Below are 57,671 nucleotides of genomic sequence, written 5' to 3' on the forward strand. Positions count from 1 at the left end.
TCCGTTGCTCGCCGCGCTCGCGGGCACCCGGTACCGGGCGAAGTTCCGGACCGGCGGGGTGCGGGCGGAGCTGTACCCCGACGAGGCCGAGCTGGCCGCCACCGTGCTCGCGGCGGTCGGGGCCGGGGTGCCGTTCAAGGCGACTGCCGGGCTGCACCACGCGCTGCGCAACACCGATCCGGAGACCGGGTTCGAGCAGCACGGGTTCCTCAACCTCCTGCTCGCGACCGACGCCGCGGCCTGCGGCGCCGAGGCCGAAACGGTCCGGGACCTGCTCGCGGAGCGCGACGGCGCCGTCGTCGCCGCGCGGATCCGGGAGCTGGGGGAGGAGCGGACCGCCGCGGCGCGGGCCCGGTTCACCTCGTTCGGCACCTGTAGTGTCACCGACCCGCTGACCGAGCTGGCCGGCCTCGGCCTGCTCGCCGAACCCGGAGGAGCAGCATGACCGCGCTCGACATCCCCGCCGGCTCGCCGTTCGGGCTGGAAAACCTGCCCTACGGCGTCTTTTCCGTCGGCGGGGACGCCCCGCGCGTCGGGGTCCGGGCAGGCGACTCGGTCGTCGACCTGGCCGCGGCGCTCGGTGACGAGGTGTTCGCGGCGCCGGCGCTGAACCCGTTCATGGCGCAGGGATACGAGCGCTGGGTGGCGGTCCGCGAGCAGGTCACCGCGCTGGTCGCCGGGGACGTCCCGGACGGTGCGGTCCACCCGGTCGACGGCGTGCGGCTGCACCTGCCGTTCGAGGTCGCGGACTACGTGGACTTCTACGCCTCCGAGCACCACGCCTCGAACGTCGGCCGGCTGTTCCGCCCGGACGCCGAGCCGCTGCTGCCGAACTGGAAGCACCTGCCCGTCGGCTACCACGGCCGCGCCGGCACCGTGCTGGTGTCCGGCACGGACATCGTGCGCCCGAGCGGGCAGCGCAAGGCGCCCGGCGACGCGCTGCCGGGGTTCGGCCCCAGCACCCGCCTGGACATCGAGGCGGAGCTGGGTTTTGTCGTCGGCACCGGCACCCCGCTGAACACCCCGGTGCCGGTGGACGACTTCGCCCGGCACGTCTTCGGCGCGGTCCTGCTCAACGACTGGTCCGCCCGCGACATCCAGGCGTGGGAGTACGTGCCGCTCGGCCCGCACCTGGGCAAGAGCTTCGCCACGTCGATCTCGCCGTGGGTCGTCCCGATCCTGGCGCTGGCGGCCGCGCGGATCCCGCTGCCGGGGCAGACGGACCCGGAACCGTTGCCGTACTTGAGGGAGAGCAGCCCGTGGGGGCTGGACATCGACCTCGCCGTCGAGTGGAACGGCGAGGAGGTCAGCCGCCCACCGTACCGCGAGATGTACTGGTCGCCCGCACAGATGCTGGCGCACATGACGGTGAACGGCGCTTCGTCGCGCACCGGCGACCTCTACGGCTCCGGCACGATTTCGGGCCCCGCCAAGCACCAGCGCGGCGCCTTCCTGGAGCTGACCTGGGGCGGCCGGGAACCGGTCACGGTCAAGGGCGAGGAGCGCAGCTTCCTGCTCGACGGCGACGAGGTGGTCATCACCGCCACGGCCCCCGGCGTGCACGGCGGCCGCATCGGCTTCGGCGAGGTCCGCGGGCGGATCCTGCCCGCGGGCTAGATCCCGCGGGCGGTTGAAAACTCGCCACCCGAGAACGCCTTCACGGCGTCGCTGCAGCGGGAAGGCGGCCCTGAAGGCCACCTTCAGGGCATGTACGACCCTGAAGGTGGCCTTCAGGGCTTATCAGCTGCCGCCACAGGGGCGGGCGCACATGCCGCGCCACAGCAGGTCGGCCAGGTCGGCCGCGAGGCCGCGCCACTCGCCGTCCGGGTTGAGGTACAGCATCCCGACCAGCCCGCGCAGCACCGTTTCCGGGGCCAGGCCGGGGCGGACGGTGCCGGCCTCGACGTTCGCCGCCAGCAGCGTGGCGACCGAGTCGACCATGGCGTGGTAGGGGTCCATGGGCAGTTCGCCGCGCGACGCCGTCGCGGTGCGCAGGGCGCCGGCCAGGCCGCGTTTGGTCATCATGTAGTGCGCCACGTGATCGGTCGCCCAGAGCCGGAACGCCTGCTCCGGCGAGTGCGCTTCGAGCAGGCGCGGCACGGCGTCGACGATCTGCTGCACCTCGCGCCGGTAGACCGCCAGGATCAGCGCCTCCGGGGTGGGGAAGTGCCGGTACACGGTGCCGACACCCACCTCGGCCGCCTTCGCGATGGCGTTGAACGAGACCTCCTCCGACCGGGCCAGCGAGTCCGCCGCCACGGTGAGGATGCGCTCGTGGTTGCGCCGCGTGTCCGCGCGCCGGGGGCTGACCGATCCGGTTGTCATCGTCCCTCCCGCTGATCTTCACTCCGGTGAGATGTTAGTGCACGCAAGCAGTTGACCTGGAGTGACTCGAGGGTGAGAACGCTCATTGCGGAGCGGATTTTAATCCGATACCCTCTCGTCGAAGGTCGAGCGGATAAATATCCGATCTGTGGGGCTGATCTGCCCGGACATTCTGCGGGAAAGAGATGTAGTGGAGATCGTACTCGAAGTCAATGGCGCCACCGAGCGCCTCAGCGTCGATCCCGGCGTGACGCTGCTGGACGCGCTGCGGGAGCGGCTCGCCGTCACCGGGCCGAAGAAGGGGTGTGACCGCGGCCAGTGCGGCGCCTGCACGGTGCACGTCGACGGCCGTCCGGTGCTCGCCTGCCTCACGCTCGCCGCCACCGTCCGGAAGCCGGTGACCACGGTCGAAGCACTGTCCACAGGGGACGAGCTGCACCCGGTCCAGCGGGCGTTCCTCGACCAGGACGCGCTGCAGTGCGGGTTCTGCACCTCGGGCCAGCTCATGTCGGCGGTCGCCGCCGTGGAGCAGGACGTCGAGGACGTGCGGGAGTTCATGTCCGGCAACCTCTGCCGCTGCTCCGCGTACCCGAACATCGTCGCGGCGATCGAGCAGGCGAGGCGGGCCGATGCGTCCGTTTGAGCTGACCGCGCCCACCACGGTCGAAGACGCGCTCGCCGGGACCGGCACGTTCCTGGCCGGCGGCACCACGCTGGTCGACCTGATGAAGCTGAACGTCCTGACCCCGCAACGGGTCCTGGACATCAACCAGGTCCCGCTGCGGGGCATCGAAACCGGCGACGGCCTGCGGTTCGGCGCGCTGGAGCGGATGGCCGACATCGCCGCGCACCCCGGCGTGTACCCGGCGATCTCCCGGGCGCTGCTGCTGAGCGCGTCCCAGCAGATCCGGAACATGGCCAGCATCGGCGGGAACCTGCTGCAGCGCACCCGTTGCTCGTACTTCCGCGACGTCGCCATGCCCTGCAACAAACGCGAGCCCGGCAGCGGCTGCCCGGCGGTGGCCGGCGCCAACCGGATGCACGCCGTCCTCGGCACCGGCGACGCCTGCGTGGCCACCCACGCCAGTGACGTGGCGGTCGCGCTGGTCGCGCTCGACGCGGAGGTCGTGCTCGCCGATGGCACCGGCACCCGCGTGGTGAAGCTGACGGACTTCTACCGTGAGCCGGGCGAGACCCCCGACGTGGAGAACGACCTGCGCGACGGCGAGCTGATCACCGAGGTCCGGGTGCCGCGGCTGGACTGGGCCGCGAACTCCACCTACGTCAAGGTGCGGGACCGGCAGTCGTACGAGTTCGCGCTGTGCTCCGCGGCGGTCGCGCTGGACGTCCGGGACGGCCGGATCGCCGACGCCCGGGTGGCGGCCGGCGGGGTCGGGACCGTGCCGTGGCGGCTGCCCCGAGTGGAAGCCGCCCTGCGGGGCGCGCCCGTGACCCAGGAGTCCTTCGAAGCCGCCGCTTCGGTGGCGGCCGAGGCCGCGCGTCCGTTGTCCGCCAACGGTTTCAAGCTGCGGCTGCTGCCGCGGACGATCGTCCGCGCGCTGCTCGAACTGACCGAGGGGAACCACTCATGACCAGCCGGGTGGACGGGCCGCTGAAGGTCACCGGCCGGGCCGGGTACGGGTTGGACCGCACGTTGCCGGGCATGGTCTACGGCTACGTCGTGGTCAGCACGATCGCCCACGGCGAGATCGAGGCCATGGACGTGACGGCGGCGAAGAGCGCGCCCGGGGTGGTCGGCGTGTACTCACCGTTCGACTCGCTGGCGCTGAACCCCGGCAACTTCCCGGGTTTCGGCGAGACCTGGGTTCCGTTGCAGGACAGGGAAGTCCTCTACTACGGCCAGCCGATCGGCTTCGTGGTGGCGGAGACCTTCGAACAGGCTCGCGACGCGGCGATGCTGGTCGGCGTCTCGTACCGGCCCCGGCCGGCCCTGACCTCGCTGGCCGATGGCCTCGCCTCGGCCGAGGACGCGCCGGCGTCGCGGGGTGTGCCCTCGACCTTGTCCGTCCTCGCGCCCGGCGTCGAGTCCATTGAGGACGCGCTGGCGGCGAGCCCGGTGGTCGTCGAGGCGACCTACAGCACCGCGACCCAGAACCACGCCGCGATGGAGCCGCACTCCGCGGTCGCGGTGTGGGAGGACGGCGTCCTGACGGTGTACAGCGGGAACCAGGGCTCGGACCTGCAGGCGTCGGAGCTGGCCGGTTCGCTGGGCCTGGAGCCGGCCGCGGTCCACGCGGTGAACCCGTTCGTGGGCGGGGCCTTCGGCGGCAAGGGCCGGACGTCCACACCGGCGTTCCTGGCGGCCGCCGCGGCGCGCGCGCTCGGCCGGCCGGTCAAAGCCGCGCTCACCCGGGAGCAGGTCTTCACCGCGACCGCGGGCCGCGCCGCGACGGTGCAGAAGATCGCCCTCGGCGCGGAGCGGGACGGCACGCTGGTCGCGCTGCGCCACGACTCGTGGTGCAGCACCGACGCGTTGCGGTCGTTCGTCGAACCGACTTCGCACGGCACGTCACGGGAGTGGTACGCCACGCGGAACCTGGCCATCAGCCAGAAGATGGTGCCGCTGAACATCCCGCAGACCACGTTCATGCGCGCACCGGGCGAGGCGCCCGGCTCGTTCGCGCTGGAGAGCGCGATCGACGAGCTGGCGCTCGCGCTGGACATGGACCCGATCGAGCTGCGGCAGCGGAACAACTCGACCGCGCCGCCCGGTGAAGACCTGCAGTGGTCGAGCAAGCACCTGGACGAGTGCTTCCGCGTCGGCGCGGCGCAGTTCGGCTGGTCCGGCCGCCGTCCGGGCGGGCGCACCGACGGCGACTGGCTGGTCGGCCTCGGCACGGCCACCGCGATGTTCCCCGCGCTGCGCTTCCCGGCCACGGTCGGGATCACGCTGCGGGACGACGACACGGCCGAGGTCGGCACCAGCGGCGCGGACCCGGGCACCGGCCTGTTGACCGTGCTTTCCTTGGTGGGCGCGGAATCGCTGGACATCGCGCCGGAGCGGATCGTCCCGCGGCTGGGTGATTCGAGGCTGCCGCCCGGGGGCATGTCCGGTGGTTCGACCGCCACGGCGAGCGCGGGGACGGCGATCATGATCGCCGCGGCCCAGGCGATCGACGAACTGCTGGCGCTGGCGTCGGCGCCGGGCGCGCCGTTCGACGGGCAGGACGTCCTGTACGCGGACGGCCGGGTGCTGGCCGGCGGCCGGTCGATGACGTTCGGCGAGCTGCTGCGGGCACTGGACCGCCCGTCGCTCTACGTGACGGGTTCGTCGGCGCCCGGCGAGGAGCTGACCAAACACTCGTTCAGCTCGTTCGGCGCGCAGTTCTGCGAGGTCCGCGTGCACAAGTGGACGCGCGAGGCCCGGGTGTCGCGGATGCTCGGCGTGTTCGACGGCGGCCGGATCATCAACGAGCAGGCCGCCCGCAGCCAGATCAGCGGCGGCATGATCTGGGGCGTGTCGGCCGCGCTCCACGAGGGACTGGAGATCGAGGCGAACGGCCGCATGGCCAACGCCGACTTCGCGGGTTACCTGCTGCCGGTGAACGCGGACATCCCCGACATCGGCGTCCACTTCGTCGAGTACCCGGACACGCTGCACAACGCGGTCGGCGCCCGGGGCCTCGGCGAGATCGGCACCGTGGGCGTGGCGGCGGCGGTGGCGAACGCCATCGCCAACGCGACCGGAATCCGGGTCCGGCACATCCCGATCATGATCGAGGACCTGCTCGAAGAGTGACGCGCGGGTGCGCGGAACCGGGCCCGGTTCCGCGCACCCGCGGTCTTTCCGTCAGGCCTTCACCCCGGCGAACGGCCCGTCGCCGCCGAACGCGTGCGCCGCGAAGCGTTCGCCGATGCGGCGGTGGGCCGGGCCGTCCGGGTGAAGCCGGTCGGGCAGGGGCAGCTCGGCGGAGTCGGCCTCGCCGTAGAGGTCACGGCCGTCGAGGTAGTACAGAGCGGGGTCGTCGGCGGCGCGCTGCGCGACGATGCGGGCCAGCTCCTCGCGGATCACGGTCAGGGTCAGCTTCCCGGCCGCGCGCTCGGCCGGGTCGCCGGTGGCGGCGAACTGCAGCGTGCCGGAGCTGAAGTCGACCGCGCCCGGCCCGGGGGTGTCCTCGTGGATCGGGCAGAGGATGGGGGCGACGACCAGCAACGGCGTCGTCGGGTGCCCCTCCCGGATCGTGTCGAGGAACCCGTGCACGGCCGGGCCGAAGGCGCGCAGCCGCATCACGTCGGCGTTCACCAGGTTGATGCCGATCTTGACGCTGATCAGGTCCGCCGGGGTGTCCCGCAGGGTGCGGGCGGTGAACGGGTCGAGCATCGCGCTGCCGCCGAAGCCGAGGTTGACCAGCTCCACCCCGCCGAGCGACGCGGCCAGCGCGGGCCAGGTCGTGGCGGGGCTCGCGGCGTTGGAGCCGTGGCTGATCGAGCTGCCGTGGTGCAGCCAGACCCGGCGGCCGTCCCGGGCCACGGGCTCGACCGGGGCGTCGGTCCGCAGCTCGACCAGCTCGGTGATCTCGGTGTGCGGCAGCCAGATCTCGACGTCCTTGACCCGGCCGGGCAGGCCCTCGAACCGGACCGTGCCGACCGGGCCGTCCTGGGTCTCGGCGATGCCGGTGGCCATGTCCAGCAGCCGGATCCGGCCGCCGGTCGTGCTCGCCTGCCCGGCCGGCTCGCCGTCGACGAGCAGGTCGTAAACGCCGTCCGGGCGCGGCGGGATGTCGCGGTAGCCGACCCTGGTGCGCAGCGTGTCCAGCTCGACGGTGGTGGCACTGGTCCGGAACACCAGCCGGACGCCGGCGGGCTGGGCTTCGGCCATCGCCAGCTGCCCGTCGGCGCACTGCGCGCGGGCCCAGGCCGGCAGCCGGTGCGGCGCCAGGCCGTGCTCGGTGGGCTCCAGTTCGATCGCGCCGCGCACGAGGTCCGCGGTGACGGGCGTGGTGGTCAAGCGGGTGGTCGCGGCGGTCGCGGGGGCGTCTGGGGCGGATGGAGAGGTCATGATCGCGAGTCTGCCGACCGGCCCGGCGGTCCGCACTTCGTTTACCCGGCCGTCCCTGAAGGCCACCTTCAGGGACGTTGATGCCCTCAAGGTGGCCTTCAGGGCATTGGGAACGCCGTCAAGGCCTCCTTACCTGCGTGAGACGCGGGTAAGGAGGCCTTGACGGCGTCCTGCGGCGGCCCGGTGGAGCGAACGTTCGCCCAACCTTCTCCCGTAGGTTGTGCTCCCGTCCCCGGCTGTGATGAGACTGAGCGCATGACCGACCTGAACCGCCGCCGGTTCCTCCAGGTGGCCGGCGGTACCGCCGCCGCCTCGATGATGTCCGGCAGCATCGCCCGAGCCGCCGCCATCCCGGCGAACCACCGCACCCGCAGCCTGCAGGATGTCGAGCACGTCGTCGTGCTGATGCAGGAGAACCGCTCGTTCGACCACTACTTCGGCACCCTGCGCGGCGTCCGCGGCTTCGGCGACCCGCGCCCGGTGACGCTGCCCAGCGGCAAGCCGGTGTGGAACCAGCCGGACGGGGCCAAGGACGTGTTGCCGTTCCGGCCCGAGGTGAGCGACCTCGGCCTGCAGTTCGTCCAGGACCTGCCGCACGGCTGGGGCGACACCCACTCCGCGTGGAACCACGGGAAGTACGACAACTGGGTGCCCGCCAAGGGCACCACCACGATGGCCCACATGACCCGTGAGGACATCCCGTTCCACTACGCGCTGGCCGACGCGTTCACCATCTGCGACGCCTACCATTGCTCGCTGATGGGGTCGACCGACCCGAACCGTTATTACATGTGGACCGGCTACACCGGCAACGACGGCGTCGGCGGCGGCCCGGTCATCGGCAATGACGAAAAGGGCTACGGCTGGACGACCTACCCGGAGCGGCTGGAGAAGGCCGGGGTGTCGTGGAAGATCTACCAGGACATCGGCGACGGCCTCGACGCCGCCGGCTCGTGGGGCTGGATCTCCGACGCCTACCGCGGCAACTACGGCGACAACTCGCTGCTCTACTTCAACCAGTACCGCAACGCCAAGGCCGGCGATCCGTTGTACGACAAGGCGCGGACCGGGACGAACGCGAAGAACGGCGACGGCTTCTTCGACATCTTCAAGGCCGACGTGAAGGCCGGGAAGCTGCCGAGCGTGTCGTGGGTGGTCGCGCCCGAGGCGTTCACCGAGCACCCGAACTGGCCGGCCAACTACGGCGCCTGGTACGTCTCGCAGGTGCTCGACGCGCTCACCGCCTCGCCCGAGGTGTGGAGCAAGACCGCCGTGTTCGTCACCTACGACGAGAACGACGGGTTCTTCGACCACGTCGTGCCGCCGTACCCGCCGGCCACGGCCGCGCAGGGCGGCTCGACGGTCGACACGAAGTACGAGCTCAACGACTCCCTGCCCTACGGACTGGGCCAGCGCGTGCCGATGCTCGTCGTTTCGCCGTGGAGCAAGGGCGGCCGGGTGTGCTCGGAGGTCTTCGACCACACCTCGATCCTGCGGTTCCTGGAACGCCGGTTCGGGGTGAAGGAGACCAACATTTCGACCTGGCGCCGCGCGATCACCGGCGACCTCACGTCGGCCTTCGACTTCTCCGGCACCGACGCGTTGGTGCCGAGCCTGCCCTCGACCGCCGCGTATATCCCGCCGGACCACGACCGGCACCCGGACTACAAGCCGGTGCCGCCGGGCACCCCGGCCCTGCCGAAGCAGGAGCCCGGCCAGCGGCCCGCGATGCCGCTGCCCTACGACCTCGCCGCCGACGCGACGTTCGACCAGGGCAAGCTGACGGTGAAGTTCGCCAGCCACGGCGCGGCCGGCGCGGTCTTCTACGTCACCTCGGCCACCGACAAGACCGGCCCGTGGAGCTACACGGTCGGCGCCGGGCAGCAGACTTCCGGGAGCTGGGCGGTGTCCGGCAACTACGACTTCACGGTGCACGGCCCGAACGGGTTCTTCCGCCAGTTCACCGGGCCGGGCACCGGGGTCGAGGTCACCGCGGGCAACGCCCGGCACGGTGGTGACCTCACGCTGGTCCTGACCAACAGCGGCACCGCCGCGGTCACCGTGGCGGTCCGCGCCGCCGCCGGGTACGGCTACGCCGGGCCCGCGACGCACCGCCTCCGTCCCGGATCCCGGACGGTGCACACGATCCGCACCGGCGCGACCGCGGGCTGGTACGACGTGACCGTCACAGCCGGGACCACGGTCCGCCGCCTGGCCGGCCACGTGGAATGCGGGTCGCTGAGCCTCAGCGACCCCGGCATCCGGAGCCACTGAGCTATTTGGCAAGGGCGCCGTCCGTCCCAGCCTGCGGGCTGGGACGGACGGCGCTTCGGCGTTGTTCGGCGAGCGTCCGCTCAGCGGTGCTCGTGGAGGAAGGCGAGCAGTGCCGCGGTCAGCTCGGCGGGCGCGTCCTCCTGGACGAGGTGGCCGGCGCCGGCGATGGGCTCCAGTCGCGCGCCCGGGATGCGGGCGACGAGTTCCGGTCCCTTCGCCGGCGGGATCCACGTGTCGTCCTGGCCCCAGCAGACGACCACCGGGATCCCGATCTCGCCGTACCGGTCCTGCACCTCGTCGGTGAAACGCTGGTCAGCCTGGGCGATCTGCCGATAGAAGGCGGCCTGGCCGGTTTCGCCGAGCCAGGGCCGGACGAGCCGGTCGAGGACCGCCGGGTGCAGGCCGGCGCTGCTCGCGGAGCTGACGTACTCGCGCACCAGCGCGCCGTGCAGCGCGGGCGGAAGCTGTTCGAAGACCTCGGCGTGCTGCCCGACGAGCCGGAAGAACGGCGAGCCCCACGGCGCGAGCGCGACCGGGTCGACCAGCGCGAGCGCGCGGTAGTCGGCGCCGTGCAGCAGGTGCGCCCGCAGGGAAACGGCACCGCCGAAGTCGTGCGCGACGACCAGCGGCCGGTCGAGCCCCCAGTGCGCCAGCAGCTCGGTGAAGACCCGGCCCTGTGCGCCGAGCGAGACGTCCTGGCCGTTCGCCTGCTCGGAGGCGCCGTACCCGGGCATGTCCCAGACGAACACGTGGTGCCGCCGGGCGAGCGACCGCGCGACCGCCCGCCAGACGTAGGACGAGAACGGCGTCCCGTGCAGCAGGACGACCGGGTCCTGCCCGCGCGGCCCCAGCTCGGCCCACCGGACTTCGCCGGCGCTGCTGGGAAAGGCCTCGGGCAGGTGCCATTCGCTCACGGACGCGGTTCCTCTCGCACGGTGGTCACGGTGTGCTCTTCGGACACCCGATCATCCGCGCGCCGCGGCGGCAACCGTTTTCTACAGCTCGATTTCTACAGCTCGATCCGGGTCCCCATCACCACCGTGCGGTCGACCGGCAGCCGGAACGAGGCCGCCTGCGACGCGGCGTTGTGGGCCAGTCCGATGAACAGTGCCTTCTGCCACTTGGGCATGCCGCCCGGTGGGCCGGGCTCGATGGTGACCCTGGACAGGAAGTAGAACGCGTTCTCCAGGTCGGTCTCGAGCTCGGAGGTGAGCATGAACGCGTCGCGCAGGGCGGCGGGGATGTCCGCGTCGTCGTGGAAGCCGAACCGGACCGACAGGTGCACGATGCCGTCGTCGGCGTGGGAGAGGGAGTCGACGGCGAGGCGCTCGTTGCGGGACACGTGCGGCACGTTCTCGAAGACCACGGAGACGATCACGACGTGCTCGTGCACGACGCCGTTGAACTCGGCGTTGGCGCGCAACGCCAGCGGCACCGTCTCCTTCGTCGGGTGCGGGAACACCGCCGTGCCCGGCACCCGTGTCGGCGGGTCCTCGCGCAGCTGGTCGACGAAGTCCGTGAGCTTGCCCTCGGTTTCGGTGCGCCGGTCGGTGATGAGGCGGCGCCCGCGCTGCCAGACCAGCATGGTCGTGACGGTGATCCCGCCCAGCAGCAGCGGCAGCCAGCCGCCGTGCACGACCTTGGTCAGGTTGGCGGCGAAGAAGGTCAGCTCGACGCCGCCGAAGACCACGGCCACCAGCGTCAGCTGCCACCACGGCCAGTGCCACACGGAGGCGGCCAGGATCAGGAACAGCGCGGTGGTCAGCAGCAGCGTGCCGGTCACGGCCACCCCGTAGGCGGTGGCCAGCGAAGCCGAGGAGCCGAACGTGACCATCAGGACGAGCACGGCGCCCATCAGCAGCCAGTTCACCCCGGGCACGTAGATCTGGCCGCTCTCCTCCGCCGAGGTGTGCCGGACCTTCAGGTGCGGCAGGAAGCCCAGCCGGATCGCCTGCCGGGTCACGGAGAACGCGCCGGAGATGACCGCCTGGGACGCGATCACGGTGGCGAAGGTGGCCAGCACGACCATCGGGATCTGCGCCCAGTCCGGCACGAGCAGGTAGAACGGGTTCTTCACGGCGGTGGGCTCGCCCAGGATCAGCGCCCCCTGTCCGAGGTAGTTCAGCGTCAGCGCGGGGAACACGACGGCGAACCAGGCCCGGCGGATCGGCGGGCGGCCGAAGTGCCCCATGTCCGCGTACAGCGCTTCGGCGCCGGTGATGGCCAGCACCACGGCGCCCATCGCGATGAAGGCGATGTACGGGTGCTCGAACACGAAGCCGACCGCGTAAGTGGGGGAGAGGCTCCGCAGGATCCCCGGGCGCTCGACGATGTGCGGCAGGCCGAGCACCGCCAGCGCCAGGAACCACAGCAGCATCACGGGCCCGAACAGCCGGCCCACCCGGTGGGTGCCGAACCGCTGCGCGAGGAACAGCACGATCAGGATGACCGCGCCGATCGGCAGGATGGCCTCGCTGACGCTGGGGGCGACGACGTCGATGCCCTCGACCGCGGACAGCACGGAGATCGCGGGCGTGATGACGCTGTCGCCGAAGAACAGCGACGCGCCCACCACCCCCAGCATCGTCGCCACCGCGACCAGCCGCGTCCGGCCGGGCACCTGCCGCCGGATGAGCGCGGCCAGCGCCAGGATGCCGCCCTCGCCGTCGTTGTCGGCGCGCATCACGAAGAGCACGTACTTCACCGACACGACGAGCAGGATCGACCAGAAGACCAGCGACAGCACGCCGTAGACGTCGCCGGGCACCGGCTTCACCGCGCCGTTGTCGATCGAGAACACGGTCTGCAGCGCGTACAGCGGGCTGGTGCCGATGTCCCCGAACACCACCCCGAGCGCCCCCAGGGCCAGTGCCGCGCCCGCGGACTTGCGGGGGTGCCCGGTGCCGTGGGCGGCCGGCTTCGCTTCGTTCTCCTCAGAGCTCACCGCGACAGTGTGCCCGGCCCGGCCGGCGGGACCGCGCAGGCACCGCCGTGCGACCGCCGGTGTTCACCTCCAGGGGGTTCAGGTAGTGGCCACCAGGAAGTCCTCGCCGCTGGACGGGCGGAGCCCGTCGGGACGGCCGGCGAAGTAGCGTTCGGACAGTGCGGTTCCCGGAATGTGCCGGATGTCCGTGAAGCCCGTTTCCTGGGCCATGGCCAGCATCTCCCGCGGCGGGTAGAGGCTGACGAACGGCGTGCCGGACGCCTTCGCGCCCGTCCGGACGGTCTTGAGTCCAGGGCGGTCGGCCTCGTCGAGCAGCTCGGGTGGCAGCAGGAACGTCATGGCCACAGTGGACCCCGCGGCGAGCCCGGCGAGCTGCCGCAGCGTGGCCCGGGTGGTCTCCTTGGCGAGGTACATGCTGACACCGGTCGAGGCGACGACCGCGGGCTCGGCCGGGTCGAAGCCCGCCGCGACCAGCTGGTCCCACCAGGACTGCCCGGCCTCGAAGTCGACCGGCACCAGTTCGGGCAGAGGGTGGCCGAGTTCGCGGAGCCGCCGCCGTTTCCACGCCTGGGTGCCGGGCTGGTCGATCTCGAACACCCGCAGCCGCGCGGCCAGCTCCGGCCGGCGCTGGACGAAGGTGTCCAGGCCCGCGCCCAGCAGGACGTACTGGCCGACGCCCTGCCCGGCCTGCTCGGCGACGAGGTCTTCGACGAACCGGGCGCGGGACACGACGCCGGCCCGGAACTGCCGGGTGGTCTCCGGGTCCATGTCGGGCCGCTGACGCCAGCCCGCTTCGGGATCGGCGAGCCGCAGGGCGAAGTCGTCTTCGAAGACGTGCGGCGGCGCGTCGACTTCGAGGTGCAGCGCCCGCCACAGGGCGACGCGCACCGCCGTGTGGTCCGGCTCGGTGCCGGTGCTGCCTGTGCTGCCGGTGCTGCCGGTGCTGTCGGAAGTGACCACAGTGTCCACTGTGGTCACTTCGTCGTTCACTTCGGCCCCGGCGCCTGGAGGATCCAGACGCGCCCGTCGGGATCGCGGACGGTCATTTCCCGGGTGCCGTAATGGGTTTCCTCGAACGGGGAGACGACCTCCAGCGCGGGATCCGGCTCGAACGCGTCGGCGTCGGGGACCTTCAGCACCAGCCGGGCCCGGGTCTCCTGGTCCCCGGGCACCTCGGCGATGAACACGGGCGGCCCGTCGCCGTTACGCAGCTGGCCCGAGTTGTGGTCGGTCTCGAAGTCCAGCTCGAAACCCAAGGCCTGGAAGAACTTCGCTGCTTTTCCCCAGTTGTGGGTCTCCAGGAACACAGCTTCGATTCCTTGTGTGCTCATGTGTCATTCCTTCCCCGGTGGACGCTGTTCGCGGGGCTCGTCGAGGTAGGCGCGCAGCGCGTCCGCGACCAGCGCCGAGAGGGACGAGCCCGTCTCGATGGCGCGGAACTTCACCTGCTTGATCAACCCGACCGGCAGGTACACGTTGAACTGCTTGACATCCTCATCACCCACGTGGCCGATGCTAGCATGCTAGCAATCGGCTGTGAACTGCACTTTTCCCTCGGCGTCGGCGGAGAGGAACGCGGCCAGCCGCTGTCCCTCCTCGGCGACGGCGGTGCGGTCGGCCCGGGAGAGGTCGCGCAGCGGGTCGACGGTCACGGTGCCCGCTTCGGCCGTCCAGGTCGCGGAGACGCGGCCGTCGACCAGGACCAGCCGGTCGCCGGTGACGGACAGGCCGCGGTGGGCGTCGTCGATGATCCGGCCGCGGTCGGCGTAGCCGAGGACGGCGTTGTCGAACGCGGGCAGGAACCGCACCGGGGCGGGGGTGCCGGGGTCGGGCCGCGGCGCGCCGGGCAGGTCCAGCAGCTCCCGGCCCCGTTCGTCGCGAAAGGACACCAGCTCCTCGCGGATCGCGGCCACCGCGCCCGGCAGCCCGGCGACGCCGGACCAGGCGCGCAGGTCGGCCGTCGCGGCCGGGCCGTACGCGGCCAAGTACCGGCGTGCCAACGCTTTTCCGGCCGGATCCGGTGCTCCGGTCGAGCCGCCGTCCGACGGCAGCGGCTCGATCTCGCGGCCGAGCCAGACGGACATCGGGACGTACCGGGCGCCCGCCTTCGTGCGCCACAGCCCGCGCGGCGGCAGCTGCACCGCCGGAATCAGCGCGGCGATCAGCATTTCGCCCAGTGGCCGTGATCCCGGCGCCGGCCAGCGGTCGGCGATCGCCCGCGCGAGTTCGCCCATCGTGCGGGGCTCGCCGTCGGCCAGCACCGCGCGGCCCGCCGCCGCGAGCTCGCCGAGGTCCACCCCGGCCAGCTCGCGGCGGTACGTCCCGAGCACCCGCTGCCGCAGCATGGCGTCGTGCCGCGACCGCCAGGCCAGCGCGTCGCCGGCGGCCACGAGGTGGACGGTGCGGCGCATCAGGTGCGTCCGCACCACCTCCCGTCCGGTCAGGAGATCGTCCAGCGAAGCGGGGTCGAACGCGCGCAGCCGTGACCAGAGCCCGGTGAACGGCTCCTGCGGCTCCTGCGCCTGCAGTCCGCCCAGGTGCGTGACGGCGTCGAGCACCGGCAGGTCGGCGCGGTCGAGCAGCAGTTGCCGGGCGAGCGTCGCGCGGTTGAGCGCCCGGGTGTCCAGCACGGTCATGTCGCCGTTTCTCCTCGATTCTCTTGTGGTGGCCGGACTTCTGGGTCAGCTGGACTTCTGCCCGTCGAGCGACTCGCGCAGGATGTCGGCGTGCCCGGCGTGCTGGGCGGTTTCGGCGATGACGTGCGTCAGCACCCGGCGGATGCTGCGCACCCCGCCCGGCTTGTTCCACGGCGCCTCCGGCAGTGGGTGCGTCGCCGCCAGGTCGGGCACGGTGGCGATGATCTCCTCGGTGCGGGCGGCTACTTTCTCGTAGCGGGCGAGGATCCCGGACAGCGTGTCGCCGGGCAGCATCCGGTACTCGTTCTGGTGGTCGATCGCCCACTGCGGGAACTCGCGGGCGGTCCCGGCGGCGAACTCGGCCCAGGTGACGCCCTCGGGCATGTCGTAGTTCAGCGCCGACGTGCCCTCGAGCGCGAAGCGCAGCCAGCCTTCTTCGATGAACGCGACGTGCTTGACCAGCCCGCCCAGGGAGAGCGCGCTGACCGTCGGGTGCTCGTCGAGCTGCTCGTCGGTCAGCCCCTGGACGGTTTTGGTCAGTGCGGCGCGGGCGGCGGCGAGCGCTTCGATGAGGTCGGCGCGCTCGGGGTCGAGAGTGGTGGTCACGGTGATCGGCTTCCTTCGGTTGTGATCGGCTCCCCCTGACTATCGCAGGGATAGCGGACAGGGTGTGGCCGCTTCTTGAGGCAGAATGGAATTCATGCCGAAGACTTCAGCGCGGCTGCTGTCGTTGCTCTCGCTCCTGCAGGCGCGCCGGGACTGGCCGGGCGCGCTGCTGGCGGAGCGGCTGAACATCAGCCCGCGCACCGTACGCCGCGACGTCGACCGCCTGCGCGAACTCGGTTACCCGATCGTGGCCACCAAAGGCCCCGAAGGCGGCTACCGGCTGGACGCGGGCGCGGAGCTGCCGCCGTTGCTCTTCGACGACGAGCAGGCGGTCGCGGTGGCGGTCGCACTCCGGATCGCCACCAGCAGCGGCGCCGGCCTCGGCATCGGGGAGGCCGCGGCGCGCGCCCTGACCACCATCCGGCAGGTGATGCCCGCCCGGCTGCGCGGCCGGATCGACACCCTCCAGGTCACCGCCGTCGGACGGCCCGGACCACCCCCACAGGCCGACGCCGGCGTGCTGCTGGAACTCGGCGCTGCGGTCCATGCCCGGGAGGTGCTGCGTTTCGACTATGCCGCTGTGTCGGTCGGTGCTGGGGCTGCTGGTGCTGGGTCGGTCGGCGCTGCGTCGGTCGCCGCTGGATTTGTCGGCTCGGTATCGGCCGCCGCCGCACCTGTCGACGCTGCATCGGCCGACGCTGCGTTGGTCGGCACTGTGTCGGTTGGCACTGGGTCGATTGGCTCCGCGTCGGTTGGCTCTGCGTTGGCTGGCACTGGGTTGCTCGGCACTGGGGCGGCTGGTGCTGGGTCGGTCGGCTCTACGTCGGTTGGTGCTGGGTTGGTCGGCGCTGCATCGGTTGGTGCTGGGTCGGTCGGCTCTACGTCGGTTGGTGCTGGGTTGGTCGGCTCTACGTCGGTTGGTGCTGGGTCGGTCGGCTCTACGTCGGTTGGTGCTGGGTTGGTCGGCTCTACGTCGGTTGGTGCTGCGTCGGTCGGCGCTGCATCGGCTGGTGCTGGGGCGGCCGGTGCTCAGCCGCGCCGGGTGGAGCCCCACCATCTGGTCACCTGGGATGCGCGCTGGTACCTCGTCGCGTGGGACCTCGACCGTGAGGACTGGCGCACTTTCCGTGCGGACCGGATCGCCCCGCGTACCCCGACGGGCCCCCGTTTCGCCTCGCGCGAGCTGCCGGGCGGCGACGTGGCCGCCTTCGTGGCCGCCCGGTTCCGCGGCGCCACCCGCTCGACGGACTGGCCCTGCCGCGGCGAGGTGATCCTCGACCTGCCTGCCGCCGATGTGCTGCCCTACGCCGGAGACGGCGTCGTCGAACCGCTGGGCCCGGACCGTTGCCGCCTGGTTCTGGGCGCGTGGTCGTGGCCCGGGCTGGCCGCCACTATCGGCCGGTACGACGCCGATATCGAGGTCGTCGGACCGGCCGAGTTGAAGGACGCCTTCGCGCAGCTGGCCCGCCGGTACGTCCGGGCGGCGGCGTCCTGAGGGGAGTCCTCATGGGAGTGACCGCTTCGGGGTGCCGGTGTGGCGAATCTCCCGGGCCCGACGGTTCCCCTCACCCGCCGCCGTCGGTAACTTAGGTGACCCTAAGCACGGCGAAAAGGGGGAACGCCGATGGACGGCCAGCCGGTGCTGCGGCACAACCAGGGCGTTGCGGGGTGGGCGGAGACCTCCGACGGGCGCGAGCTGTTCTTCCAGCGACGGCCGGGCCGGCCCGCCGGGGGCGAGGTGCCGACGGTGGTCTTCGAGGGCGGGCTGGCCGCCGGCCGCTCCTACTGGGCGACGGTGCAGGCCGAGGTGGCGAAGTGGGCGACGTCGGTGGTCTACGACCGCAGCGGGCTCGGCCGCAGCCCCGCCGACCCCGGGCCCCGCCCGCTCACCCGGCTCGCCGCGGACCTCGGCGCGCTGCTTGACCACCTGGGCCCGGGGCCGTACCTGCTGGTCGGGCACAGCTGGGGCGGGCCGATCGTGCGGATCGCCGCCGCGGCGCGGCCGGACCGGATCGCGGGCCTGGTGCTCGTCGACCCGACCGACGAGGCGTGCGAGCTGCTGTTCCGCCCGTCGACCCGCCGGGCGGAACGGGCCGGCCAGGTGATCAGCAGTGTGCTCGCGCGCGCCGGGCTGCTGGCCGCCGCGCACCGCGGGCTGCTGGCCTCGCTGCCGCCCGACGCCAGGGCCGACATGTGCGCCGAGGGCTTCACGACGGGCGTGATGCGCACCCGCGCCGCCGAGCTGGCCTCGGTCGTCGCCGACCTGACCGGGCTCCGGGACCAGCCGGTGGACCTGCCCGACGTGCCGCTCACGGTGATCTCCGCCGGCCGCCCCTCGGCGAGCATGAACCGGCGCGTCCGCGCGGAGGTCGACGCGTCCCACGCGCACCGCGTTCGGTTGTCGCGCCAGGGAAGGCAGGTCCACGCGCACCGCTCCGGGCACATGGTCCAGGCGACCGAGCCGGACCTGATCGCGGCGGAGATCCGGCGGCTCGCTGTCGGGCCGTGACCTGTCCAGACCGGCTGCCTGGCTGCCTGGCGGCTCGGCAATCCGGCAACCCGGCGGCTCGGCAATCCGGCAGCCCGGCGGCGCGGCAACCCGCGAATCCGGCTGCCTGGCGGCTCGGCAGCCCGGCGGCCCGGCAACCTGGCCGCCTGGCGGCCAGGCGGCGCGGCGGTCTGGCAATCCGGCGGCCCGGTGGTCTGGCGGCTCGGCAACCCGGCAACCCGGCAACCCGGCAACCCGGCAACCCGGCAACCCGGCAACCTGGTGGCCTGGCGGCTCGGCGGCCTGGCAGCCCGGCGCCCGGGCGGCGCGGCGGTCTGACGGTCTGGCAACCCGGCGGTCTGGCAACCCGCAGCCCAGCGGTCCGGTAACCCGGCCCGGCGGTCTGGCAACCTGGCGGCCCGGCAACCCGCAGCCCGGCGGTCTGGCAACCCGGCCCGGCAACCCGGCGGTCTGGCGGCCCAGTGGCCCGGCCAGGCGGCCCGGTGGTCTGGCAATCCGGCCCAGTGGCCCGGCAACCCGGCCAGGCGGCCCGGTGGTCTGGTAATCCGGTCCGGTGGCCCGGTGGCCCGGTGGCCCGGTGGCCCGGTGGCCCGGTGGCAGGCGGCTGGTGACCGGGTGACCGGGTAGCCAGTCAAGTCCATTGTGGTCGGACGTGGCCCGCGGTCACGAGTGGAGTGCGTGCGCTAGGTCCTCCAATGCGACAAACCGGGGGTTCCGCTTCCTGCGCGGCGGATCGAGGTTGCAGGAAGGGCATGAGATCACCTCAGTGTGCTGGTTCGGATTCCTTCCAGGGGTTTCGTCCGCGGCGGAATTCTGGACGGTGGGCCGGTCGGCGGCGGGGTGGACGGGGGTCGTGGACGTGGTTGCGCTGGGGTGTGCGTTCGGGATCGAGCCACGGTGGTGGCAGGAACTCCGGGATGTCGTTGCGTACAAGGACTCGCCAGTCGCTGTGGTGCAGTAGGCGATGGTGTGCGGCGCACACGAGCACTAGGTCTTCGAGGTCGGTGCGTCCGCCTTGGTACCAGGGCGTTACGTGGTGGACTTCGCACCACTTCGGGCTGCGGTCGCAGCCGGGGAATGCGCAGCCGTGGTCTCGGAGGGCCAGTGCGTGACGCTGGGCGGGGGTGGCGAGGCGCGCGGTGCGTCCCAGGCGCAGCGGTTGGCCGTTGTTGCCGAAGATCGCGGGAACCACCTTTGCTTCACACGCGTGCCGCCGCAAGGTGTCCAGGCTGGTCGTGCCCGGGGTGGTGGATAGCGCGTCGGTGATGCGGCCTTCTAGTTCGGCCAGGGTGACGGTCACGATCATCACGGCTCGCTCCCCGCCCTGGACGGCGAGGTTGTCGCTCCGGGCGGCGAGGGTGATGATGTCGGCGAGGGCGTCGCCGTGGCGTTCGGCGGTGCTGCGCGGGTCGGGGCCACCGGTTTCGGGGTCGGGCCGGGGCTTGGCCAAGGGGCCGAGCAGGCCGTCCAGTACCGCGGTGGTTTCCGGGTCCAGTTCGCCGGAGATCTTCGCGCTGCCGTCGCGTCGGTGAGCGATGTCGAGGCGCCGCTGTGGATGCAGCTCGCGTCTTCTTCTCTCGTCGGGCGGGGTGCGGTATTCGTCCCAATAGGACACCAGCCGTCGTCCTGCGGTGCGCAAGGGGCCTGGTCCCGCTTGCCGGGCCAGTGTGACCAGCGTGGCCTCGTCCGCGGCGCGGTGCTCGGGATCGATTTCCGGCGGGCATGCCTCGAACAGGGTGATGAGGACCTGCAGGTGCTCTCGGTTGAGGGCACCGTCGGCCAAAGCCTGCGCCGTCGCGGGCAGCGGAGGTGGCTGCGGGGTTCCGGTCGCCGAAGTGGACGGTGATGTCGCCAGTGCCTGCGCGATCCGGCTCGTGGCTTCGCGGGCCGAGATTCGCAGCGTCTCCTTCAGTAGGGCGGCGGTGTCCTTGTATCCCAAGGACTTTCCGGTTCCTCGCCGTTCGGCCTCGGCGGTGAAGCGCAGCATCTTTGCCTGGACTCGTCGGGTTTCTTCTTCGCATGCCAGCAGTTCCGTGATCAGCTCCACTTCGGGAAGCTGCCATGGGTCGGGGGTGGTAGTGCTCACCTCTTCACCTTACCTCGGAATCGAACGTGCGTTCATCACCCACAAGGTGGAACCACGGTGAGAGTCCACTGTGGTCACTCACCCGAGGGATCAACCGTCGAGCCGAAACACCGCCACCCCGAAAGCCGCCAGCGTAACCCCCTCCACCAGCTCGCCATCGAAGGTCCGCAACCGCCCGCCCGCCAGCAAAGGCGCCACAGTGACCGGCTCCTCGTGCTGGCTCAGGAACCAGGCGAACCGCCGGCCGTCCTCGTGGACCAGGACGTCGGTGAACACCAGTGGGTCCGCCACCCGCACGGCGGGGACCACACCGGCCGAGGCGGCGAGCGCGGCGTACAGCCGGTGGGTCGGCTCCGGGTTCACCTCCGGCAGGCTGGCCGCGAGGTACTCCAGCGGGTAGGTGCACAGCACGGTCCAGCCCGCGCCCAGCCGGTGGCGGACCAGCGCGGGCCGACCGTGGTCGTCGATGGCGAGGACGTCGGACGGGTCGGCCTCCACCGGTAGCAGCGCCCGGCCGTGCTCGTTGCCCCCGGCCCGGAACCGCAGCACCTCGCCGGCCGCGATGCCGCCGAAGTCGACGCCGACGCCGTCGAAGTCGCCGATGCCGCCGCCGACGACGAAGTCGCCGCCGCCGAAATCACGGGTAAAGGTGAACGACACGACATCGTCCCGGATCGGCGTGGTGAGCCCGTAACGAAGCTGCTGGCGGACGCCGAAAAGCTCGTCCAGGCCGGGAAACCAGGGTCCGCGGTTGCCGCCGTGGGTGCCGGAGCAGTACGACAGGTACAGCGTCGCGCCCGCGCGGACCAGCTCGCCGAGGCGCCGGGTCGTCGGCGCCATCAGCTGCCGGGTCGAGGGGAGCAGATAGAGCGCGGCGTCCTCGGCGATGCCGTCCTCTTCCCGGGTGAAGGCGAGCGGGAGGTCGGCCTCGCGCGCCGCGACGTAGGCCTGGCGCAGCGAGTCGAACACCAGCGTGCGGTCGGCGGCGACGGTGGTCACCGGGTATCCGCGCTCAAGATAGGCGGGCACCACCAGCGCCGCGCCGGTGTCCGCCCGCCGCGTCCGCTCGAAGTCCACTGTGGACAACACGTCGCCGAACTCCGCCAGCTCGCGCAGCGGCGGCTTCGGCTCGCCGGTGTTCGTGGTCAGGCCGAAGTGCATTTCGAACGGGTGGTGCCGGTACGGGTCCTGGTCGGCCAGGTGGTCGAAGTCGGTGTTGTTCCAGGCCAGCCACCCGGTGGCGCCGGCGAGCAGCGAGCTGTGCAGCACCTGCCGGTAGTAGTGCGCGGCGTGCTCGGCCGACGCCCAGTCGCCGGACAGCCCGAACTCCTCCAGCACCACCGGCTTCCCGCCCACGGCGGCGAGTTCGCAGACGAACGCGGCGTTGAGGTGCTGGCGGACCCGGTCGGTGTCGGCCGGGTAGGCGTGCGGGCCGGTGAAGTCGGTCAGCGCGGCCAGTTCCCGCACCGAGAAGCCGTTCTCCACCCCCGTCACCTCGATGCCCCAGGCGCCGTCGCCGATCGAGACCGGCTGGGCCGCGCCCCCGGCGCGCACGGCGTGCACCATCAGCCGGGCCCACGCAGTGACGTGCTCGCGCGGCGCGGGCGGTTCACCGCGGCGGCGGCCGTAGATGGGCATCTCGTTGCTGATCAGCCAGGCGGCGACCGCGGGGTGGTCGCGGAACCGCCGGGCCGTCCGCTCGATGAACCAGGCCTGGCGGCTGACCATTTCGACGTCGGCGTAGAGGTCCCGGCCGTGTCGCCAGGCGGGATCCCAGTTCTCGCCGGACATGTGCCCGACGAGGAAGGTCGGGATCGAGGTCATGCCCAGCTCGGTGTGGGCGTCGAGGAAGTCCGCGAAGTGCGCGAGCTTCGTTTCGTCGAGGACGTCCGGCTCGGGGTGGAAGTCCGGCCAGTAGCAGAACGAGCGGGTGACACGGACCTGGTGCTCGGCGAGCACGGCCAGCTCCTCACGCACCACGCCCGGGTCGTAGGAGCGCCACATCAGCGGACCGCCGGTGCGCGACCAGAAGTTCGCGCCGAGCCAGGTCCCGGTGCCCAGGCGGGGCGTCTCGCGCCTCATCGCGCCGCCAGCAGCGCCCGCAGGGCTTCGAGCACCACGATGTCCTCGCCGGGATCGAGGGTCTGCGGGTTCAGCGCGAGCGCGTCGCCGACGATGTTCACCGCGATCCTCGGGTCGCCCTCCCACAATGCGCCGGCCAGCTCCGCGGTCGTCCAGCCGCTGTCCGGGCCGACCCGGACCAGCGCCCGCCCGTGCGGCTGGCCCGCTTCGCTCGGGTAACCGCGCTCGGCGCATACGCCCGGCAGCCCGGCCAGCCCTTCGAGCCACCGCGCGACCGAATCCTCGTACACGGCCAGCAGCGCCGGCTCGTCCTGGGCCAGTGACCACTCGACGGCGGCGAGCAGCCCCATCAGCTCCTCCTTGCCGACCTTCATCCCGCGCCCGACGCCGTGGTGCGGCGAGGCGTGCGCGCGGCAGCCCTCGACCACCGCGGCCCGGCCGAGCACCAGCCCGCTCGACTGCGGCCCGCGCAATCCCTTGCCACCACTGAAGATCACCGCGTCCGCGCCCATCCCGGCGGTGAAGTCCCGCAGCGACGAGACGGGCGGGACCTGGGCGGCGGCGTCCACGAGCACTGGCACGCCGCGGGCCTTCGCCAGCGCGAGCACGTCGGCCAGCTCGGGCGCCCCGGCCGCGTAGTGCTCGCCGGCGAACCACAGCACACACGCGGTTTCCGGGCCGAGCGCGGCCCGGATCGACGCCGGCTCCGGGCCGAACTCGACGATCTCCGTCCCGAGCAGGCGGACCGCGTAGTCGTAGGGGTTGCGGTGGGATCGCGCCATCGCCACGCGGCGCCGGGTCACCCCGGCCAGCTCCGGGAACACCTCCAGTGACTCCGGTTGTGGCCCGGTCACGCAGGACGCGACAGAGAGGGTCAGGCCCGCCGCGGCGCCCGACGTCACGTGGCCCGCCTCGTTGCCGGTCAGCTCGGCGATCCGGGCGCCGACGGCGAGCCCGAGCGCGGGCAGGTCCACAAACGACTCCGCGGCCTCGGCCATCGCCGCCGCGACCGGGGGCGCGAGCCGGGACCCGCCGAGCTTGGTCAGCGTCGCCGCGGCATTGATCACCGGGCGCAGGCCGAGCCGCCGGACGGCCGTCACGAAGCGAACCGGGCCATGGCCGTGACGCCGAGCCGGTCGGCCAGCCAAGCGTCCAGCGCGCGGACGTCCACGGCGTCCCGGTCGGTCAGCCGGTAGGTCTCCAGCCGTTCGCCGAACGCGTCGAGCAGGTCCCGGCCCCACCCTGGCCCGGCGAGCAGCGTGCGAGCCGTGACGGCCGGGGCGTGCCGCGCCGGTTCGAACAACGCCAGCGTGCGGGCGAGCCGCTCCTCGTCTCCCGGGTGGTGACGCAGGTGGTCGTTCAGCTCCTCCAGCGGGTACTCGCGGGTGTCCTGGCGCCGCCGCAGCGGGTCGTGCAGCAACGGGGCGGTGACCTGCAGGGCGGTGAAGCCCGGCCGCCGGGCCGCGACGAGCACGGCGAGGTCGTCGCCGGCCACGCCGGCCCGGGAGGGGTCGAGGTCCGGGTGCCCCAGCAGGAACTCCGCGGCCCGCAGGCAGTCCGCGACGATCTCGCGGTAGACATACGTCGCCGGGCTGCCGATGCCCCGGGTGAACAGGCCGGGGTACGCGGCGGCGAACGGGCTGTCGGCCCGGCGCTGGCCCCGGTGCGCGGGCGTGAAAACCAGGTACCGCAGGCGTTCGTTGTAGTGCGGCGGGTTGTCCACGCTGCCGTGCCGCGGCACCTCCAGCAGCCCGGGGAACGGCCCGGGCCCGGTGGGCACGCTCAGGTAGCCGAACAGCCGGTGCGAGCCGATCCCGCTGAAGCGCACCTCGTAGCCGGTGAAGTCCGCGGTGCAGCGGCCGGGAATCCGGTCCAGCACCGGCCGCGCCGGGAATCCGGCCAGCTCCGCGTCCAGATCCGCCCAATATTCGTCGAAGCTCACGCGAGGACTCCGCTCGGCTTGAGGTGCCCGTCCAGGAACCGCTCGATTTCGGGGAGCACCCGGGGCAGGCCCGCTTGGTGCGCGCAGTGCTCGTAAGCGTGCAGCTGCTTGGGCTCCGGCAGCAGCCGGTACACCGCGTAGCCGGTCTCCGGCGGGCACACGTCGTCCTCCAGTCCGATGTAGACGAAGACGGGGGCCGTCACCCCGGCGGCGAAGTTCAGCCCGTCGTAGTAGGCGGCGGTCTCGGTCACCAGCGGCTCGTGCCCGGGGTGCACCCGCAGGTACTCGGTGATTTCCTCGTACGGGTAGGAGTGCGTCAGCCGCGCCGCGGCCATGATCCCGCACAGGTACGGCGCCCCGGCCGCCACGCAGCGGACCAGCCCGGGGCGTAAAGCCGCGGCGATGATGCCCAGCCCGCCGCCCTGGCTCGACCCCCACACACCGATCCGGGCCGGGTCCACGCCCGCCAGCCCGGCCACCACGTCCAGGCCGCGGACGACGTCGGTGTAGAACCCGCGGTAGGCGTAGGTGAAGCGGTCGACCAGGTCCTGCGTGAGCAATCCCGGGTAGCCGGGGTTCACCGCCGAGTTCGCGCGGAGCTTCCCGCGCGGGGCGAGGTCGATCGCGACGTACCCGCGCTCGGCCCACGACTTGAGGATCGCCGGCTCGGAGATATAGCCCGGGATGTGCACCACAACGGGGAAACCGCCGGCCGGGGCCGGTCCCGCCGGGGCGGCGTGCCAGGCGGACACCCGGACGTGCTGAAAGCCGGTGTAGTCCAGTTCGGACACGGTGACGGCCGGGGTCGAGAGGTCGGGCCGGTGCCGCAGCTCCGGCGCCGGGTCGACGGCTTCGGCTTCACTCAGCGTTTCCGCCCAGAACCGCTCGAAGTCCGGTGGGCGTGCGACGTGGATCTCGGTGGTCTCGGGACAACGGGCAGTGCTCGCCCCGGTCATAGGGTCACCTTTCGGGATAGGGGGACGGCGCGTGCAGCGCCACGCCGCTTTCCGCGGCGAAGAGGTGGAGCCGCTCCGGGCGGAACGCCACGGTCACCGGTTCGTCGCGGCCGGCCCGGAACGGGGCCGGGACCCGGGACTTGACCAGCTCGCCGCCGACGTCGACGGTCACCAGCACGTCCGCGCCGAGCGGCTCGGTGACGAACACCCGGCCCGGGCGCCCGTCCGGCTCGCCGAGGCGCACGTCCTCCGGCCGGATGCCGAGCACCACGTCGCCTTCATAGCGGACCGCGTTGGCGGCGGCCGGGAGGCGCTGTTCCCAGGCGGCGCCGCGGAACCAGCGCTCGCCGCCGGTGTCGGCGAGGCCGCCGCGCAGGAAGTTCATCGCCGGGCTGCCCATGAAGGACGCGACGAACATGGTGGCCGGCCGCTCGTAGATCTCCTCCGGCGGCGCGCACTGCTGCAGCACCCCCTCGGACAGCACCGCGATCCGGTCGGACATCGTCATCGCCTCGACCTGGTCGTGGGTGACGTAGATGAAGGTGCGCTCCAGGTCGCCGTGCAGCCGCTTGAGCTCGGCCCGCATGTCCACCCGCAGCTGGGCGTCCAGATTGGACAGTGGCTCGTCGAGCAGGAACGCGCCCGCGTCGCGGATCACCGCGCGGCCGAGCGCGACCCGCTGCCGCTGCCCGCCCGAGAGCTCCTTGGGCTTGCGCTCCAGCAGCTTCTCGATGCCGAGCGAACGGGCGGTCTCGGCCACCCGGCGGGTGACCTCGTCCTTGGGCACCCGCATCATGCGCAGCGCGAAGCCGATGTTCTGCGCGACGGTCTTGTGCGGGTACAGCGCGTAGCTCTGGAACACCATGGCCACGTCGCGCTTGTTCGCCGGGAGGTGCCCGACCGGCTCGTCGCCGAACCAGACCTGCCCGGCGGTGGCCTTCTCCAGCCCGCAGATTATCCGCAGCGTGGTCGACTTCCCGCAGCCGGACGGGCCGACCAGGGTGAGGAACTCGCGGTCGGCCACGGTCAGGTCGAGCCCCTCGACGGCGACCGCGTCCCCGTAGGCCTTGCGCAGGCCCTCCAGCCGTACTTGCGCCATCGCCTATCCCTTCACCGAGCCGGCGGCCATGCCCTGCACGAGCAGCCGCTGGAAGACCAGCACGAGCACCAGCGGCGGCAGCACGGCCAGCACCCCGGCCGCGGCCATCAGCGTGAACTGGGTGTTCATGTCGGTGGCGAAGTTCGCCGCCACCACCGGCATCGTCTTCGCCGCCTTCGTCGAGGTCATGAACAACGCGAACATGAACTCGTTCCACGCGGTCATGAAGGAGAACACCGCGGCGGCGACCAGCCCCGGCGCGGCGACCGGCAGGAACACCTCCCACATCGTCCGTAGCCAGCCGCAGCGGTCCACCCTGGCCGCGTCCTCGAGTTCCCGCGGCACCGCGCGGAAGAAGTCCTTGAGCACCCAGATCGTCACCGGCAGCGAGAAGGTCAGGTAGCTCAGGATCAGCGCGCCGTAGGTGTCGAGCAGCCCGAGCGAGCGCATCATCAGGTAGAACGGGATGATGATCGCGACGCTGGGCACCATCCGCGTGACCAGGTAGCCGATCAGCAGCACCTTGCCGCCGCGGAACTTCAGCCGGGAGAACGCGTACGCCGCGGGCACCGCGAGAACCAGGTTCAGCACCGCGGTCGAGATCGCCACCACCAGGCTGTTGCCCAGCGCGAACGGCGTCTCCTCGATGGCCCGGCCGCCGACCAGCGCCTCACCGGCGTCCGGCCGCAGGAAGCTGAGGTAGTTGTCCAGGGTCGGGTGCTCGGGGATCCACTGCGGCGGCACGGAAACCGCGTCGACCTCGTGCATGAAGCTCATCGCGAAGATCCAGTAGAACGGCATCAGCAGGTACAGTGCGAAAACCGCGGCGAGGGCGTAGACCACGATCTTCTTCCACGGCACCCGGTACCGGAGGGGAACGGTGCTCACAGCTCGAAACTCCCCTTCCGGTAGAGGGCCGCGACGTAGCCGGCCGAGACCACCAGCGTGATCAGGGTGATCACCCAGGCGTAGGCGCTGCCGAGGCCGAAGTCGGTGTAGGTCAGCGCGGTGCGGATGTTCAGCACGGCGATCACGTCGGTCGCGTCGCCCGGCCCGCCGCCGGTGAGCACGTAGATCGTGTCGAACGCCTTGAACGCGTTCATCGTCTCCAGGATCAGCACGATCAGCAGCGGGTGCAGCAGCCAGGGCAGGGTCACCTGCCGGAACCGCTGGAACACGCCCGCACGGTCCACTTTGGCCGCGTCGTAGAGGTCGCCGGGGATGGTGCTGAGCCCGGCGAGCAGCAGGATCACCGCGAACGGCAGGGTGTTCCACACCTGCGCGAAGGCGGTCAGGAAAAACGCGCCGGTGGGGGAGGAGAGCCAGGCCTGGTAGCTGTCGATGATCCCGAGCGAGGTCAGCAGTCCATTGAGGACACCGGTCTTGGCGTCGAAGATGGTCCGCCACATCAGGCCGTTCACCACGCCCGGCATCGCCCATGGCAGCAGCGCGAGCGACCGCAGCACGCCGCGGCCGGGGAAGGTCTCGTTCAGCACCAGGGCGAGGCTGATCGCCAGCAGCACGGTCATGGCCACCACGACCAGCACGAACAGCCCGGTGGTGCGCAGCGAGCCGAGGAAGGCCGGGTCCTGCCAGAGCGACAGGTAGTTGTCCAGGCCGATGAACCGGACCGCCTTGGGGCGCTTGAGGTTCTGCCGGTGCAGGCTGACCCAGAACGAGTAGCCGATCGGGTAGGCGACCAGGGCCAGCAGCACCACCAGGGCCGGGGTGTTGAGCAGGTACGCGCGGCGCGTGTCGGTCAGCGTCATGACACCCCTACTCATAGCGCTTCGCGAGGGAGCGGGCGGTGCCGTCGAGCCCCGCGGTCACCGCGGCGGGACTCGCGGAGCCGACCAGGACGTCCTGGGTGGCGCGTTGCAGCGCCTGTTCGAACTCGGGGTACCACGGGGCCGAGGTGATGGTGCGCGCCCGCGCGACCTGCGCGAGTTCGGCGTACACCACCGGGTCGGCGAACTTCCGCAGGACCGACCGGACGTCCGGGTCGTCGGCCAGCGAGCGGAACGGGAAGCCGAGGCCGCGTTCGGTGAACCAGAACTTCGCGGTGTAGGGCAGTCCGCCGGAGTCGAACCCGCCGAGGTACTTCAGCAGCCGGATCGCCTTGTCGCGCACCTCGGTGGTGGCGCCGAGGCAGTACATCCGCGTGCTGCTCACCGTGCCCTGCGTCGTGCCGTCCAGGCTCGGCACGGGGGCCAGCCGGATCCGGCCCGCGGTCTTCGACTTCGCGGGATCGTTGTAGCTGCGCAAGGCATACCGGGGCGCGAGCACGAACGCGTACCGCCCGGCCATCACCGCGTTGTCCATCGGCACGGGCAGCAGCTGCACGCAGGCCGGGTCCATGATCTTCGAATCGGTGCTGGCCCGCCGCACCCAGTCGAAGACCCCGGTGAGCGCGGAGCCGGGCGCGCCCATCACCGGGTTCGCGCCGGCGTCGAACAGGTCCGCGCCGTTCGCGTAGACCAGGGCCCACAGCCACAGCGCCGCGGTGTCGGCCAGCTGCGCCGGCACGCCGAACGGGTACTCCAGCAGCCCGGCCCGCTTGATCCGCAGGGACTGGGCCTCCAGCTCGTCGAGGGTCTTCGGCGGCGCGGAGATCCCCGCTTTTTCCAGGATTTCCGCGTTGTAGACCAGGGCCTGCATGTCGGTGTAGTACGGCAGGCCGTAGCGCTTTCCCCGGTACGTCATGGCCGCCGCGTTGGACGGGTAGACGGCGCGGTAGATCTCGTCCACCCCGGGGATGCCGTCCAGCGGCTGCAGGTACTCCGCGTCGACGGACCCGGCGAGGGAGTCGTCGTACATGTACAGCACGTCCGGGCCGCCGCCACCGAGGAACTCCGCGGTGAGCTTCTGGACGAACTGCGCGCTGGTGATCGGGGTGTAGGCCACCGGCACGTCCGGGTTGAGCCGGGTGAACCGGCTGACGTTCTGCTGCACCAGCTGGGATTCGTAGTCCCAGCCCTCCAGCCGCACGGTGCCGTCGCCGCCGCGGCGCCCGCACGCGGCCAGCACCGGCAGCGCGGCGCCGAGGGCGGCGGTCTTCAGGAAAGCCCTGCGATCCACACGATCCACCGCCTTCCGGCGACCCCGGTTCGGAAATGACCCAGGTTCGTAAATGGTGCGTTTGTAACCGTCCAGGCAGCATGCCCCGTCCGCCCGGGCGGGGTCAATGCCCGGAACGGCCCAGACGACTTATGTATCCAGGTTCTTAAAGCGCTTGTGACAACAGGGAAACGGCCGGCTCAGCTCTGGTGCCCGGCCACCGCGCGTTCGATGCCCAGCCGGTAGAGCGTCGTCGGGCGGCCCTTGCGGTGGGTCTGCTCGCTGCCCGTCGGGGTCACGAGCCCGCCCGCGAGCAGTTTCCGGACCAGGCGGCGGCCGCTGGGATCGGTGATGCCGAGCGCGTTCGCCAGCTCGGCGGGCGAGAGCGCCCGGCCCTGCCACCGCCGTTCGACGGCCACCAGCCGCGACAGCGTGCCCGCGCTGAGGCCGACCCGCGGCGCCAGCGCCTCCAGGCGGGTGCCGTGGTCGCGGTAGGTGAACTCCGCGGGACGGCCTTCGTGGCTCATCGGCCCGATGATCACCCCGGAGTCCTCGATCAGGTAAGCACACGGCCGTCCTTCGGCCTCCGCGCGCACCGCGGCCCGCTCGGCCAGCGCGACGCAGGTGCGCGCCGCACCGCCGATGCCGAACCCGGCGGCGACGCGGAGGCCGAGTTCGTCGGCGGCGCGGTCGAGCACCGGGACGGTCAGCCACCGGTGCGTCACCTCGTCGAAGAGGGCTTTGTGCGCGAGGACGACGAGCCCGCGGCGTTCGCGGTTCTCGATCCAGGCGCCGGCGAACCCGGGGGTGCCGGCGAGCAGGTTCGCCAGCCGCGTGCGGGCCTGGCCGGCGCCGAGCCCGCGGGGCTGCCCGGCGACCAGGAAAACCCCCGCGGCGAAGCGGAATTCGTTGGCCCGCTCGGATTGCACGCGCAGCACCAGGTCGTGCAGCACGGCCCGGACCGTGGACGGCACCGTCCGGCACCGCACGACCGGCAGCCGGTCGCGCAGCAGGCCGGTGACCTCGGTGCGGGCGCTGATCACGAAGCCGCCTTCGCGGCAGGTCCGCAGGTGCTGCCGGGCGATCTCGGCCGCGGGCTGCCCGGCGCGGTAGGGCCGCGCGGTCACCGAGTCCGGGTCGAGCCCGAGCGCGTCGACCACCTCGGCCACCTCGTCATGGGTGAAGGTGTCGATGCTGACCGGCTGCCGCCCGAGCCCGTCTTCGGACGCCTGGGCGAAAGCCAGCGCGAGCGAAAGCCCGGCGGGCCGCACCACGGCGACCGGGAGCCCGTCCGGCAGCAGGCTGCGGCAGGCGTCGTGCGGCAGCAGGCCCATCAGCAGCCCGTCGAGCGGTTCCTGCTCCAGCAGCGCGCCGGCGATCGCGCGGATGTCGTCGTCGTGGGTGTAGACCGCCCAGCGCAGCGTGACCCCGGTCAGCGTCCGGGCGGCCTCCTCGAACACCGGCCGGCTGTCGGCGTGCAGCACGACCCCGATCGTCACGCCCATCGCGCCCGTCCTCCGCCCAGCGGCTCGTAATGGGTTCGTATGTCTACGCGGGCGGGCCGGATCTGGCAAGCTCGGGACAGTGAAGATCCTGTTCTGCTCCGCGCCCGGGTACGGGCTGACCCTGCCGCTGATACCGCTGGTCTGGGCCGCGCGCGCCGCGGGCCACGAGGTGCTGCTGGCGACCACGTCCGAGATGACCGATGTGGGCGCCCGCGCCGGTTTGCCGGTCTACGACGTCTTCCCGCAGCGGGACGTGTGGCACGACCTGATGTCGTTGATCGGGCCGGGCGCCGGCCCGCGCGAGGACCTGCCGGAGGAGTACCAGCTGGCGCGCAAGGGCGGTAACCCGTTCGGGCTGTTCACCGTGACCATGACCGAGGGGACGATCAACGCGGGCCGCGCGTTCGGCGCCGAGCTGGTCGTCTACACCTCCGACCACGCCACCGGGATGCTGGCGGCCGCGGCGCTCGGCGTGCCCGCGCTGGAGGTCGGCAACCGCGTCTCGTGGTCGAAGCGGGACGCGGAATGGCGCGACGGCGAGCACTCCATGTCCGGCGAGGACGAGGTTTCCGCCATCCTGCGGGAGAAGCTCGGGATCGGTGACGCGAAGGCGGAAATCGTCGCGCGGATCGACCCGCGGGCGCCCAGCATGGGCGGGCTGGCCGCGGGGGAGGAGGACACCGACGCGCGGGACGGCGTGCCGTGGTGGCCGATGCGGTTCGTGCCCTACAACGGCGGCACCGTGGTCCCGGAGTGGGCGCTGCACCGCCCGGAGCGGCCGAGGATCGCGGTCACGCTCGGCACGGTGGTGCCGGCGATGTCCGGCGTCAGCAACCTCCGCGTGGTGATCGAGGCGCTCGGCGGGATGGACGTGGACGTGGTGCTCGCCGCCGGCACGGCCGACCTGACCGACCTCGGCGAGCTGCCGGCCAATGTGGACTCCGTCGGATTCCTGCCGTTGTCGGCGTTCCTGCCGGCCTGCGCGGCGATCGTGCACCACGGCGGCTCGGGCACCACGGCCGCACCGCTGTTCTACGGGATCCCGCAGCTCGTGCTGCCGGCGTTCGCGGACAACCCGATGTCGGCGCAGCGCGTCGCCGACCGCGGCGTGGGCCTGATGCACGATCCGGCCACTGTGGACGTCGACGGCGTCCGCGCCATGGTCGGCCGGCTGCTGGCCGAGGACGCCTTCCGCACCGCGGCCGGGCAGGTCCGGGCCGAGATGGCCACCCAGCCGAGCCCGGGCGCCGTGCTGGAGCGGGTGGTCGGCGCACTGGGCTGATCAAGGTTGGGCCGGCGCCGGGTTGGTCAGCACAGGGTGGAGCAACGCTGATCGGCACCGATTGGCACTGAGCGGCGCCGGGCCGGTCAGCGGAAGGCGTACCGGACGCCGGTGAGTTCCGTGGAGACCTCCCAGAGCCTCCCGGCGGCGTCCGGGTCGGTGGCGCGCGGGCCCGGCCGCAGCGGGACCGGGGGCCCGTACATCCCGGTGCGGCCGCCCGGCCCGAAGAACTGGCCGCCCTCGACGCCCGGCGCGGTCGCCGCGCGCAGCTGGCTCCCCGCGCCCCGGTCCGCCGGCTGCGCCACCAGCGCGTTGCCCACCCGCAGCAGCAGCCCGGCGAACCCGCGCGCGCCGGACGACGGCAGGTTCGTCGAGGTGAACCCCGGGTGCGCCAGCACACTCGCCACCGGCACGCCGTCCGCGCGCAGCCGCCGGTCCAGCTCGAGTCCGAAGAGGACGTTCGCGAACTTGGCAGGCCTGTCGCTCACCGGGAGACTCAACCTGAGCTGTCGGCGCGAGAACGCACTTTGATGCGCGGCAAAGCGCGAACGTGCACTGGTCCGGCGAGCACCGGTCGAACGTGTTCTGTGTGACCGGGAGTCAGGGGGTCGGAATCGCCCCAGGGGCAAAGGCGGCCCAGAACCGCGTGGGTGGTGTTCCGCGTGGACACGCGCGTTTCACAAACGTCGGTACTCGACTTCGCCACGAGGGAGACCTTGCGCCGATGTCGTCATCTCCCAATGTGCCTCCGTGCAGCTGTGCGGTCACGTATAGTGCCAACAGTGGGTGAGCAAGAGGGAGACGTGGCGCTGGCGGTTCTCGCTCGGGAGGTGTGGCAGGGGTATCGCGGCCCGGGTGATTTCATGGACGGCTTCGCCAGTGCTGTGGTCTGGGCTCAGCGGACTGAGCAGTCGGGGTTGCTCGTGACCGACACGGGTTCGCGGGGCCGTTGGATGCCGGTGTTCTCGACTCCCGACCGGCTTGCTGCACACGTAGGCGACGGCTACTTCTTCTCCGCGACGGGCGCTGAGCTGTTGAGCCTCGTGCCGCCGGGGATCGGCTTGATGCTCGATCCGGATGACGAGCACCGGTTCCCTATTTTGGCTCGGGTGGCTCCGCCTGGTGACATCGCCGGTGCGTGGGCGGAGGTCGCGGGGGTACGACGTCGGCAGAACGGGTGATGGTTTCGGCCGGATTCCGATCCGGCTGGGGCGGGGAGGGGAGACATATGGACGGTCCTGGATTCCATGTCGACATCGCGGTCCTGGAGACCGCGTCGAAGAACATGCAGGATCTCTGGCACGGTCAGGACGATTTCGAGTTGCGCGGGCTGTGTGGTGAGCCGGAGCTTTACGGTCACGGCGGGGTGCACGATGCACTGGCCGACTTCTGCGGGCAATGGAGCGTAGGGCTGGATGCTCTGTGTGACCGCGCACTCGACCTCGGCGACCTGCTGGGCAAGGCCGCGCAGGCGTATCGAGCCGTCGAGCACGGCAATACGACCGCGTTGAAGGTGGATCCGGGCGCGGATGCCGTCACGCCTGATCCGCCGATGGCCGGTTACTGATGAGCGAGCTCGGCCAGACCTCGGATCCGAAAGCGTTGATCCCCGGCGATTCCGCCGCGGTCTTCGAGAATGTGCGGGTGTTGAAGGGACGTGCCAACACCGTCACGTCGGTCGGGGATGCGTTGAAGCGCATCGATACAGGCAGCTGGACGGGGCCGGCGTCGGACAAGTTTCAGGAGGACCACCAGACTGAGGTGCCGCGTTGGCTGGAGGGTTCGGATTCGTTCCGGAACGCCGCCCAGGCGCTTGAGGATTTCGCCAACACCTTGGCGTGGGCTCAAGGCCAAGCTTCGGAGGCCATTGCCAAGTGGCAGCAAGGCGACACCGCGACAGCCCAGGCGAAGGTGGCCCATGACCGAGCCGTCACCGACGCCGAGACCAAGACGCGGGCGAACCAGCAGAACGGGGACCCAACGGTGGTCCAGTCGCCGGCGTTCACTGATCCAGGCGAGGCGCAGCGGCAGGAAGCGCGGGAGATACTGGGACGGGCACGGCAGCAGCTCCAGGACGTGGGAAACGGCTGTGCGGGCACACTTCGCCTCGAAGCGTCCCTCGCACCGCAGGACTCGCAGAAGCAATCAGACGGCAACTTTTTCGGCGGCATCTGGGACACGATCTCCGGTGCGGGCGAGGGGCTGTGGACCCTGGTTTCCGATCCTGCCGAGACCGTTGTGGCGATGGCGCACAACATCACGCATCCCGTCGAGACGTTCAAGAACATCGTCGCCTGGGACGACTGGGCGCACGGGCACGGGGATCGCGCCCTGGGGAAGATGGTCGGCGGTTTGCTGCTGTTTGGCGCAGGCAAGGCCGCCAAGGACCTGATCGGCAAAGGAGAACACGCCGGCGGCGAGCACGTGCCGGATGCCAAGACCGCGAAGGTCGGCGAAGAACGGACATCGGCAATCCGCGATATTGTAACCGATAGCAGCGGAAACTTTCGAGGGGATAAGGGGAGAAGCAAGGGTGTTCGATTCGTTGACAGATCAGAGTTCGATGGCATCTTAAATGAAATGCGAACCAAGCTCGGCAGGGCGGATTCTGTGGATACGACGCCTAAGGGCACTGTTGAGGTCTGGAAAATCAGCGATGACCCTAGGGCTTATGCAACGTTTCGAACCTACAGTGGAACAGGTGGCGACACTATTGACATAAACAACGTCGACAATCTCAAAGGGGTTCGGCGGTTTCATATTTCAAGTGAGGAAAGGTAATGAGTATACCAGCCGAGTTTGCAGACGACTTTCAGTACCTTATGGAGTATGCCAGTGAAGATTGGGTGGGAATGTCGCCGGTGTCGGCTACTGCATCGGCAATGGCAGGCAAGCATCCCACGTTGGAGCAAGAAATATCTGCACTGCTTACTTTGATCGGTGAGCTCATGGATCGCGGAGCGCTTCCGGGGGATCTCATCAAGGACTATCCGGACTTTGTTCCATGGACTGGAACAAAGGAAGAAATATTGCAAAGGATCGAACGCGAGACTCGCGCTCTCGGTGATATGCCGCATTCCGGGCAGGTCACGTGGCTGCACGTGGTTGATGACAATCTTCGTGTTTAGCAGGCTGTTTAGCAGGCAGAGTCACTAGGGCGCGCATTCCAACCGCCGGGCGCGGACGGCGAACCACGCGAAGCCGCCCATGAACAGGGGCACGACGAGGAACGCGGCCGCGGCTACCAGAGGCTCCATCCGCCCGACGTTACCGTGACACCGGGCGCTCGCCCACCAAGTTCCGGGAAGGCGGCCGGGGTCAGCTGCCGATGTGGCGGCGCTGGTGTTCGGTGATGTCGGCGAACAGCTGCTTGAACCGGTCGTAGTCCGCGCGGCCGAGGCGCCGGGCGTGGCGCTGCTGGAGGTTCGCCATGATGGTGTCCGAGGCCCGCAGCTGGGCGAGGCCGCGGTCGGTGGGGCAGACCAGCTTCGCGCGGCGGTCGCGCGGGTCGGGGCGCCGGTGGACGTAGCCGAGGGCCTCCAGCTCGTCGACCAGCGTGCCGATGATCTGCTTGTGCTGCCCCGAAAGCCGGGAAAGCTCGGTCGCGCGGACGCCGCCCGGGTCGAGGTACGCGAGCACGGCGCCGTGGCGGTGGTTCAGGTCGTCGAAGCCCCGCGCGGCCAGCTCGGTGAACAGCTCCCGCTGCACCGCGAACAGCAGCCGTCCCGCCAGGACGCCCAGGTCGGGGTCCGTCGCGTTCCGCTCGGCGCGGGTGACCATCCGCTGTGCTCCCTTCACCGGCCGTCCGGTCACCTTACCGAGCGGCGCCGGCCCCTCAGCCGCCGACGTAAGCCGCCAGGTGCTCGCCGGTGAGGGTGGAGCGGCCGGCCACGAGCTCGGCCGGCGTGCCCTCGAAGACGACCCGGCCGCCGTCGTGGCCGGCGCCGGGGCCGAGGTCGATGATCCAGTCGGCGTGCGCCATCACCGCCTGGTGGTGCTCGATCACGAGCACCGACTTGCCCGCGTCGACGAGCCGGTCGAGCAGGCCGAGCAGCTGCTCGACGTCGGCGAGGTGGAGGCCGGTGGTCGGCTCGTCGAGGATGTAGACGCCGGCCTTGTCCGTCATGTGGGTGGCCAGCTTCAGCCGCTGCCGCTCGCCGCCGGACAGCGTGGTGAGCGGCTGGCCGAGGCTGAGGTAGCCGAGCCCGACGTCGGCCAGGTGGGTGAGGATCTTGTGCGCCGCCGGGGTTTTCGCCTCGCCGTCGCCGAAGAAGACGACCGCCTCGGCCACCGGCATGGCCAGCACCTCGCTGATGTCCTTGCCGCCGAAGGTGTACTCCAGCACCTCGGCCAGGAACCGCTTGCCCTCGCACACCTCACAGGTGGTGGCGACGCCGGCCATCATCGCCAGGTCGGTGTAGATGACGCCGGCGCCGTTGCAGGCGGGGCAGGCGCCTTCGGAGTTGGCGCTGAACAACGCCGGCTTCACTCCGTTGGCCTTGGCGAACGCCTTGCGGATCGGCTCGAGCAGCCCGGTGTAGGTCGCCGGGTTGCTGCGCCGCGAGCCCCGGATGGCGGTCTGGTCGACGGCCACCACGCCGTCGCCCTCCGCGACCGAGCCGTGGATCAGGGAGCTCTTGCCCGACCCGGCCACGCCGGTGATCACGGTCAGCACGCCGAGCGGGAGGTCGACGTCGACGTTCTGCAGGTTGTGGGTGTCGGCGCCGCGGACCTCCAGCACGCCGGTCGGCGTCCGCACTGACGGCTTCAGCGAGGCTCGGTCGTCCAGGTGCCGCCCGGTCAGCGTGCCGCTGGCCCGCAGCCCGTCGACGGTGCCCTCGAACACCACCTCGCCGCCGCCCGCGCCCGCGCCGGGGCCGAGGTCGACGATGTGGTCGGCGATCGCGATCGCCTCCGGCTTGTGCTCGACGACCAGCACGGTGTTGCCCTTGTCCCGCAGCTGCAGCAGCAGGTTGTTCATCCGCTCGATGTCGTGCGGGTGCAGCCCGATCGTCGGCTCGTCGAACACGTAGGTGACGTCGGTGAGCGCCGAACCGAGGTGGCGGATCATCTTGGTGCGCTGCGCTTCGCCGCCCGAGAGCGTGCCCGCCGGGCGGTCGAGGCTGAGGTAGCCCAGCCCGATCTCGGTGAACGAGTCCAGGGTGTGGCGCAGCGAGCCCAGCAGCGGCGCGACGGACGGCTCGTCCAGCTTCCGCACCCACTCGGCCAGGTCGCTGATCTGCATCGCGCACGCGTCCGCGATGTTGGTGCCGTTGATCTTCGACGACCGGGCGAGCTCGCTGAGCCGGGTGCCGTCGCACTCGGGGCAGACGGTGAACGTGACCGCCCGCTCCACGAACGCGCGGATGTGCGGCTGGAGGGAGTCGACGTCCTTGGACAGCATCGACTTCTGCAGTTTCGGGATCAGGCCTTCGTAGGTCAGGTTGATCCCGTCGACCTTGATCTTGGTCGGCTCCTTGTAGAGCAGGTCCTGCAGCTGCCGCTTGGTGAACTTGCGGATCGGCTTGTCCATGTCGAAGAAGCCGGAGCCGCCGAAGATCCGGCCGTACCAGCCGTCCATGCTGTAGCCGGGGACGCTGAGCGCGCCCTCGCTGAGCGACTTGCTCTCGTCGTAGATCTGGGTCAGGTCGATGTCGTTGACCGAGCCGCGGCCCTCGCAGCGCGGGCACATGCCGCCGACGATGCTGAAGCTGCGGCGTTCCTTCGTGCTCCGCCCGCCGCGCTCCACGGTGACGGCGCCCGCCCCGCTGATCGACGCGACGTTGAAGGAGAACGCCTGGGACGAGCCGATGTGCGGGGTGCCGAGCCGGCTGAAGAGGATGCGCAGCATCGCGTTCGCGTCGGTGGCGGTGCCGACGGTGGAGCGCGGGTCGGCGCCCATGCGCTGCTGGTCGACGATGATCGCCGTGGTCAGCCCTTCGAGGACGTCGACGTCGGGCCGCGCCAGCGTCGGCATGAAGCCCTGCACGAACGCGCTGTAGGTCTCGTTGATCATCCGCTGCGACTCCGCGGCGATCGTGCTGAACACCAGTGAGCTCTTGCCCGAGCCGGAGACGCCGGTGAACACCGTCAGCCGCCGCTTCGGGAGCACGACGCTGACGTCCTTGAGGTTGTTCACCCGGGCGCCGTGCACGCGGATCAGGTCGTGGCGGTCGGCCTCGTGCGGCGCCGGGCCCGTCCTGGTGGTCTTGCTCATCGGTGTCTCCGTCTCTTTCCTCGGGCGGGCGCGGGTCGCCTCGGCCGATCTAACCAGGTCCGGGCGCCGCGCCCGGTGCTCAGCTGTCCTGGAGCAGCCCGAGCACGTTGCCGTCGGGGTCGGTGAAGGTGGCCACCCGGCGGCCGCCGCCGACTTCGCGCGGGGCGTCCTGCACGGTGGCGCCCGCGGCGGTCAGCTCGGCCAGCTTCGCCTCGATGTCGGGCACCTCCCAGTAGGCCACCGGCGACGTCATGCTCTGCGGCCCGCCCTTCGGCACGAGCCCGATGTGCTGGCCCCCGGCCTCGAAGCCGACGTAGTAGGGCGAGTCGGCCTGCGGCTCGACGCCGAGCAGCACGGCGTACACCGCCTTGGCCTTCGCCAGGTCGGAAACGGGGTGCAGCACGGTCTTGATGCCGGGGGTGGCGGTCATGGTCGCTCCTGAAGTCGTGGACTGGCTTGCTTCCCCCACGCTAGGTGGGGCCAGGGGCCAGCGCTTCTCGATTCCTGACCGGTTCACCCGGGCCGGGAAAGCGCGCAGGTCGTGCCCTGGCTCTTCCCGGGTCCTGCTCGTTTGTCAGGTCTGCGGACAGCTTCCCGGGCGGTGCTGGACAGCGCCCGACGCCCGCTGCGATCCTGTAAGCAACTTTTCCAACGTTGTAAAAACGCGGGGCACGGGTGTCCCGGGACGGAGTCAGCGGTGAAGACGAGCACCGTACGGCGGCTCATCCGGTCACTCAGAAGGAAGATCGCGGTGGTCGCCGCGGTGGGGATCGCCGTGACCGCGGCACCGGCCCTCGCGGACCAGGCGCTCGCGGACCCGGCCGCGGCGCAGCTCGCGGCGGCGACGGTCCGGGCCGGGGACGCGCGGTTCCAGGTCCTCTCCCCGACGCTGATCCGGACCGAGTACGCCGCCGACGGCCGGTTCACCGATCAGCCGACGTTCAACGCCATCGGCCGCGGCGCTTTCCGGCCGCCGCCGTACACGGCCCGCGTCACCGGCCAGGTACTCACTATCAGCACCAGCGCGCTGACTCTTTCGTACGACCTGGGCTCCGGCCCGTTCGCCGCGCGGAACCTCAGCGTGCGGCTGAAGGCCGGCGCCGAGCCGGTGACCGCCGCTCCGTGGCAGCACCTGACCTGCCCCGCCGGCGCGCTGTGCGAGGCGGAGGACCTGGCCTACAGCGGGGTGGGCATCGCGACCGACCACTCCGGTTACGGCGGCAGCGGGTTCCTGGCCGGGTTCCAGGGGCAGGGGAGCCGGGCCTCGGCGGACGTCGACGTCGCGACCGCCGGCTCGTACCGGTTCGCCCTGCGGTATGCGAACGCCGTCGCCGGAGACGGCCAGCACACGACGCGCACGCTCTCGTTGTCCGTCGACGGCGGGGCGAACCGGACGGTGAGCCTGCCGCCCACCGACACCTGGGACACCTGGTCGCTCGCCGGTGCGGACCTGACGCTCGGCGCCGGCCGCCACACGATCACGCTGGCTCGCACCGCCGCCGACTCCGGCAACGTGAACGTCGACAGCGTCGCGCTGACGGCCCCGGGCGCGCCGTACCCGTCCGCCGCCGCGCGGGCGGTCACCGACTGTCCATTCGGGACTTCCTGCGAGGCCGAGGCGGGGCGTCCGGCCGGGTCGGCGAGCCGCGCGACCGATCACCAGGGCTTCTCCGGCAACGGTTTCCTCGCCGAGCTGAACCAGGGGGCGGGCCTGACCGAGCCGGTGGTGAACGTGCCCGCGGACGGCACGTACGCGCTCCAAGTCCGCTACGCCAACGGCCTCGGCGGCGACGGCCTCCACCAGGACCGGACTGCGACGGTCTCGGCCGGCGGCACGACGCGCCCGCTGACCCTGCCCGCCACCAAGGACTGGGACACCTGGGCCACCGCCTCGGTAGCGGTCCCGCTCAAGGCCGGCGCGAACGACGTCACGCTCGGCTGCCCGGACGCCGTCTCCTGCCACGTCAACCTCGACACCGTCTCCGTCACGGCGGCCGGCGCGCCCGCTCCGGCGCCGCACCTGGCGCTCGGCGGCTACCGCCGCGGCCTCGACGGGTTCAACGGCGACAACGGCGCCCCGGGCACCACCCCGGGCCTGCTGAACCGCGACGGCTGGTACCTGCTGGACGACACCGCTTCCGCGCTGTACGACCTGGGCACCCGTAAGGTCACCCCGCGGCCTGGCCTCGGCGCCAAGTCCTATCAGGACGGTTACCTGTTCGGTTACGGTCACGACTACCAGCGCGGCCTCGGCGACCTCGCCACCCTCACCGGCCCGCCGGAGCTGCTGCCACGCTGGGCCTACGGCGTCTGGTACTCCGAGTACTTCGACCGCACCGCGGCCGACTACCGCGACACCATCCTGCCGCGGTTCCGCGCCGAGGGCGTGCCGCTCGACGTGCTGGTCACCGACACCGACTTCAAGGCGCCCGACACCTGGGACGGCTGGTCGATGGACCGCACGAAGTTCCCCGACCCCCAGGGGTTCTTCGACTGGTCGGCGGCCCAGGGGCTGCACAACACGCTGAACATCCACCCCAGCATCCGCCGCTCCGACCCGAAGTTCGCGCAGGCGCAGGCCACCGCGAAGGGCAAGCTGCAGCCCTGTTCCGCGGGCGACAAGGATTGTTACGCCTTCGACTGGGGCGACCCGGACCAGCTCAAGGCCTACCTGGACCTGCACCGGGAGATGACGGACCAGGGCAACGACTTCTGGTGGCTGGACTGGTGCTGTGACCCGTCGCAGTCCTCTTTGGACGGCGTCACCCCGGACGCGTGGATCAACCAGCAGTACGCCACCGAAGCCGACAAGACGGTCGGCCGAGGGTTCGTCATCTCCCGGGCGTACGGCTCGCTGCAGGCCGGCGGCTACGGCAACCCGGGCGCCGTGCCCACCGGGCCGTGGGCGGACAAGCGCAGCACCATCCACTTCACCGGCGACACCTCGTCGACCTGGGGGACGCTGAAGGCCGAGGTCGGCTACACGCCGGGGGAGGCGGTGGCCACCGGGATGTCCGCGATCAGCCACGACATCGGCGGCCACATCGACACCACCGGCCTGCAGGGCTCCGAGACCTACGTCAGCGGCGGGAAGACCGTGCATTCGAACAAGCTGCCCGACGACATGTACGCGCGCTGGGTCCAGCTCGGCACGTTCCAGCCGGTGGACCGCTTGCACAGCAACCACAGCGACCGGCTGCCCTGGCAGTACGGGCCGGAGGCGAAAGCGTCGGCGGAGAAGTTCCTGAACCTGCGCGAAAACCTGGTCCCGTACACCTACACCCTGGCGCAGCAGGCCGCCGCGACCGGCGTGCCCGTGGTCCGGCCGGCCTACCTCCAGTACCCGGAGGAGGCGAACGCCTACACCACCGCGGGCAGCGAGTACCTGTACGGCCCGGACATGCTGGTCGCGCCGGTGACCACACCGGGCTCGACGGCGACCACGCCGGTCTGGTTCCCGCCGGGGCAGTGGACGGACTACTTCACCGGCCGCACCTACGCGGGCGGCACCACGCAGAACGTGACCACCGACCTCGGCTCGATGCCGGTGTTCGTCCGCGCGGGCGGGATCGTGGCGACCCGGACCGCGCCCGTCACGAACGACGTCCAGAACCCGCTCGACCGCGTCACGCTGACGGTGGCGAGCGGCGCGCCCGGCGCGTTCACGCTGTACGAGGACAACGGCACGAACGCCGGGCGGAGCGCGACCACGGGGGTGCACGCGAGCGGGCACAGCGTCCGGATCGACGGGGCCCGCGGATCGTTCGAGGGGCAGCCGAAGAGTCGCGTGTGGACGGTCTCGGTGCTGGGGGCCACGGCCCCGGCCCAGGTGACCGCGGACGGCCGGAAACTGCCGGCGTCCGCGTGGCACTGGGACGCCGCGACGCACACGCTGACGGTGGAGCTGCCTCGGCGGGACGTTCGCTCGCCGGTGACGGTGGGGTACTAGAGCAACCGTCGTTGCAGGACGTCGGCGAGGACCGCGGTCACGACCTTGCCGACGTCCTCCTGCTGGGTGCCGGCTGGTCGGGTGCTGTCCGGCTGGGTGCGGCCAGCGAACAGCAGGTGCCCGGCGCCGATCAGCGCGAGCGCCAGGGACGCGGTGTCGGCGTCGGCGGCGATGCGGCCCAGTTCGCTCTCGTCGGTGAGGTACGCGGCGAGCATGGCGCTCGCTTCGGTGAGGACCGGGATGCCGTAGGCCGGGCCGGTCGCGCGCAGCCGGGCGCGCAGCTCGTCGCGGAAGATGACCAGGCTGACGATCGCCACCGCGATCGGGTCGAACAGCTCCGTCACCGCGTCGGCGACGTTGCCGGCGACGCTGCCGATCCCGGCCGACGCGCGCAGGAGCGCGGCCTGGTCGTCGATCCGGGCGGCGCGGTCGCGCACGAGCTCGGCGAGGAAGGCGTCGAAGTCGGGGAAGTGCCGGTGGAGGACGCCCTTGGCGACGCCCGCCTCGTCGGTCACCGCCCGGCTGGTCAGCGCACCCGGCCCGTCGCGCAGCAGAACTCGTTCCGCGGCAACGAAAAGCTGCCGGCGCGCGTCGCGGATGTGGATGCCGGTCGGCACTGGTCTGGCCTCCGCCTTGGTTAAGTGGGCAGGTGCCCACTATGGTGGGCGCATGCCCACTTTACCGGAGCGTCCCCAGCCCTCGGCCGAGTCCCACCAGCAACGCGGGATGGCCGAGTCGTTCGGCGTGGATCCCGGGCGATACGACCGGGCGCGGCCCCGGTATCCCGACGCGCTGGTGCGGCGGATCGTGGCCGGCAGCCCCGGCCGCGCCGTGCTGGACGTCGGCTGCGGCACCGGCATCGGGGCCCGGCAGTTCCAGGCCGCCGGCTGCACGGTGCTCGGCGTCGACCCGGACGCGCGGATGGCGGAGTTCGCGCGGGGGAGCGGGGTCGAGGTCGAGGTGGCGACGTTCGAGGCGTGGGAGCCGGGCGGGCGGACGTTCGACGCGGTGGTCGCCGGGCAGGCGTGGCACTGGGTGGACCCGGTCGCGGGCGCGGCCAAGGCGGCGCGGGTCCTGCGGCCCGGCGGCCGGCTGGCGGTGTTCGGGCACGTGTTCGCGGCCCCGCCGGAGGTCGAGGCGGCCTTCGCCGAGGTCTACCGGCGGCTGGTGCCGGACTCGCCGCTGAACTCCGCGCCGGCCCGGACCCCGATGGAGATCTACCAGGCGATGTTCGCCCATGCCGCCGAGGGTTTCCGCGAGGCGGGCGGCTTCGGCGAACCGGAGCAGTGGCGGTTCGACTGGGAGCAGTCCTACACCCGTGACGCGTGGCTCGACCACCTGCCCACCACCGGCGTCCTCACCCGCCTCCCGCCACCCGAGCTGGCCGAGGTGCTGCACCACGTCGGCGCCGCCATCGACAACCTCGGCGGCAGCTTCACCATGCCGTACACCACCCTCGCCGCGACAGCGGTGCGGAACGGGCTGTCAGCGGCGAGCTGAGCTGGCGATTCAGCATAGGTCGACGGACGCGTCGCGGCCGACGCGGTTCCGGCCAGTCCCAAGCTTGCCAGTGCGGCCACGGCGGTTCCGTTTGTCCGTCAAGGACTCCTTACCTGCGTGGGACGCGGGTAAGGAGTCCTTGACGGATCCTGGGGCAGCGAGTCAGGCGCCCGGCCCAGCGGGGTCAAGGCCGGAGATCCGCCGCGTGCTGGCGATCAGCGCGTCGGTCGTCCGGCTCGCCCAGTCGAGGATCGCGCGGGTCTCCGTGTCGTCGTAGCGGGCCATGATCGTGCCCAGGTCCTCGACGAACGGGCCGAACGCGGTCGCCATCAGCGCGTCCATCCGCTCGTTCGGGAGCAGCTGCACGACGACCTTGCGGCGGTCGTGCGGGTCGGGGGCGCGCCGCACGTAGCCGGCCTTGGCCAGCCGGTCGAGCATCCGGGTGACCGCCCCCGTGGTGAGCCCGGTGTGCTCGCCGACCGCCCCCGCCGTGACCGGGCCGAGCCGTTGCAGCAGGTCCAGGCACTTGCGCTCGACCGCGCTGAGCCCCAGCAGCCGGCCGACGGCCTCGTGGAACACGACGATCGCCGTGGCGAAGTCGCGACCCAGCAGCTGTGCGTTCGCCGCCTGGTCGCCGGGGTCGGCTTGCGTCATGGGCCCACCGTACCTTACCGTTGCATTCTCTTAGTAGCCGTAATAATGATGCGTGCAGGGATCGGGGGAGCGAGATGCGAGTGGTCGTGGAGGTGTCCGATGCCTGAGGTCAGCGCGGGCCGCAAGGCGGCGTACGTGGGCTTGATGATCCTGAACGCCGCGGTCGACCTGCTGCTGCCGACGGTGGTGCTGGTCGCGCTCGCGCCGACCGGGTTGTCCGCCGCGGTGCTGCTGTCCATCGGCGGAACCCTGTTGGGGGGCAAGGCGATCGGCGGCCAGACCGGGTTCGGCGGGTTCCGCCGGCGGCTCGCGCTGGTCGCGGGGCTCGTCCCCACGGCGGCGATCGTCGGGTGTCACGTCGCCGGTCTCGGCGACGTGCCCAGCATGGTGGCGGGGGCGGTCGTCCTGGGGGCGATCGTGCTCGCCGACGTGTGGCGCGGGCGGCGCGGCGACCGCGCCGAGGGCGGGATCGACGTGTTCGCCCTGGTCGTGCTGGCCGAGGTCCTGACCGGCGTGGTGCTCACCTCGATCAGCGGCGACGCGCGTTTCGTCCTGGCGCGGATCTCGCTGTACCTGACCGTCGGCGGCCTGGTGATCCTGGCGTCGGCGTGGGCCGAGCGGCCGTTGATGCGCACCGCGCTCAAACCCGTTGCGGCCAAAGGGGAACCGGCCCGGGCCGAGGCGTTCGAGCGGGCCTGGGCGAACTCGCGGCGGTTCCGCGCGCTGTACCGGGGGATGACCGCCGGGCTGGGCGGGGTGCTGATCCTCGACGCCGTCGTGCGCGTGGTGATCATCTACAGCCAGCCGGCGGACGCCATCGTCGAGTCGTCGCTCACCTCGCAGCTCCCGCTGGTGATCCTGATCGTCGTGTGGTTCGCGGCGGGCCGCGGCCTCGCCGTGCCCCGCGCCGAGCGGATCCTGGAGGCCGAGCTGGCGAACGCCCCCGAGCCCGAAACCGCCGCGGCCCGCCCGGCGGACTAAGCGGGGATCGGGACCGGTTCCGCGGCTGGAGGGCAAGCTCGCGCCAGTCGCGAAGGAACTCGACGACTGGCGCGAGCCGGCCCTGTCCACCGGCTTCCCACCCGTGTGACTACGAAACCAGCGTCCAGCGCTGGAAGCCGCCGCCGGCCCGCTGGGTGACCGGCGCGCCGTCGGTGGCGGAGGCGGTGGTCAGCAGCAGCCCGCTCTTGGCCGAGGCGAACGTGTAGCCGCCGCCCTGGTTCGTGGCAGTCCAATGCTGGTTGGTGCCACCGGTGCAGGGCCACTGGATGACCGCGGCGCCCGAGGCGGTGGAACCAGCTTCGACGTCCGCGCACAGGCCGGATTCACGGTTGCGCAGCTCGTAGGAGCCGTCGGGCTGCCGGGTGAAGGCCCACTGCTGGTTGGCGCCGCCGTTGGCGGTCCAGGTGACCAGCCGGGTGCCGGCCGCGGTGCTGTGGCCGGGGACGTCGAGCGCCTTGCCGCCGATGGTCAGCACGTGCGTGCCGTCGAGCCCGGCGTTGCCGGCCGCGGTGATCGAAAGCGTCTGCTGGGACGCGGTGCGCGCGCCGCCGACCGGGCTTCCCGTCCGGTCGGTCCAGTACCGGGCCGGCGTGGTCTCGCTGAGCCGGCCGGACGCGCCGGAGAGGCCGAGCACCAAGCCGCTGTACCGGTTGACCAGCCGGTACGTGCCGTTCGCGGAGTGGATGACAAACCACTGCTGGCCGACGCTCGGGCCCCCGCTGCCGGCCGCGGTGACCGTCGGCGCGGTGCCCCACGCCCGGGTGCCCGGCGAGGCGGTGCCGACGCCGAGCAGCCCGCCGCTGGAGGCGTTGGTGATCCGGTACGAGCCGTCGCCGTTGGCCGCGAACGACCAGGCCGCGGAGCCGCTGCCGGAAGCCAGCGAGGTGGTCGCGGAGCCGCCCGGGACCTGGGCGAGCACCCGGCCGTCACCGTTGGCGATCCGGTACGCCTTCGCCGGGTCGAACGGCGACGCCGCGGGGTGGGCGCTGTCGACGGTGAGGTCGAAGTACGTGCCGGAAGCGTCCGCGGGGCAGCCGAACGCGCAGTAGGACCGGAAGTTCTTGCCGACGATGGACGAGCTGGTCTTGTTGGCACTGTCCAGGAACCAGCGGTACCACGACGCGTCGGTGTGGCTGCCGGTGTCGCCGGCCAGCCGCCACTTCTGCGTGGCGAGGTTGTCGGTGACGTAGAACTGCTGCGGCGCCTTGCCACTCTGGTCGACCGCCTGCGGCTCGCCGATGTACAGCCCGAGGTAGGCGTTGTAGGCGACGTCCATGACGAACAGCGGTGACGTCGGCGGCGTCTTGCCCGCGGCGACCTGTTCGGTGGTGGTCCCGGTGTTCGCCGGGTTGTACTCCTTCGACGCGGGCGTGTAGCCGGTCTGGTTGGTGCCGTCGACCGGCACCATGTTGCTCTCCCGCCCGCCGACGCCGGGCTCGGACCACTTGCCGTCGTACCACTTCTGCCAGCCGCCCGGCGCCATCTTGCCGGCGATCGGCGCCCGCGCGACGTGCTCGTAGAACGCCTTCCAGCCGCCGTTCTTGTCCACCACGCGCGAGCCGTAGTAGACGTAGAAGTAGCCCGAGGCGGTGTCCACCAGCAGCCGCTGGTCGCCGTCGCCGTAGTAGTACGTCTGCTGCGGGAAGGCGGCGGTGTCCCCGCGCCGGGTGCTGTACGGCGTCGTGATCACGTGCGCCTTGATGGCCCAGGTATGGCCGCCGTCCTTCGAGACCGCGTAGTCGATGGCGTCGTAGTGCAGGCCGTCGCCGAAGGGCTGCGGGGTGAACTCGTTGTGCACCAAGCCGTACCAGTCGCCGGTGTCCGGGTCGACCCAGACGCCGGACAGGTCGCAGAAGTTCTTCTGCGAGTAGCCGGAGCCGGCCGGCGGGGCGGTGGCCTCCTTGCCGGTGGGGCTGGTGTTGCACCGCCAGGTCGTGTCGTTGTTCTTGTCGCGGGAGTCGGCGGGGTTCACCGCGTCGCTCAGCTCGCTCGACTTCGTCGCGGAGTCGAAGTCCTTGCCGGTGTAGAACTCCCACTCCCGCGGGGCGTCCGCGCCGTAGTCGGCGGCGGACTGCTGGAAGTAGAAGGTGCCGTCCTTGTCGATATAGCCGCTCGCCGGGGTGTCGGTCGGGGTGGCGTAGGTACCGGTGCCGTTGACCGTGACGGTGTAGCCATCGGTCGGTGACGTCGCAGCCGCCGACGCGGATGCCGGGGCCAGCCCAGCGCACAGGGCCAGCCCGGTGAGCGCGACGGCGACTCTCCGGCCGGTCCCACGGGACCTGGGGTACGAGACGGGCATGACTCCTCATTCCTGCCGGGCGCCGGCCGACGCGGCTGGGGGACCTGGATGAGCGTTGATGTCGGAAAACTGGCCATAACAAACAAGATCAATCACATTTGGTGTGCAGTGATGATGCACTCCGGCGTATTTCACTGTCAACGGACGGCCGTCGTATAACGCCCTATACGTCCGCCCGCTGGGCGGTTCTGCGCGCTCGGCTGCGCATCGAATGCTCGAAGATGCAAAAAGATGCCATTGACGATGCACAAACCTGCATCTACGGTGACAGCTGTTGCTCACACTTGGCACGGATGGGGAGTCGATGAGCGGGACTTTCATGGCGGCGGAGATCGCGAGCCAGCCGGAGTGCTGGCGGGACGCGGCGAACCTGGCCGCGGCCAACGCGGGACTGCTGCCGGCGCCGGGCGCTCGCGTCGCGGTGGTCGGCTGCGGGACGTCGTGGTTCATCGCGCAGGCGTACGCGGTGTTGCGGGAGACGGCCGGGCTCGGGGAGACCGACGCGTTCGCCGCCTCGGAGTTCCCCGTCGGGCGGGCCTACGACCAGGTCGTGGCGCTCACCCGGTCGGGCACCACCACCGAGGTGCACACCCTGCTGGCCCGATTGGGCACAAGCGTGCCCACCACGGCCATCACCGGTGTCCCCGCCGAGATCGCCGGCGCCGCGGGCACCGTGGTGGACCTGTCCTCAGTGGACGAACGCTCGGTCGTGCAGACCCGGTTCGCCACCACGGCGCTGGCCATGCTCCGCGCGCACCTCGGCGAAGACCTCGCCCCGGTGATCGCGCAGGCCGAGCGCGCGCTGGCCGAGCCGCTGCCGGCCGAGCTGGTCGAGGCGGAGCAGTTCAGCTTCCTCGGCACCGGCTGGTCGGTCGGCCTGGCCAACGAGGCGGCGCTGAAGTTCCGCGAGGCCTGTCTGCTGTGGACGGAGTCCTACCCGGCGTGGGACTACCGGCACGGCCCGATCAGCATCAGCGAGCCCGGCCGCGTCACCTGGATGTTCGGCGCTTCGCCGGACGGGCTGGCCGATGACGTCCACCGGGCCGGGGGCGTGTTCGTCGAGACCGGGCTGGACCCGATGGCCGACCTGGTGCGCGCCCAGCGCGTCGCGGGCGCGATCGCCGGGCGCAAGGGACTGGACCCGGACAACCCGCGGAGCCTCACGCGCTCCGTCGTGCTGAGCTGAGCATGACGCTCCTCGCGGCGGTCGACGTCGGCGGCACCACGGTCAAGGCCGCGGTGTACGAGCCGGGCCGCTGGGCGAAGCGGGCCGAGCTGCGTCGTCCCACCGTCCGTCCCACCGCCCGTGGCGAGGACCCGGCGGTGGCCGTGGCGGAGCAGGTCGGGGCCATGGTTCAGGAATTGGCCGAGGGGCTGGCCGGGGAACTGGCCACGGACGGGCCGGTCGCCGCCGCCGGGGTCGTGGTGCCCGGGGTGGTCGACGAGGCCGCGGGGATCGCGCGGTTCGCGGCGAACCTCGGCTGGCGTGACGCGCCGTTGCGCGAGCTGCTGGCCGAACGCCTGCCGATGCCGGTCGCCTTCGGCCACGACGTCACGGCGGGCGGGCTGGCCGAGCACCGGTTCGGCGCCGCCCGCGGGTTCGCCGACGCCGCGTTCGTCCCGGTCGGCACCGGGATCGCCGCGGCGCTGCTGCTCGGCGGCCGTCCGCACCGCGCGGCCGGGCACGCCGGGGAGCTGGGCCACGTCGACGTCGGCCACGGCCACCGCTGCGGCTGCGGCGCCACCGGCTGCCTGGAGGCGGTCGCGTCCGCGGGCTCGATCGCCCGCCATTACACGGAACGGTCCGGCCGGGCGGTCACCGGTGCGCGCGAAGTGCTCGATGCAGACGACGACGTGGCACGCGAGATCGTCGAGGAAGCCGTGACGGCGCTGGCCGCCGGGCTGCGGCTGCTGGTCACGCTCGTCGCCCCCGAAGTCGTGGTGCTCGGCGGCGGGCTGTTCGAAGCGGGCGGGCTCCTCGAACGCGTCGACCGGCGGCTGGCCGAGTCGCTCATTTTCCAGCGGCGGCCGGTGTTGCGCCGCGCGGAGCTGGGTGACGAAGCCGGTTGCCTGGGCGCGGGCCTGCTGGCGGCCGAGCTGCTGGAACCGGCGGTGGCGCCGTGATCCTCACCGTCACCCCGAACGCCGCGCTCGACGTGACGTACACAGTGGACAGTCTGGTCCCGGACGAGGTGCACCGGGTCTCGGCCGTGCGGCAACGCGCCGGGGGCAAGGGGATCAACGTCGCCCGCGTGCTGTACGCGCTGGGCGCCGACACCTGGGCGGTCGCGCTGGCCGGCGGCGCCACCGGCAGCTCCGTCGCGCAGGAGCTCGCGGCTTCCGGCGTGCCCGCCGAGCTGGTCCCGATCGCGGGGGAGACCCGCCGGACCACCACCGTGCTCTCGACCGCCGACCACGCGGTCACGCTGTTCAACGAGCCGGGCCCGGTGGTCACGGCGGGGGAGTGGGCGGCGCTGGTCGCCGCGGCCGGACGGCACAGGCCGGAGGTGCTGGTCTGCTCCGGCAGCCTGCCGCCCGGCGCGCCACCCGACGGGTACGCCCAGCTCGCCGCGACCGGCGTCCCGACCGTGCTCGACAGCTCCGGCGACGCCCTGCTGGCCGGGCTGGCCGGACGGCCGGCCGTGGTCAAGCCGAACGCCCGGGAACTCGTTGAGGTCACCGGGATCCGTGACCTCGAGGCGGCCGCGGGCGAGCTGCGGAAGGCCGGGGCGGGCGCGGTGGTCGTGTCGCTCGGCCGGGACGGCCTGCTCGCCGTCACCGCGGCCGGCACCTGGCACGCGGCGCCGTCCGCCGCGCTGCGCGGGAACTCGACCGGGGCCGGTGACGCGGCCGTCGCCGGGATCGCGCTCGGGATGTGCCGCCACGAACCGTGGCCGCAACTGCTGCGCCGGGCCGTCGCGCTGTCCGGCGCGGCCGTGCTCGGGCCGCTGGCCGGCGACGTCGACCTGCCGCACTACCACCGAGAACACGACCGGGTCGCCGTGCGCGCCCGGGGAAGCTGAGGAGGGCCACATGCCATTGGTGTCCACCGGGGATATCGTCGGCGACGCCGTGGCGCGGCGCCGGGGCTGCGGGGCGTTCAACGCCATCCAGCTGGAGCACCTCACCGCGATCGTCGACGGGGCCGAGGCCGCGGACGCCCCGGTGATCGTGCAGCTGAGCCAGAACGCGGTGCGCTACCACGGTGCGCTCGCCCCGGTCGGCGGCGCCGCGCTCGCCGAGGCGCGGGCGGCGGGCGTCCCCGTGGCCGTGCACCTGGACCACGCCGAGTCGCGTGAGCTGGTGCGCGAGGCCGTCGACCTTGGCTTCGGCTCGGTGATGTTCGACGGGTCCACATTGGACTACGAGGACAACGTGCGGGCGACGCGCGAGGTCGCCGCGTACTGCCACGACCACGGCGTCTGGGTGGAGGCCGAGCTGGGGGAGGTCGGCGGGAAGGACGGGGTGCACGCGCCCGGCGCCCGCACCGACCCGGGCGAGGCCGCCGAGTTCGTCGCGAACACCGGGGTGGACGCGCTGGCCGTGGCGGTCGGCAGCTCCCACGCGATGCTGACCCGCGACGCGGCGCTCGACTTCGAGCTGATCGCCGCGTTGCATGCGGCGGTGCCGGTGCCGTTGGTGCTGCACGGTTCTTCGGGCGTGCCCGACGCGGGCCTGGCCGGCGCCGTGGCGGCGGGGATGACGAAGATCAATATCGCCACCCAGCTCAACAAGGTGTTCACCGCGGCCGCGGCGGGCGACTGGCGTGAGCACCCCGACCGCGTGGACCCCCGCCGGTACCTCGGCGCGGGCCGGGCGGCGGTCGCGGTCGAGGTGCGGCGGTTGCTCGGTGTGCTCATGCTGGGACACGCGGAAACCGCCAGGTGACGATTGTGCAGATTTACCGACCGAACTTGTTGACAGATGCGTGAAGTCACACAAAACTGCGCGCTAATGCGCAGAAAAATGCGTTATTCCCTAGATCAGGTGGTGGCCATGCGGGTAGCACGAGGCAAGCGTTCCGAGGGTCCGGTCCCCGGGCTCCGGGTCCGGTCCGCCCGGACCTCACGGACGAAGCTGGCGGTGGCCCTCACAACCGGGACCGCGCTGTTGCTCGCCGGGTGCGGCGGCGGGGACGCCGACGCGGGCGGCACCGGCGAGAACGCGCTGCCCGGCGTCGACCAGTACCTCAACGCGCCGTGTCCCGAGCCGGGGGTCAAGCCCGCCACGGGCAAGGAGGTCACCTACTGGTCGATGTGGACCGCCGACGAGCCGCAGGGCAAGGTGCTGCAGAAGGCCTTCAAGTGCTTCCAGGACAAGACCGGCGTGCACGTCGACGTCCAGTGGCTCGGCCGCAAGGCCTACACGCAGAACCTGGTGCCCGCGCTGAACACCGACACCGTGCCCGACCTGTTCGACCAGGACGTGAGCAAGGTCGGCGCGGCGATCATGACCCCGGGCGGCACGCAGAGCCTCGACGACGTCTACGGGATGAAGGTCGGTGAGGGCGACAAGACGGTCAAGGACGTGCTTTCGCCCAGCTCGTACGACTTCCCGCAGAACAAGGACCACGAGGGGCACAACTTCCTGGTCCCGTACACCGTCCAGTCGAGCGCCTGGTGGTACAACAAGGACACTGCGGGCGCCGTGGCGCAGCCGAAGACGATGGACGAGCTGACCGCCCTGTTCGACAAGGCGAAGGCCGACGGCAAGGCGGCGATCAGCCTGGACGGGGACATCCCGTTCTACAACATGTACTTCTTCACCCAGCTGGCCGAGCGCTACGTCGGCTCCGGCGGGCTGTACAAGGCGGCCACCGACCCCACCGGCGCGGCCTGGACGTCCGACCCCGGCTTCCTCAAGGCCGCCACCGAGACCGCGAAGCTGCCGAAGTACTTCATCGACGGCTGGGACGCGGCGAAGTTCCCGCAGGTGCAGCAGCGCTGGGCGGACGGCGACTCGCGTTACCTCTACGTCGGCACCTGGGCGCCGAGCGAGACCCGCGAGTACCTCGACAAGGAGGGCGCCGGCACGAAGATCTCGTACGGCTCCTTGCAGTTCCCGATGCCGCCGGGCGCCACGCACGACACCGTCGAGCAGATGTCGATCGGCTTCGCGGTGCCGAAGAAGGCCAAGAACGCCGAGGCCGCGAAGGCGTTCATCGCCTACTTCCTCAACAAGGACATCCTCTCCGGCATCCCGGCCGTCGCGGACAACCTGGTGCCCCGAGCCGACCTCGCCGTGCCCGACGACCTCAAGCAGGTCAAGTCCGCGATGGACGACCCGAAGAAGGAGCACGTGCTGCAGTACGACGGGATCGACGGCGTCGCCGGCGGCAAGTGGCAGACCGACGTGTTCGACCCGGCGGACCTGGCGCTGCTCAAGGGCCAGCTGAACCCGCAGCAGTTCATCGCGCAGCTTTCGGCCAAGAGCGCCGCGTTCTGGAAGAACCAGGGCTGATGACGGCCGCGACTCGGGTGGTGCGGGGCCCGGCCGCCCGCGCCACCCGCGGGGCGCACCTCGGCCGCAAGCGCCGGCTGTTCTGGCCGTTCGCCGTCCCCGCTCTGGTGCTGTACCTGGCTTTCCTGGTGCTGCCGACGATCGCCACGGTGGTGCTGAGCTTCACCCACTGGGCCGGGGCCGGCGACACGCCCGAGCCCGACGGCGTGACCAACTACGTGCAGATGTGGCAGAGCGACTCGTTCCAGTACGCCTTCCGCAACACGCTGGTGTACGTCTTCCTCGGCGGCATCGGCACGTTCGCGGTCGCGTTCCTGTTCACCATGGTGCTGCGGGACATGCGCGGCGGCAAGGTGATCCGGGCGATCCTGTTCTTCCCGAACATCGTCGCGCCGGTGGCGCTGGGCATGTTCCTCGGCTTCGTGTTCAAGTACCAGCCGGGCAAGCAGGGCCTGGCGAACTACGTGCTGGAGCACGTCGGCGCGGACGCGGCGAAGTTCCTCGCCCCGGCCAACGTGACCGGGGTGGTGACCGCGTCGCTGATCTGGGCCAGCTCGGGCTTCTACATCACCATCCTGATGGCCGCGGTCGACCGGATCCCGCCGTACCTGTACGAGGACTCGGACCTGGCCGGGGCGTCGCCGTGGCAGAAGTTCCGCAACATCACGCTGCCGATGACCTGGGACGTGGTCGGGGTCGCCGGGGTGCTGTGGACGATCAACGCGCTGAAGATCTTCGAGCTGGTCTTCGTGCTGGCCGGGCCGGGCACCTACGCGCCGCCGAACCAGGCGTGGACGCTCGGCATCTACGTGTTCGACCGGACCTTCGGCTCCAACGGCACGCCGGACTTCGGCGCCGCCTGCGCCTGCGCGGTCGCGATGATCGCGCTCGTGTCGGTGCTCGTCGTCCTGCTGCGCCGGTTGATGCGCCGTGACGCCATCCAGTTCTGAGGGGGAGACCATGTCCGTCACGGACGCGCCCGCGCCCGCCGCCCGGGCGGCGAAACCGGCGCGGAAGCCGCCGCGCCGGCCCAAGCCCGCGCCCGGGTCCCGGCGGCTGAGCCCGCTGCGGCTGCTCGGCTCGGCGATCGTGTGGCTGTTCACCGCCGGCAACGTGCTGGTGCTGTACTGGCTGCTGTCCGCCTCGTTCAAGACGCCGGTGGAGATCTTCACCAAGCCGTTCGCCCTGCCGTACCAGTGGTTCCACCTCGGCAAGCCGTTCCGGAACTTCGTCTACGCCTGGAACAACGCCGGGTTCGGCAACGCCGTGGTCACCACCGTGGTGCTGGTCGGGCTGGCCACCGTGGTCACGGTCGCGGTGTCGGCCCCGGCGGCGTACGCGCTGACCCGGCTCGGCGTCCGCGGCTCCGGCCCGCTGACCAACGTGGTCGCGATCGGCATGGGCGTGCCGTTCCAGACCGTGATCATCCCGCTGTTCGTGGTGATGAGCAAGATCCACCTGGACAACGAGTACGGGCTGTTCCTGGTCTACGTCGCGCTGTCCATCCCGTTCACCGTGTTCCTGCTGACCGGGTTCTTCCGCTCGCTGCCGGACGAGCTGGAGGAGGCGGCGGCGATCGACGGCGCGTCCCCGCTGCGCACGTTCTTCTCGGTGATGCTGCCGCTGGCGCGCGGCGGGCTGATCACCGCGCTGACGCTCAACGCGATCGGGCTGTGGAACGAGACCCTGCTCGCGATCGTGTTCCTCAAGGACCAGGCGCACTTCACGCTTTCGCGCGCGCTGTTCACCTTCTACGGCGCGGCCAGCTACCAGTCGGAGTACGGCGGCCTGATCGCCGGCGTCGCCATCGTGGTGCTGCCGATGCTCGTGCTCTACCTCGTGCTCGCCCGCCGGATCATCACCGGACTCACCCTCGGCGCCGGAAAGTAGGACCCCATGGCCACCGTGAGCTTCACCGACACCACGCGCTACTACGCGGGGGTCGAGCGGCCCGCCGTCGACGGCCTCGACCTCGAGATCGCCGACGGCGAGTTCCTCGTCCTGGTCGGGCCGTCGGGCTGCGGCAAGTCGACCACCCTGCGGATGCTGGCCGGCCTCGAGGGCGTCGACGACGGCTCGATCCACATCGGCGACCGCGACGTCACCGACCTGCCGCCGAAGGACCGGGACATCGCGATGGTGTTCCAGAACTACGCGCTCTACCCGCACATGAGCGTGGGCGACAACATCGGCTTCCACCTGAAGATCGCCAAGATGGCGAAGGCCGAGCGGGACCGGCGCGTGCGCGAGGCCGCCGAGCTGCTCGACCTGACCGGGTACCTGGACCGCAAGCCGGCGAAGCTGTCCGGCGGCCAGCGCCAGCGGGTCGCGATGGGCCGCGCCATCGTCCGCGAGCCGAGTGTGTTCCTGATGGACGAGCCACTGTCCAATCTGGACGCGAAGCTGCGGGTGCAGACGCGCACACAGATCGCCTCGCTGCAGCGGCGGCTGGGCGTCACCACGTTGTACGTCACGCACGACCAGGTCGAGGCGATGACGATGGGCGACCGGGTGGCGGTGCTCAAGGACGGCCTGCTGCAGCAGTGCGACACACCGGTCGGGCTGTTCGCACGGCCGGTGAACGTGTTCGTCGCCGGGTTCATCGGCTCGCCCGCGATGAACCTGCTCACCACCACGGTGGACGACGAGGGCGCGCTGGTCGGCGGCACCCGGCTGCCGCTGACCCCGGCGCAGCGCTCGGCGCTGACCGGGCCGGGGATCGTCGCCGGCATCCGGCCTGAGGGCTGGGAGACCGGCGAGGGCGGGCTGGCCGCCGTGGTCGAGGTGGTCGAGGAGCTGGGCAGTGACCAGTACCTGTACTGCCGCAGCGAAACCGCCGGGGTGCTGACCGTCCGCACACCCGGGATGGCGCCGTGGCAACGCGGGCAGCAGATCGGCCTGACGCCGAAACCGGGCTCGGTGCACCTGTTCGACGAGGCCACCGGCGACCGGCTGCCGGACGCATGACCAGCCTGAGCGTGACCACGCTGGTGCTGCCCGCGGCGGCGCTGGGCCCGGAGAACCCGTTGCCGCCGCTGGTGAAACCCGCGCCGGTGCAGCAGGTGGCGAACCTCGCCGAGCTGCCCGCGGACCTGGCCGAAGGGCTCGGTTACGGCCAGCTCGCCACAGTGCTGCCGTACCGGCTGCAGGACGGCTACACCCGCGAGCGGACCGAGACCGAGCTGCCCGCGCTGGTGCTGGAGAACGACCGGCTGCGCGCGACCGTGCTGCCCTCGCTCGGCGGACGGCTGTATTCCTTGTGGCACAAGCCGTCCGGGCGTGAGCTGCTCTACCGGAACCCGGTGTTCCAGCCCGCGAACCTGGCGCTGCGCGATGCGTGGTTCGCCGGGGGCGTCGAGTGGAACCTGGGCAGCACCGGGCACACCGCGCAGACGTGCGCGCCGATGTTCGCCGCCCGGGTCGAGGGCCCGGACGGCACGCCGGTGCTGCGGCTGTGGGAGTGGGAGCGCACCCGGGACCTGCCGTACCAGCTGGACTTCTCCCTGCCTGAGGGCTCGGACTTCCTGCTGGTGGGCGTGCGTGTGCGCAACCCGCACGCGCGCGCCGTGCCGGTGTACTGGTGGTCGAACATCGCCGTGGCGGAGGAGCCTGAGACCCGGGTGCTCGTGCCTGCGACGGAGGCCTGGCACTACGGCTACGGCGGGCGGCTCGACCGCGTCGAGGTGCCCGGAGACCTGACCTACCCGGCCCGCGCGGACGCGGCGGCGGACTACTTCTTCGAGCTGCCGGACGAAACCCCGCGCTGGATCGCCGCGGTCGACGGGCGCGGGGACGGGCTCGTCCAGGCTTCGACCCGGCGGCTGCGCGGGCGGAAGCTGTTCGTCTGGGGCGAGTCCGCGGGCGGGCGGCGCTGGCAGGACTGGCTGGCGCCGGGCGCCCCGGGCTACCTGGAGATCCAGGCCGGGCTCGCGCGGACGCAGCTGGAGCACCTGCGCCTGGACGCCGGCGAGTCGTGGGACTGGCTGGAGGCCTACGGCCCGGTGTCGGCCGACCCCGCCGTGGTGCACGGGCCCGACTGGGCCGCGGCCACGGAGCTGGTCCAGGCGTCCGTGCCGGCGCTCGACGAGCGTCACCGGGAGTGGCTGACGGTGGCCGACGTGCAGCCGGAGTCCTTGCTGCACCAGGGTTCTGGGTGGGGTGCGCTGGAGGTGCATCGCACGATGGCGGGCTTGCCGGGCACACCGTTCCCGGCGTCGGCGATGGGCCCGGAGCAGGAGCCGTGGCGCGCCCTGCTGGACGGCCAGCC

Annotated in this window: 50 protein-coding genes and 2 pseudogenes (2 of these 52 only partly in view); 26 read left to right on the forward strand and 26 right to left on the reverse strand. The window is 71.6% G+C overall.

Annotated elements, in window-relative coordinates; translation table 11 throughout:
* Positions 1–445, forward strand: the end of a protein-coding gene (locus tag OG943_RS06500) for a hypothetical protein (RefSeq protein ID WP_328612016.1). Its footprint begins 446 nt before the window's first position; only the last 445 of its 891 coding nucleotides appear in the window; its start codon lies beyond the left edge, outside the window; the stop codon is at positions 443–445.
* Positions 442–1,617 (forward strand): fumarylacetoacetase, encoded by a 1,176-nt coding sequence (gene fahA / locus OG943_RS06505; RefSeq protein ID WP_328608771.1) that lies wholly within the window; start codon positions 442–444, stop codon positions 1,615–1,617. The genes OG943_RS06500 and fahA overlap by 4 nt, the downstream gene beginning before the upstream one ends.
* Before the next feature lie 123 nt (positions 1,618–1,740).
* On the opposite strand, the gene OG943_RS06510 is transcribed toward fahA, so the two are convergent.
* Positions 1,741–2,325 carry a TetR/AcrR family transcriptional regulator gene (locus tag OG943_RS06510; protein ID WP_328608772.1) on the reverse strand — a complete coding sequence of 195 codons (585 nt, stop codon included), beginning with the start codon at positions 2,323–2,325 and terminating at the stop codon, positions 1,741–1,743.
* Positions 2,326–2,515: 190 nt separating this feature from the next.
* On the opposite strand from OG943_RS06510, the gene OG943_RS06515 reads away from it, so the two are divergent.
* Genes OG943_RS06515 through OG943_RS06525 form a run of 3 tightly spaced genes read left to right on the forward strand, consistent with a single transcriptional unit; the run spans position 2,516 to position 6,085 of the window.
* Positions 2,516–2,968: a (2Fe-2S)-binding protein gene (locus OG943_RS06515; protein WP_328608773.1), complete on the forward strand. Its 453-nt coding sequence runs from the start codon at positions 2,516–2,518 to the stop codon at positions 2,966–2,968.
* Positions 2,955–3,917, forward strand: coding sequence for an FAD binding domain-containing protein (locus OG943_RS06520; protein WP_328608774.1), 963 nt, complete (start codon positions 2,955–2,957; stop codon positions 3,915–3,917). Before OG943_RS06515 ends, OG943_RS06520 begins: the two co-directional genes overlap by 14 nt.
* A complete protein-coding gene (locus OG943_RS06525) occupies positions 3,914–6,085 on the forward strand; it encodes a xanthine dehydrogenase family protein molybdopterin-binding subunit (RefSeq protein ID WP_328608775.1) in 2,172 nt (723 codons plus the stop codon). The genes OG943_RS06520 and OG943_RS06525 overlap by 4 nt, the downstream gene beginning before the upstream one ends.
* A 51-nt stretch (positions 6,086–6,136) precedes the next feature.
* On the opposite strand, the gene OG943_RS06530 is transcribed toward OG943_RS06525, so the two are convergent.
* Positions 6,137–7,345 carry a GDSL-type esterase/lipase family protein gene (locus tag OG943_RS06530; RefSeq protein WP_328608776.1) on the reverse strand — a complete coding sequence of 403 codons (1,209 nt, stop codon included), beginning with the start codon at positions 7,343–7,345 and terminating at the stop codon, positions 6,137–6,139.
* A 255-nt stretch (positions 7,346–7,600) separates the two neighbouring features.
* Here OG943_RS06530 and OG943_RS06535 point away from each other — a divergent pair, with 255 nt between their 5' ends.
* The gene (locus tag OG943_RS06535) at positions 7,601–9,619 is read left to right on the forward strand and encodes a phosphocholine-specific phospholipase C (protein ID WP_328608777.1); all 2,019 of its coding nucleotides are present in this window, start codon (positions 7,601–7,603) and stop codon (positions 9,617–9,619) included.
* 80 nt (positions 9,620–9,699) lie between these two features.
* Here OG943_RS06535 and OG943_RS06540 read toward each other — a convergent pair whose 3' ends face one another.
* From OG943_RS06540 to OG943_RS06570, 7 genes are all read right to left on the reverse strand, one after another.
* Entirely contained in the window at positions 9,700–10,533 is an 834-nt protein-coding gene (locus OG943_RS06540) for an alpha/beta fold hydrolase (protein ID WP_328608778.1), read from the reverse strand.
* 95 nt (positions 10,534–10,628) lie between these two features.
* Positions 10,629–12,563 (reverse strand): potassium transporter Kup, encoded by a 1,935-nt coding sequence (locus tag OG943_RS06545; RefSeq protein WP_328608779.1) that lies wholly within the window; start codon positions 12,561–12,563, stop codon positions 10,629–10,631.
* Positions 12,564–12,641: 78 nt separating this feature from the next.
* A complete protein-coding gene (locus OG943_RS06550; RefSeq protein WP_328612017.1) occupies positions 12,642–13,523 on the reverse strand; it encodes a class I SAM-dependent methyltransferase in 882 nt (293 codons plus the stop codon).
* A 26-nt stretch (positions 13,524–13,549) separates the two neighbouring features.
* Positions 13,550–13,894 carry a VOC family protein gene (locus OG943_RS06555; RefSeq protein WP_328608780.1) on the reverse strand — a complete coding sequence of 115 codons (345 nt, stop codon included), beginning with the start codon at positions 13,892–13,894 and terminating at the stop codon, positions 13,550–13,552.
* A gap of 3 nt (positions 13,895–13,897) precedes the next feature.
* On the reverse strand, positions 13,898–14,068 hold the full coding sequence (locus tag OG943_RS06560) for a CopG family transcriptional regulator (protein WP_328608781.1): 171 nt from the start codon (positions 14,066–14,068) through the stop codon (positions 13,898–13,900).
* An 18-nt stretch (positions 14,069–14,086) separates the two neighbouring features.
* Positions 14,087–15,199, reverse strand: coding sequence for a winged helix DNA-binding domain-containing protein (locus OG943_RS06565; RefSeq protein WP_328608782.1), 1,113 nt, complete (start codon positions 15,197–15,199; stop codon positions 14,087–14,089).
* A 45-nt stretch (positions 15,200–15,244) separates the two neighbouring features.
* Complete coding sequence (locus OG943_RS06570; protein WP_328612018.1) at positions 15,245–15,811, reverse strand: DinB family protein; 567 nt, start codon at positions 15,809–15,811, stop codon at positions 15,245–15,247.
* An 88-nt stretch (positions 15,812–15,899) separates the two neighbouring features.
* Between OG943_RS06570 and OG943_RS06575 the strand changes: the two are divergent.
* From OG943_RS06575 to OG943_RS06585, 3 genes and pseudogenes are all read left to right on the forward strand, one after another.
* A pseudogene (locus OG943_RS06575) lies at positions 15,900–16,382 on the forward strand (helix-turn-helix transcriptional regulator); the annotation flags it as partial.
* A gap of 450 nt (positions 16,383–16,832) precedes the next feature.
* Positions 16,833–17,300 (forward strand): annotated as a pseudogene (locus OG943_RS06580) (helix-turn-helix transcriptional regulator); the annotation flags it as partial.
* 129 nt (positions 17,301–17,429) lie between these two features.
* Entirely contained in the window at positions 17,430–18,314 is an 885-nt protein-coding gene (locus OG943_RS06585) for an alpha/beta fold hydrolase (RefSeq protein WP_328608783.1), read from the forward strand.
* 763 nt (positions 18,315–19,077) lie between these two features.
* Here OG943_RS06585 and OG943_RS06590 read toward each other — a convergent pair.
* The 10 genes from OG943_RS06590 to OG943_RS06635 all read right to left on the reverse strand — a co-directional run bounded on the left by OG943_RS06590 (position 19,078) and on the right by OG943_RS06635 (position 31,041).
* On the reverse strand, positions 19,078–20,400 hold the full coding sequence (locus OG943_RS06590; RefSeq protein ID WP_328608784.1) for an HNH endonuclease signature motif containing protein: 1,323 nt from the start codon (positions 20,398–20,400) through the stop codon (positions 19,078–19,080).
* A 90-nt stretch (positions 20,401–20,490) separates the two neighbouring features.
* On the reverse strand, positions 20,491–22,482 hold the full coding sequence (locus OG943_RS06595; protein WP_328608785.1) for a cellulase family glycosylhydrolase: 1,992 nt from the start codon (positions 22,480–22,482) through the stop codon (positions 20,491–20,493).
* Positions 22,479–23,582, reverse strand: coding sequence for a hypothetical protein (locus tag OG943_RS06600; protein WP_328608786.1), 1,104 nt, complete (start codon positions 23,580–23,582; stop codon positions 22,479–22,481). The genes OG943_RS06595 and OG943_RS06600 overlap by 4 nt, the downstream gene beginning before the upstream one ends.
* Positions 23,579–24,424: an acetylxylan esterase gene (locus tag OG943_RS06605; protein ID WP_328608787.1), complete on the reverse strand. Its 846-nt coding sequence runs from the start codon at positions 24,422–24,424 to the stop codon at positions 23,579–23,581. Before OG943_RS06605 ends, OG943_RS06600 begins: the two co-directional genes overlap by 4 nt.
* A complete protein-coding gene (locus OG943_RS06610) occupies positions 24,421–25,380 on the reverse strand; it encodes an acetylxylan esterase (protein WP_328608788.1) in 960 nt (319 codons plus the stop codon). Before OG943_RS06610 ends, OG943_RS06605 begins: the two co-directional genes overlap by 4 nt.
* 4 nt (positions 25,381–25,384) lie before the next feature.
* Positions 25,385–26,479, reverse strand: a complete 1,095-nt coding sequence (locus OG943_RS06615) for an ABC transporter ATP-binding protein (protein WP_328608789.1) — start codon at positions 26,477–26,479, stop codon at positions 25,385–25,387.
* A gap of 3 nt (positions 26,480–26,482) precedes the next feature.
* Complete coding sequence (locus OG943_RS06620; RefSeq protein ID WP_328608790.1) at positions 26,483–27,367, reverse strand: carbohydrate ABC transporter permease; 885 nt, start codon at positions 27,365–27,367, stop codon at positions 26,483–26,485.
* Positions 27,364–28,248, reverse strand: coding sequence for a carbohydrate ABC transporter permease (locus OG943_RS06625; RefSeq protein ID WP_328608791.1), 885 nt, complete (start codon positions 28,246–28,248; stop codon positions 27,364–27,366). Before OG943_RS06625 ends, OG943_RS06620 begins: the two co-directional genes overlap by 4 nt.
* Before the next feature lie 7 nt (positions 28,249–28,255).
* Entirely contained in the window at positions 28,256–29,557 is a 1,302-nt protein-coding gene (locus tag OG943_RS06630) for an extracellular solute-binding protein (RefSeq protein WP_328608792.1), read from the reverse strand.
* A gap of 179 nt (positions 29,558–29,736) precedes the next feature.
* A complete protein-coding gene (locus OG943_RS06635) occupies positions 29,737–31,041 on the reverse strand; it encodes a MarR family transcriptional regulator (protein WP_328608793.1) in 1,305 nt (434 codons plus the stop codon).
* A 79-nt stretch (positions 31,042–31,120) separates the two neighbouring features.
* Here OG943_RS06635 and OG943_RS06640 point away from each other — a divergent pair, with 79 nt between their 5' ends.
* Positions 31,121–32,323: a nucleotide disphospho-sugar-binding domain-containing protein gene (locus tag OG943_RS06640; protein ID WP_328608794.1), complete on the forward strand. Its 1,203-nt coding sequence runs from the start codon at positions 31,121–31,123 to the stop codon at positions 32,321–32,323.
* An 86-nt stretch (positions 32,324–32,409) separates the two neighbouring features.
* On the opposite strand, the gene OG943_RS06645 is transcribed toward OG943_RS06640, so the two are convergent.
* Entirely contained in the window at positions 32,410–32,811 is a 402-nt protein-coding gene (locus tag OG943_RS06645; RefSeq protein ID WP_328608795.1) for a hypothetical protein, read from the reverse strand.
* A 294-nt stretch (positions 32,812–33,105) separates the two neighbouring features.
* Here OG943_RS06645 and OG943_RS06650 point away from each other — a divergent pair, with 294 nt between their 5' ends.
* The 4 genes from OG943_RS06650 to OG943_RS06665 are packed head-to-tail and all read left to right on the forward strand — an operon-like array spanning position 33,106 to position 35,451.
* Positions 33,106–33,504, forward strand: coding sequence for an SseB family protein (locus tag OG943_RS06650; protein ID WP_328608796.1), 399 nt, complete (start codon positions 33,106–33,108; stop codon positions 33,502–33,504).
* Between the two features lie 47 nt (positions 33,505–33,551).
* Complete coding sequence (locus tag OG943_RS06655) at positions 33,552–33,890, forward strand: hypothetical protein (protein ID WP_328608797.1); 339 nt, start codon at positions 33,552–33,554, stop codon at positions 33,888–33,890.
* Positions 33,890–35,104 carry a putative T7SS-secreted protein gene (locus tag OG943_RS06660; RefSeq protein WP_328608798.1) on the forward strand — a complete coding sequence of 405 codons (1,215 nt, stop codon included), beginning with the start codon at positions 33,890–33,892 and terminating at the stop codon, positions 35,102–35,104. Before OG943_RS06655 ends, OG943_RS06660 begins: the two co-directional genes overlap by 1 nt.
* On the forward strand, positions 35,104–35,451 hold the full coding sequence (locus OG943_RS06665) for a hypothetical protein (RefSeq protein ID WP_328608799.1): 348 nt from the start codon (positions 35,104–35,106) through the stop codon (positions 35,449–35,451). Before OG943_RS06660 ends, OG943_RS06665 begins: the two co-directional genes overlap by 1 nt.
* A 190-nt stretch (positions 35,452–35,641) precedes the next feature.
* Here the strand turns inward: OG943_RS06665 and OG943_RS06670 are convergent, their stop codons facing one another.
* The 3 genes from OG943_RS06670 to OG943_RS06680 all read right to left on the reverse strand — a co-directional run bounded on the left by OG943_RS06670 (position 35,642) and on the right by OG943_RS06680 (position 38,970).
* A complete protein-coding gene (locus tag OG943_RS06670) occupies positions 35,642–36,121 on the reverse strand; it encodes a MarR family winged helix-turn-helix transcriptional regulator (RefSeq protein WP_328608800.1) in 480 nt (159 codons plus the stop codon).
* A gap of 37 nt (positions 36,122–36,158) precedes the next feature.
* Positions 36,159–38,540 (reverse strand): excinuclease ABC subunit UvrA, encoded by a 2,382-nt coding sequence (locus OG943_RS06675; protein ID WP_328608801.1) that lies wholly within the window; start codon positions 38,538–38,540, stop codon positions 36,159–36,161.
* Between the two features lie 79 nt (positions 38,541–38,619).
* On the reverse strand, positions 38,620–38,970 hold the full coding sequence (locus OG943_RS06680; RefSeq protein WP_328608802.1) for a VOC family protein: 351 nt from the start codon (positions 38,968–38,970) through the stop codon (positions 38,620–38,622).
* A gap of 267 nt (positions 38,971–39,237) precedes the next feature.
* On the opposite strand from OG943_RS06680, the gene OG943_RS06685 reads away from it, so the two are divergent.
* Complete coding sequence (locus tag OG943_RS06685) at positions 39,238–42,489, forward strand: TIM-barrel domain-containing protein (RefSeq protein WP_328608803.1); 3,252 nt, start codon at positions 39,238–39,240, stop codon at positions 42,487–42,489.
* Here OG943_RS06685 and OG943_RS06690 read toward each other — a convergent pair.
* Positions 42,486–43,106 carry a TetR/AcrR family transcriptional regulator gene (locus OG943_RS06690; RefSeq protein ID WP_328608804.1) on the reverse strand — a complete coding sequence of 207 codons (621 nt, stop codon included), beginning with the start codon at positions 43,104–43,106 and terminating at the stop codon, positions 42,486–42,488. The two genes, OG943_RS06685 and OG943_RS06690, sit on opposite strands and share 4 nt — an antisense overlap.
* 109 nt (positions 43,107–43,215) lie before the next feature.
* Here OG943_RS06690 and OG943_RS06695 point away from each other — a divergent pair, with 109 nt between their 5' ends.
* The gene (locus tag OG943_RS06695) at positions 43,216–43,989 is read left to right on the forward strand and encodes a class I SAM-dependent methyltransferase (protein WP_328612019.1); all 774 of its coding nucleotides are present in this window, start codon (positions 43,216–43,218) and stop codon (positions 43,987–43,989) included.
* Positions 43,990–44,151: 162 nt separating this feature from the next.
* Here OG943_RS06695 and OG943_RS06700 read toward each other — a convergent pair whose 3' ends face one another.
* A complete protein-coding gene (locus OG943_RS06700; protein ID WP_328608805.1) occupies positions 44,152–44,643 on the reverse strand; it encodes a MarR family winged helix-turn-helix transcriptional regulator in 492 nt (163 codons plus the stop codon).
* A 99-nt stretch (positions 44,644–44,742) separates the two neighbouring features.
* Between OG943_RS06700 and OG943_RS06705 the strand changes: the two genes are divergently transcribed.
* Positions 44,743–45,624 carry a VC0807 family protein gene (locus OG943_RS06705; protein ID WP_328608806.1) on the forward strand — a complete coding sequence of 294 codons (882 nt, stop codon included), beginning with the start codon at positions 44,743–44,745 and terminating at the stop codon, positions 45,622–45,624.
* Positions 45,625–45,733: 109 nt separating this feature from the next.
* Here OG943_RS06705 and OG943_RS06710 read toward each other — a convergent pair whose 3' ends face one another.
* Positions 45,734–47,944, reverse strand: a complete 2,211-nt coding sequence (locus OG943_RS06710) for an RICIN domain-containing protein (protein ID WP_328608807.1) — start codon at positions 47,942–47,944, stop codon at positions 45,734–45,736.
* A gap of 304 nt (positions 47,945–48,248) precedes the next feature.
* On the opposite strand from OG943_RS06710, the gene OG943_RS06715 reads away from it, so the two are divergent.
* From OG943_RS06715 to OG943_RS06755, 9 genes are all read left to right on the forward strand, one after another.
* On the forward strand, positions 48,249–49,130 hold the full coding sequence (locus OG943_RS06715; protein WP_328608808.1) for an SIS domain-containing protein: 882 nt from the start codon (positions 48,249–48,251) through the stop codon (positions 49,128–49,130).
* A gap of 2 nt (positions 49,131–49,132) precedes the next feature.
* On the forward strand, positions 49,133–50,068 hold the full coding sequence (locus OG943_RS06720; RefSeq protein ID WP_328608809.1) for an ROK family protein: 936 nt from the start codon (positions 49,133–49,135) through the stop codon (positions 50,066–50,068).
* Entirely contained in the window at positions 50,065–50,967 is a 903-nt protein-coding gene (locus OG943_RS06725; RefSeq protein WP_328608810.1) for a 1-phosphofructokinase family hexose kinase, read from the forward strand. The genes OG943_RS06720 and OG943_RS06725 overlap by 4 nt, the downstream gene beginning before the upstream one ends.
* Positions 50,968–50,977: 10 nt before the next feature.
* Positions 50,978–51,832, forward strand: a complete 855-nt coding sequence (locus OG943_RS06730; RefSeq protein WP_328608811.1) for a class II fructose-bisphosphate aldolase — start codon at positions 50,978–50,980, stop codon at positions 51,830–51,832.
* A 189-nt stretch (positions 51,833–52,021) separates the two neighbouring features.
* Positions 52,022–53,404, forward strand: a complete 1,383-nt coding sequence (locus tag OG943_RS06735) for an ABC transporter substrate-binding protein (protein ID WP_442874777.1) — start codon at positions 52,022–52,024, stop codon at positions 53,402–53,404.
* Entirely contained in the window at positions 53,404–54,354 is a 951-nt protein-coding gene (locus tag OG943_RS06740; RefSeq protein WP_328608813.1) for a carbohydrate ABC transporter permease, read from the forward strand. Before OG943_RS06735 ends, OG943_RS06740 begins: the two co-directional genes overlap by 1 nt.
* A gap of 10 nt (positions 54,355–54,364) precedes the next feature.
* Entirely contained in the window at positions 54,365–55,294 is a 930-nt protein-coding gene (locus OG943_RS06745; protein WP_091616030.1) for a carbohydrate ABC transporter permease, read from the forward strand.
* Between the two features lie 6 nt (positions 55,295–55,300).
* Positions 55,301–56,371 (forward strand): ABC transporter ATP-binding protein, encoded by a 1,071-nt coding sequence (locus OG943_RS06750; RefSeq protein WP_328608814.1) that lies wholly within the window; start codon positions 55,301–55,303, stop codon positions 56,369–56,371.
* On the forward strand, positions 56,368–57,671 hold the 5' portion of the coding sequence (locus OG943_RS06755) for a DUF5107 domain-containing protein (RefSeq protein ID WP_328608815.1). Its footprint extends 565 nt past the window's final position; 1,304 of the gene's 1,869 nt are visible here — the first part of the coding sequence; its start codon is at positions 56,368–56,370; its stop codon lies beyond the right edge, outside the window. The genes OG943_RS06750 and OG943_RS06755 overlap by 4 nt, the downstream gene beginning before the upstream one ends.

This window comes from Amycolatopsis sp. NBC_00345, assembly GCF_036116635.1.
GTDB lineage: Bacteria > Actinomycetota > Actinomycetes > Mycobacteriales > Pseudonocardiaceae > Amycolatopsis.

Bases quoted from the DNA above. Each gene is read 5' to 3' on its own strand.
- OG943_RS06535 (WP_328608777.1), top strand. From the start codon at position 7,601: ATGACCGACCTGAACCGCCGCCGGTTCCTCCAGGTGGCCGGCGGTACC.
- OG943_RS06710 (WP_328608807.1), bottom strand. From the start codon at position 47,944: ATGCCCGTCTCGTACCCCAGGTCCCGTGGGACCGGCCGGAGAGTCGCC.
- OG943_RS06625 (WP_328608791.1), bottom strand. From the start codon at position 28,248: ATGACGCTGACCGACACGCGCCGCGCGTACCTGCTCAACACCCCGGCC.
- OG943_RS06750 (WP_328608814.1), top strand. From the start codon at position 55,301: ATGGCCACCGTGAGCTTCACCGACACCACGCGCTACTACGCGGGGGTC.
- OG943_RS06675 (WP_328608801.1), bottom strand. From the start codon at position 38,540: ATGAGCAAGACCACCAGGACGGGCCCGGCGCCGCACGAGGCCGACCGC.
- OG943_RS06530 (WP_328608776.1), bottom strand. From the start codon at position 7,345: ATGACCTCTCCATCCGCCCCAGACGCCCCCGCGACCGCCGCGACCACC.
- OG943_RS06730 (WP_328608811.1), top strand. From the start codon at position 50,978: ATGCCATTGGTGTCCACCGGGGATATCGTCGGCGACGCCGTGGCGCGG.
- OG943_RS06715 (WP_328608808.1), top strand. From the start codon at position 48,249: ATGAGCGGGACTTTCATGGCGGCGGAGATCGCGAGCCAGCCGGAGTGC.
- OG943_RS06565 (WP_328608782.1), bottom strand. From the start codon at position 15,199: ATGACCGTGCTGGACACCCGGGCGCTCAACCGCGCGACGCTCGCCCGG.
- OG943_RS06525 (WP_328608775.1), top strand. From the start codon at position 3,914: ATGACCAGCCGGGTGGACGGGCCGCTGAAGGTCACCGGCCGGGCCGGG.
- OG943_RS06660 (WP_328608798.1), top strand. From the start codon at position 33,890: ATGAGCGAGCTCGGCCAGACCTCGGATCCGAAAGCGTTGATCCCCGGC.
- OG943_RS06705 (WP_328608806.1), top strand. From the start codon at position 44,743: ATGCCTGAGGTCAGCGCGGGCCGCAAGGCGGCGTACGTGGGCTTGATG.
- OG943_RS06680 (WP_328608802.1), bottom strand. From the start codon at position 38,970: ATGACCGCCACCCCCGGCATCAAGACCGTGCTGCACCCCGTTTCCGAC.
- OG943_RS06610 (WP_328608788.1), bottom strand. From the start codon at position 25,380: ATGACCGGGGCGAGCACTGCCCGTTGTCCCGAGACCACCGAGATCCAC.
- fahA (WP_328608771.1), top strand. From the start codon at position 442: ATGACCGCGCTCGACATCCCCGCCGGCTCGCCGTTCGGGCTGGAAAAC.
- OG943_RS06520 (WP_328608774.1), top strand. From the start codon at position 2,955: ATGCGTCCGTTTGAGCTGACCGCGCCCACCACGGTCGAAGACGCGCTC.
- OG943_RS06740 (WP_328608813.1), top strand. From the start codon at position 53,404: ATGACGGCCGCGACTCGGGTGGTGCGGGGCCCGGCCGCCCGCGCCACC.
- OG943_RS06595 (WP_328608785.1), bottom strand. From the start codon at position 22,482: ATGAGGCGCGAGACGCCCCGCCTGGGCACCGGGACCTGGCTCGGCGCG.
- OG943_RS06635 (WP_328608793.1), bottom strand. From the start codon at position 31,041: ATGGGCGTGACGATCGGGGTCGTGCTGCACGCCGACAGCCGGCCGGTG.
- OG943_RS06585 (WP_328608783.1), top strand. From the start codon at position 17,430: ATGGACGGCCAGCCGGTGCTGCGGCACAACCAGGGCGTTGCGGGGTGG.
- OG943_RS06615 (WP_328608789.1), bottom strand. From the start codon at position 26,479: ATGGCGCAAGTACGGCTGGAGGGCCTGCGCAAGGCCTACGGGGACGCG.
- OG943_RS06510 (WP_328608772.1), bottom strand. From the start codon at position 2,325: ATGACAACCGGATCGGTCAGCCCCCGGCGCGCGGACACGCGGCGCAAC.
- OG943_RS06655 (WP_328608797.1), top strand. From the start codon at position 33,552: ATGGACGGTCCTGGATTCCATGTCGACATCGCGGTCCTGGAGACCGCG.
- OG943_RS06695 (WP_328612019.1), top strand. From the start codon at position 43,216: ATGGCCGAGTCGTTCGGCGTGGATCCCGGGCGATACGACCGGGCGCGG.
- OG943_RS06720 (WP_328608809.1), top strand. From the start codon at position 49,133: ATGACGCTCCTCGCGGCGGTCGACGTCGGCGGCACCACGGTCAAGGCC.
- OG943_RS06700 (WP_328608805.1), bottom strand. From the start codon at position 44,643: ATGACGCAAGCCGACCCCGGCGACCAGGCGGCGAACGCACAGCTGCTG.
- OG943_RS06745 (WP_091616030.1), top strand. From the start codon at position 54,365: ATGTCCGTCACGGACGCGCCCGCGCCCGCCGCCCGGGCGGCGAAACCG.
- OG943_RS06555 (WP_328608780.1), bottom strand. From the start codon at position 13,894: ATGAGCACACAAGGAATCGAAGCTGTGTTCCTGGAGACCCACAACTGG.
- OG943_RS06665 (WP_328608799.1), top strand. From the start codon at position 35,104: ATGAGTATACCAGCCGAGTTTGCAGACGACTTTCAGTACCTTATGGAG.